This window comes from Actinomadura monticuli (assembly GCF_041463655.1).
GTDB lineage: Bacteria > Actinomycetota > Actinomycetes > Streptosporangiales > Streptosporangiaceae > Spirillospora > Spirillospora monticuli.
In genome coordinates, this window is record NZ_JAXCEI010000010.1 from 1 (window position 1) to 55,131 (window position 55,131).

The following is a 55,131-nucleotide window of genomic DNA, read 5'->3' on the forward strand; positions in this document are numbered from 1 at the left end:
CAGCATCTCGTGCCCCTCCCGGAACACCGTCGCCGACACCTCGACCGTCTCACCCACCACGGCCTTCGCCGGCCACCGCCCGCACCCCACCACCGGCGCCACGTCCAGAATCGGAATGCGACCGAGCTCGCTCTCCAGTTTCACCTGCATCCTGCCCGCTCCCGGCTCGTCGGTGGTGGTCCCAGTCATCCATGCCCCGTCCGCAACTCCCGGCCATCCTCGCCACCACAAGATCATGCAAAGAACTGCCGTGCCAGTGGGCGTGTCCGGGGCGGGCGCGCGGCGAGAGCGGAGCCGGCGCCCGCCCGCCCCCGGAAAGACGAGATCCCGGCGGGTCGCACCCGCCGGGATCTCGTCCGCCCCCCAGAGAAGTACAGCTAGCCGGCCGCCCGGATCACCGAGGCGACGCCCGCGCCGGTCGTGACGAGCCGCCGGTACTCCGGCTGCCGCAGCTCCCCGCCCATGAACGGGTACGGGTTGCGGTGGACCGCCGGGCTCGGCTCCTCGCTCAGCGCGGCGAAGTGGATCTCGCGAGCGCCGGTCGCCGCGACGACCCGGGCCACGTTCCGGTCGGTGACGCCGCCGCCCGGCATGACGATGATGCGGTCGCCGGCGTGCTCGACCAGCGCGGCGATCAGCGGCGCGCCCTCCAGGACGCTGACGTCCTGCCCGGACGTGAGGACGCGGTCGACGCCCAGCTCGACGAGTTCGTCCAGCGTGCCGAACGGGTCGGCGGCCATGTCGAAGGCCCGGTGGAAGGTGACGGGCAGGCCGTCCGCCGCCGCGATGAGCCGCTCGGTGACGGGGCGGTCGATCGTCCCCGCCGGGGTCAGCGCGCCGATGACGACGCCGTCCGCGCCGGCCTCGCGGACGAGCGCGACGTCGTGCTCCATCGCCGCGGCCTCGTGCTCGTCGAAGATGAAGTCGCCGCCGCGCGGGCGGATGATGACGTTCACCCTGATGGACGAGACGGCCGCGAGCGCGGCGCGGACCGTGCCCAGGGTCGGGGTGAGCCCTCCCTCGAACAGCGCCGCGCACAGCTCGACGCGGTGGGCGCCCGCCTTCTCGGCGGCGATGGCGCCCGCGACGCTGTCGATGCAGATCTCGTAGGTGAGGCTCACGTACGTCCTTCCTGGGTGGTGCGGATCTCGCCGACCGGGCGCCCGCCGCCGAGGACGGGCACGGCTGCCAGCGGATCGGCCGGGGTCGTGTCGGCGCCGAGCGCGGCGAGCGCGCGCAGCGCGATGGCGGTGGTGGCGCGGGGGCTGCCGTCGACGACCTTCACGGCGACGGCGTGCCCAGCGGCGGTGGCGGCGATGAACACGCCCTCCGCGCCGCCCTTGGCGACCGTGCCGGGCAGCGCCCGCATGAACTCGGTGTTGGCGTGTCCCGTCCCGCCGACGAACTCGGGGTGGGCGCGCATGGCGTCCGCGACCGGGCGGGACCCCTCGGACAGGACGAGGGAGCGTGCGGCCCGCGCGAGGCCGGTCAGCGTGAGGCCGAACAGCGGCGCGCCGCAGCCGTCCACGGCGACGGGCGACGGGGTCTCGCCCGCGCCGTCCGCCAAGACCTGCCGCACGGTGCGCTGGAGCGGGTGCGACGGGTCGAGGTAGGCGTCGAGCGGCCAGCCGTTCGCGACGCACGCGGCGAGCATGGCGGCGTGCTTGCCGGAGCAGTTCATCCGGATCCGCGACTCGCCCTCGCCCGCCCGGATCAGCGCGGCCTTCGCCGGCTCGTCCTCGGGCCAGGACGGCGGGCAGCGCAGCGCGTCCGCGCCGAGGCCGGCGTCCGCGAGGATCGCCTCGACCGTCTTGACGTGGAAGTCCTCACCGGTGTGGCTGCCCGCCGCGATCGCGAGGCTTTCGCCGCTCAGCGGCGCGCCCGCCCGCAGGCACGCGAGCGCCTGGAACGGCTTGGTGGTGGAGCGGGGCAGGACGGTCTCTCCGGGATTGCCGCGCGCGTAGGCGAGCGTGCCGTCCGGGGCGAGCCCCGCGACACTGCCGTAGTGGCGGCTCTCCACGAAGCCGTTCCGGACGACTTCGGCCAGAACCTCGTACATCACTCTCCTCACCTCACGCTCTCCGCGCCTCCAGCGTCCGCGCGAGCTTGGCCAGCGACGCGTTGATGGCCAGGTAGATCAGCGCGATCACCAGGTAGGTCTGGATGAGCAGGTGGTTGTAGTTCGCGAGCACCTTGCCGCTGTAGAGCAGTTCGGCGTAGCTGACGACGTATCCGAGCGAGGTGTCCTTCAGCAGCCCGGCGGACTGGCTGACCAGAGACGGCAGCACGCGCCGCGCCGCCTGCGGAAGCACGATCAGCCGCATCGCCCGGCCGCGCGTCAGGCCGAGTGCGAGGCCCGCCTCCAGCTGGCCGCGCTCCACCGACCGGATCCCGGCCCGGAAGATCTCCGCGAACGCGGCGGCGTTCGACACCGACAGCGGCACGACGAGCTTCCAGAACAGCGGCAGGTCGACGCCGTACCTCGGCAGCGCGAACAGCACGACGTAGACGAGCAGCAGCGCCGGGATCGTCCGGACGATCTCGACATAGGCGGCGGACGGGACGCGCAGCCACCGCGACGGCGACACCCGTCCGAGCGCGAGGGCGACGCCGGCCGCCATCGCCAGCGCGATCGACACGACCGCGGCGTACAGCGTGGAGCGCAGGCCCTCCAGCAGGTACCGCCACATCGGCCACGTTCCGTACGGGCGCCACCGGTCGGCGGCGAGCTGGCCGTTGTCGGCGAACTGCCGCAGCGCGAGGGCGACGAGGACGGCGCCGGCCAGCACGGTCAGCACGGTCGTGATCCGGATGCGCCGCCGGGCGCGCGGCCCCGGCTCGTCGAACAGCAGCCTGGAGGAGCTCATCGCAGGATCGCCAGCTTCCGTTCGAGACCGCCGGTGACCAGCCCGACCACCCCGGACAGGGCCATGTACGCCAGCCCCGCCGTCACGAAGATCCAGATCGGCTGCGCCTCGGCGAGGTTGACCCGGTTCGCGGCGGCGGTCAGCTCCACCACGCCGACCGCCGCCGCGAGCGCGGTGTTCATCAGCGTCATGATCGCGATGTTGCCGAGCGGCTGGACGACCGTCCGCAGCGCCTGCGGGAGGACGACCAGCCGCAGCGACTGGACGAACGTCAGCCCGAGCGCCCGGGCGGCCTCGCCCTGGCCGGCCGGCACCGCGTTGATCCCGGACCGGATCGCCTCGGCCGTGTACGCGCCCTGGTAGAGGGCGATGACGACGGCCGAGGTGGTGAACAGCCCGGCGATCACCCCGATCTCGGGCAGCCCGAACACGGCGATGACGAGCCAGACCAGCAGCGGGATGTTCTGCAGGATCTCGACGTAGGCCATCCCGGCGGCGCGCAGCACGCGCACCGGGCTGACCCGCATCGCGGCGACGAGGACGCCGGCGGCGAGCGCGCCCGCGAGCGCCAGCAGCGTCAGCTCGACGGTGAGCAGCAGCCCGTCGCCGAACTCCCCGAGGTGGTCGGTGATGACGTTCATGGGACGGGGGCTTACTCCGAGCCCGGCGCGGAGCCGATCGCGGGCGGCTGCGGGGCCTCACCCTGGACGACCGTGCCGATCGAGTTCTTCCAGACCTTCGCCCACAGGCCCGACTGCTGGATCTGCTTGAGCCAGTCGTTGACGAACTGCTTCATCTGGGCGTCGCCGTGCTTGAGGCCGATCCCGTAGGGGTCCTCGGTGAACGGCTCGCCCTGGATCTGGATGGACGTGTCCTGCTTGGCGGTGGCGAGCAGGACCGCCTGGTCCTGGACGTAGGCGTCGCCGCGGCCCTGCTTCAGCGCCTGGACGCACTCGGGGTCGCTGCCGAACGTGACGATCTTCGCGTCCGGGGCGGCCTTCTTGATCGCGGGGATCGCCGGGGTGTTGGCGCCCGCGATGACCGTCTTGCCCTTCAGGTCGGCCGGGACCTTGATGCCCGTCTCGTCCTTCTTGGTGGCGATGACCAGGCCCGAGCTGTAGTACGGCCCGGCGAACGCGACCTGCTCGGCACGTTCCGGAGTGATGCTGTACGTCTGGAACACCACGTCCACCGTGCCGTTGGACAGCAGCGCCTCCCGCGTCTCCGACGCCGAGTTGACGATCTTCACCTTGGGCTCGCCGATGATGTACTTGGCGAGCAGCCGGCCGAAGTCGGCGTCCAGGCCCTCGACCTTCTTCGTCGCCGGGTTCTGCTGCGACAGCAGCGGCGCGTCCAGCGAGCCGCCCACGACCAGTTCACCGCGCTGCTTGATCTTCTCCATGGTGGAGCCGGCGGGAATCTCCGCGGCGACCGGCGCCGAGGAGAGCAGGTCGCCGGTCGTGCCGCCGCCGGTGCCGGGCACGGCCGAGTCGGAGTCGCCGCCGGAGCAGGCGGCGAGGCCCGTCAGCGACAGCGCGGCGACCGCGGCGACCGCCGCGCGCCGCAGCCCCGCAGGGGTACGCACCATGATCATCAACCTTTCTCGGGTGGCGCGCCATGGGCGGCGCACCGGGGTGTCACAGGGCTGTCACGAGTCGGGCCCTAGTGGCTGAGGACCTTGGCCAGGAAGTCCCGGGCCCGGTCGCTGGCGGGGGAGTCGAAGAAGGCGGACGGCGTGCCGGACTCGACGACCTCGCCGTCCGCCATGAACACGACGCGGTCGGCGACCTTGCGCGCGAAGCCCATCTCGTGGGTGACGACCACCATCGTCATGCCGTCGCGGGCGAGGCCCGTCATCACGTCCAGCACCTCGCCGACCATCTCGGGGTCGAGCGCGGACGTCGGCTCGTCGAACAGCATCGCCTTCGGGCGCATCGCGAGGGCGCGGGCGATCGCCGCGCGCTGCTGCTGCCCGCCGGACAGCTGGGCGGGGAGCTTGCCCGCCTGCTCGCCGATGCCGACCCGGTCGAGCAACTCGCGTGCGCGCCGCTCCGCCTCCGCGCGCGACAGCCCGCGCACCCGCGTGGGCGCGAGCGTCATGTTCTGCAGGACGGTCTTGTGCTGAAACAGGTTGAACGACTGGAACACCATGCCGACGTCCGCGCGCAGCCGGGCGAGGGCGCGCCCCTCGGCGGGCAGGTCCTCGCCGTCGACGCGGACCGTGCCCGCGTCCGGCGTCTCCAGCCGGTTGAGGCACCGGCAGAGCGTGGACTTGCCCGACCCGGACGGGCCGATCACCACGACGACCTCGCCGCGCGCCACGTCGAGGTCGACGTCGCGCAGCGCGTAGTGGTCGCCGAAGCGCTTGCTGAGGCCGCGCACCTCGATCATTCGGTCACCTGCGATCCAACTTCCTTCGAAATCGAAGCCAAGTAGGACGATAGAACGTCAAATCGACGTAAGTCAACGCGTTGCCGTACCAAGTTCGCGCATGCTATCTATCTGGGGTGCGTAACAGCAGAGACGACGGACCGGCGGCGCTCGTGCGGCTGGTGGCGACCGGCCGGGCGGAGTCGCGGGCCGAGCTCGCCCGGCTGTCCGGGCTCGCCGCCTCCAGCGTCTCGCTGCGCGTCGAGCAGCTCATCGACGCCGGGCTGTTCGCCGAGGAGGGCGCCGGGGCCTCGCGCGGGGGCCGGCGGCCCCGCCGCCTCCGGCTCGCCCGGGAGGCGGGCGTCTTCCTCGTCGCCGACCTCGGCGCGCACCACGCCCGGCTCGCCGCCGCCGACCTCGCCGGCACGCCCCTCGCGGTGGCCGACCTCGACTGCGACATCGCCGTCGGGCCCGAGCGGACGCTGACCGCCGTCGTCGAGAGCCTCCGCGCGCTCGCCCGCGAGCACGGGCTGCACGACGTCCCCGTCCGCGGCGTCGGCATCGGGCTCCCCGGCCCCGTCGACCCCGCCACCGGCCAGGTCGTCTCGCCGTCCCGGATGCCCGGCTGGAACGACTTCCCCGTCCGCGACTTCGTGACCGGGCACACCGGCGTCCCCGCGCTGGTCGAGAACGACGCCAACCTCATGGCCGTCGGCGAGCACCGCGGGTCATGGCCGTCCCTCGACAACGTCATGGTGATCAAACTCGGCAGCGGGATCGGCTGCGGCGTCATCGTGGCCGGACGGCTGCACCGGGGCCGCGGCGCCGCCGGCGACATCAGCCACGTGCGGATCCTGTCCGAGGCGTCGGTGGACTGCTCGTGCGGTCATCCCGACTGCCTGGAGGCCCACGCGAGCGGCGCGGCGCTCGCCGCGTCCCTCGCCGCGCAGGGCGTCGTGGTGGAGCACCCGTCCCAGATCGTCGACCTCGTCGCCGACGGCGTTCCGCAGGCCACCAGCGCCGTGCGCACCGCAGGCCGCCTCATCGGGGACGTGCTGACCGCGCTCGTGAACTTCTTCAACCCCGACGCGCTCGTCATCGGCGGCAGCCTGTCCAACGCCGAGCCGCTCGTCGCGACCATCCGCGGCGTCATCTACGAGCGCTGCCTGCCGCTCGCCACCCGCAACCTGGAGATCGCCACGTCCCGCGCGGGCCGCGACGCCAGCGTGCTCGGCGCGGGCCACCTGCTGCTCGGCATGGCCGACGACTGGATCGAGCGCGTCCTGGAACGCTGAGGGCGGGGCCGCTACGGGAGCGCGGAGTGCGGGCGGGTCAGTGGCGCGCGGCCAGGGCCTGGCGGGCGGTCGTCACGTCCGGCGCGATCGCGACCCGGCGCTGCAGCCCGGCCACGTCCGACACCCGGCGGACGATGCCGCGCTGCGGCAGCACCACCCACATCGGGACGCCCAGCTCGCTGGCCCGCATCTGGGAGCGCGTGATCACGTTCAGGCCGTTGGAGTCGCAGAACGTGCAGCCGGCCAGGTCGAGGATGAGCGCGGGCGTCCCGGAGTCGAGGAGCCGCATGGCCTGCTCGAGGATCGCCTCGCCGTTGCTGAGATCGACCTCGTCCGGGAACGTGAGCGTCCCGCAGGTGTCCGTGCTCTCCACGCGCGCTACTCCGAGATCCATGGTTCGCCCCAAAGCCGGTTTCCTCACCTGGATGACAACGGGGGGTACTTCACTGCGACTGTAAGCCCCGATCCTGGACGGAACCTGAAAGAAAGGTTCAAGTCTAGGACGTTGCTCCGCCAAATCGCGCACGATCCCGTTCCCTCGCGTTTCATCCCCTTCTGTCGCATTTGACGATTCGCGAGGGTGTTGCCGCGACAAACCCCTATATTTCACCTGGTGGCCTGCGAGAACCGGGGGTGAGGGAATGAGCGCGGACCCAGTGGTCGTCGACGGCGGCGACCGCTCCTGCGTGCGCCTGCTGCTGGAACTGCGCGGCCGCCTCGCCGGGCTCGCGCCGGGCACCGTCGTGCACCTGATCGCCAGCGATCCGGCCGCCCCGATCGACCTGCCCGCCTGGTGCCATCTGACCGGCCACGCCTACCTGGGGCCCGTCGAGCCGGCGCCGTCCCCCACCTACGCGCTGCGGGTCTCCGCCGACGCGCGTCCCACGTCCCGGGAATCGCCCTGGCGCGCCCGCTGACCTCGGCGCCCGCACCGGCGCCGGGACTATTGGCGGAGTGCCAATGGGGGGTTAGTGTGGCGTGGGCGATGAAGGGACGTTGGCATGGGCGGGCCGTCTGTCGCGATCGTTGGGAGCGGATTCAGCGGACTGGGGCTGGCCATCGCGCTGCGGCGCGCCGGCTTCACGGATCTGACGGTGTTCGAGCGCGCGGACGGCGTGGGCGGGGTGTGGCGGGAGAACACCTACCCCGGCGCCGCGTGCGACGCCCCCTCGCACCTGTACTCCTACTCGTTCGAGCCGAAGCACGACTGGTCGCGCAGGTTCGCACCGCAGCCGGAGATCCTCGGCTACTTGCGGGAGTGCGCGCGCAAGTACGGCGTGACCGAGCACATGAGGTTCGGGACGGAGATCACGGCCGCCGAGTTCGACGCCGCGGCGGGCCGCTGGAACCTGCGGACGGCCGGCGGCGAGACCTGCGCCGCGGACGTCCTCGTCTCGGCGTGCGGGCAGCTCAGCCGCCCCTCCGTGCCCGCCATCCCGGGCCTGGAGGCCTTCGGCGGCACCCTCTTCCACTCGGCGCGCTGGGACCACGGCCATGACCTCGCCGGGCGCCGCGTCGCCGTCGTCGGCAACGGGGCCAGCGCCGTCCAGTTCGTCCCGCGGATCGCGCCGGAGGCGGCGAAGCTGACCGTGTTCCAGCGCGAGCCGCAGTGGGTCGGCTGGAAGTGGGACCGCCGCTACCCCCGCCTCCGCTCCCGGCTCAACCGCCGGTTCCCGGTGCTGCAGCGGCTGTCCAGGCTCGGGGTGTTCCTCTGGTTCGAGGCGCTGCTGAACCCGATGCTGATCTCGCCGCGCGGCCGCAAGGTGCTGTCGGCCCACGTCCGCGCGCTATGCCGCACCACGCGCTGGTCCGTCCGCGACAAGCAGACCCGCCGGATCCTCACGCCCGGGTACGAACTGGGCTGCAAGCGCGTCCTGGTCTCCAGCGACTACTACCGGTCCCTCAACCTGCCGCACGTGGACGTCGTCACCAGCCCGATCACCAGGGTCACGTCCGACGCGGTCGTCACCGCCGACGGCACGGCCCACGAGGTCGACACCATCATCATGGGCACCGGGTTCCGGTCGCACGACTTCGTCGCCCCGCTGCGCGTCACCGGGCTGGACGGCCGCACGCTGGACGACGCCTGGCGGGACGGGCCGCGCGCCTACCTCGGCCTGACCGTCGCGGGCTTCCCGAATTTCTTCATGATGTACGGACCCAACACCAACGTCGGCTCCGGGTCGGTGGTACACATGCTGGAGAGCCAGATCGCCTACATCGTGCAGGCCATTCGTGCGCTGCGCGACCCGGAGGTGCTGTACATGGACGTCCGCGAGGGCGTGCTCTCCGCATTCGACGACCGCCTCCAGCAGCGCCTCGGCGGGACGGTCTGGAACGCCGGCGGCTGCACCAGCTGGTATCTGCGCGACGGCCGCCGCAACGCCAGCAACTGGCCCGGATCGATGCTCGCCTACCGGCGCCGGACGCGCAGCCTCGACCCCGCCGACTACCGGTTCGTGAAGCGCTGACATGGCCCGTGCCGCCGCGCACCCGCTGCTGCGCACGCTCGACGGGCTCCTCGTCATCCCGCCCGAGCACCACCGGCCGGACACCCCGAGGGCCGACGCCGCCGTGATGCTCGCCTGCGACCAGGCCGCGCTGTCCGACCTCGTCCGGCACGGGCTGCCGGCCACGGGGGAGCGCGGCCGGGAGCGGTTCGACTCCAGGGACATCTTCAACCTCGCCCTGTACTCCGGTTCCGGGCGTACCGGGATCGAGCGGACCGTCGCGTCCGCCCTGCGCTGGACCCGCTCGTCCTGCGAGGACCTCATCGCGCCCCGCATGTCCCGGTTCGAGCTGCGGGTCTCCTGCGGGGCCCCGGACGGCTGCCGGCCCGGTGCCCGCAACACGCTCGCCCGGCCGCGGACCGGCGCCTACGGCGGGCGGGTCCGCCACGTCCGCGCCCATCCGGCCGGCGCGGCGCGCAACGTCCCGGCGGGGACGGCGGCGACCGCCCGCGCGTCGGGCCCCGCGCTCACCCTGTCCGCCGTCCTGCGGACGGTCGGCGACTGCCCGGTGCTGCGCTCGCCCGCGCTCCGCGCGATCCTGCGCGAGTTCATGGGAGCGGAGCTGCGCTGGCTGCGCCTCCCCGAGGCCATGCGGGACGACGAGTCCCTCGTCCCCCGCGGGTTCGCGAGCTGCGGCTCGGCCAGCCGCTACATCGCCCGGCTGTGCCGCGAGGAGGGCATCCCCGCGCGGACGCGGATCGGCTGGGTCGTCGGCCTGCCCGACCTGGTCCACGCGTGGGTGGAGGTCGAGGACGACGACGGCGTCACCAAGGTCATCGACCCGACGTTCGTGCTGCTCGCGGAGGTGATCCCGGGCGCGAACCCGATGCTCCGCGACCCCGGCCTCGGCTTCCGCACGAACCGTCTCGTCCCCACCGCGCTGGAGGTGGGCGCCGCCATCGCGTCCCACACGTGCGCCGCCGGGCACGTGCCCCGCGTCAGCACGACCCTGGTCCCCCTCCGCTGACGGCGCGGTCAGGAGTCGCGGACGGCCTCGGCCATCGCGGTGTCGCCCTCGGCCAGGTAGCCCTCGACGACGCCCGCGCGGTCGGCCTCCGGACGGTTCTGGCTCATCTTCGCCTTCGCCTCGACCCGGGTGATGACGAGTTCGAGGCCGACGATGGCGCGCAGCTGCCCGGCGATGAACCCGGCCGGTGCGTCGTCCACCGCCCAGGGGGGCGTGCGCCCGCTCTCGTGACGTTCGGTGAGGCGGCGCACCATCGACTCGACCCACGCGGCGTCGTCGTGCACGACGAGACGGCCGTAGACGTGCGCGGTGAGGTAGTTCCAGGTCGGCACGGTGCGCCCGTGCTCGCGCTTGGACGGGTACCAGGACGGCGACACGTAGGCGTCCGGGCCGTGCACGATGAACAGCGACTCCCCGGCGGCGGGCTCGCGCCATTGGTCGTTGTTGCGCGCGACATGCGCGAGCATCGCGCCGTGCTCGCCCACCGACGGGTCGTACAGGACGGGCAGGAACGTCGCGAGGAGACCAGTGGGCGTGCTCGTCACGAGGTCGGCCGCGTCGCACCCGGTCAGCAGCTCCCTGACCTCGGCGTCGCCCGCGGAGAAATGCGCCGGAACGTACATGAGGCCGACGCTACCCGAGCGGGGCTGTCGGACGCGCGTGCGAAGGTGGTGGGGTGAGCGCCGATGAGGAGCGTGACGGGGTCCGGCTGACGAACCTGGACCAGCCCCTGTTCGACGGGGCCGACGCGACGAAACGTGACCTGGTCGACTACCTGGACGCCGTCGCCGGGCGCATCGTGCCGCAGCTCGCGGGCCGCCCGCTGTCGGTCATCCGCGTGCTGCGCGGCCAGAAGCCGTTCATGCAGAAGAACGTCCCGAAGTACACGCCGGAGTGGGTGCGGACGGTGCGGGTGTGGGCGGAGACGTCCCGCCGCGAGGTGTCGTACGCGCTGTGCGACGACCGGCGCACCCTGCTGTGGTTCGCCAACCAGCGCGCCGTCGAGTACCACCCGCCGCTCTTCCGCGCGGACGCGCCGTCCCGGCCCACCCACCTGGTGATCGACATCGACCCGCCGGGCGCGGACGCGTTCGGCGCCGCCGTCCGCGCCGCGCACCTCGTCCGGCGGGCGCTGCGCGATTGCGGGCTGGAGGGCGCGGTCAAGACCAGCGGCGCCAAGGGCGTGCACGTGTTCGTGCCGCTCGACGGCGGCACGACCGCCGAGGACGTGGCCGCCGCGACGCGCGCGCTGGGCGCCCGCGCCGAGCGCCTCGACCCCGGCCTCGCGACGACGGCGTTCATCCGCGAGGACCGGGGCGGCAAGGTGTTCCTCGACTCGACCCGCGCCGGCGGCGCGACCGTGGCCGCCGCCTACAGCCCGCGCATCCGCCCGGGGACGCCGGTCTCGTTCCCCGTCCCGTGGGACGATCTCGACGGCGTCGCCCCGGCCGACTTCACGATCCGCACGGCCGCGGGCCTGCTCGCCGACCGCGACCCGTGGTCGGACCTCATGCCGGAACCGCAGGCCCTCCCCGCCGACCTGGTCGAGGAGGGGCACACGATCCCGATCGCGCGCGTCCAGGCGATGCACGAGGGAAAGCGCAGGGCCAGGGCGCGCCGCGACGGCGGCTGACGAATCACCGGCGAAAGGTCAGGAATTCAGCTCGACCGGCAAAGACCGGTGTCCATTGGAGATGAACGACTCGACCGGGCGCAGTTCGCCCGGATCGATGGCGAGCTCCATATCCGGGAAGCGCTGGAAAAGCGCGGGCAGCGAGATCTCGGCCTCCATTCGCGCGAGATGCGAACCCACGCAGAAGTGCACGCCGTGGCCGAAGGAGATGTGCTCCTTGCCCGCCCGCCTGATGTCGAACAGGTCGGCGTCGTCGCCGTGCAGGGAGAGGTCGCGCCCGGCCGCGGCATAGGCGGCGAGGATCGGCTCCCCCCTGCCGATCGTGACGCCGTCGACCTCGATGTCCTCCACCGCGTAGCGCAGCGGCAGGTTCGCGACGGGCGCCTGCCAGCGCAGCGCCTCCTCGATCACCTCCGTCCACGGCACCTCGCCGGACCGGACGAGCGCGCGCTGCTCCGGGTGCGTCAGCAGCGCGGTGATGGCCTGGTCCAGCAGGTTCACCGTGGTCTCGTGCCCGGCGGAGATCATCAGGATCAGGGTGTCGACGAGCTCCGCCTCGCTCAGCCGCGAGCCGTCCTCGTCACGGGAGGAGATGAGCACGCCGGCCAGGTCGTCGGCGGGCTCGCGGCGCCGGAACGCGACGAACTCCTGCAGGATGCCGTACATCTCGACCTGGTTGGCGATGGTCTCCTCCGGCGTCAGCGCCGTGTTGAAGATGCCGTCCACGCAGCGCCGCAGGCTCGGCCGGGTCTCGCCGGGAATGCCGAACAGCCGGCAGATCACCTCGATCGGCAGCGGGTAGGCGAACGCCTCGCGCAGGTCGGCGCGCCCGCCGGGAGCGGCGGCGAGCTCGTCCACGAGCCCGGCGGTGATCGCCTCGACCTCGGGGCGCAGCGCCTCGGTGCGGCGCGGGGTGAACGCGCGCGAGATGATCGCGCGGAGCCGCCGGTGGTCGTCGCCGTAGGCGGTGAACATGTTCTGCACCGAGACCCACAGGCGCAGCGGCCAGTCCTCCGGTATCTCGCCGTTGACGTACGCGGTCCAGTGCAGATTCGGGTCCTTCGACACCCGGGGATCGGCGAGCAGCCGTTTGAGCTGCTCCTGGCCGGTCACCGCCCACGCGACGACGCCGCCGGGCAGTTCCACCGGCGTCACCGGGCCTCGCGACCGCAGTTTCGCGGCCTCTCCCTGGACGTCGCCGCCGGACGGGTCGATGACGAGCGGATTCTCCATGGGGCCCTTCCCGTGGACGCGTCGGAGCGAACCCGGAAAGGGACGGCTCCCGAACGGACAATGGAGCCAACGTAGGGCCCGCCGCGCCCGCCCGCCAGATCATCTCACCGACATGTTCGGCACTCCGCTTTTCGGCCTTTCCTTAAATGGCGGCGCGGGACGTAGCCGCCGTCGGGGTTGTTGGGGTTGCAGAAGAGGCCCGTATCTATCGGGTCCGATGGCACGACAGGGGATACGGGTTCGCCCCGGAGCCGGTTCAGCGGCGCCCGGCGTCGTCGGCGAGGAGCGTGCGGAGCCGTTCGGCCGCGTCCGGCTCCAGCGCGGCGAACCGCTCCCGGTACAGGGCGGCGGACGCGGACGCGGGCCAGCCGTCCGGGAGGTGCTCGGCGGGCAGGCCGGGGTCGGTGCGCAGGAGCTGCAGCCAGTCGGCGCCGAGCAGGGTCAGCCGGGTCAGCGGGCGCCCGTGCCGCTCGCGGTCCGGCGTCCAGGTGGCGAGGAACGCCTCGTGCTCGGCGCGGATCGCCGGGACGTCCCACGCGCGCCGCAGCAGCCGCGGCACGTCGGTGCCCTCCACGGGGACGGAGTAGAACGCGTCGGCGAGCTCGGCCAGCCCGGCGAACGCGGGCCCGGCGAAGATCGCGCCGATGTCGACCCGGCCGGGCGCGATCCACAGCCCGTCCCGCAGCCCGCCGAAGCCGGCCCAGATCAGCCGGGCGCGGATCTGGTGCCGCAGGTCGCGGCGGCTCTCCGGCATCGAGTAGCTGAGCAGCGTCCACTCGCCGCCCGGGTGGGTGAACGGCCGCGCGGACCGGACCCGCGGGGTCGCCTCGCGGAGCAGCTCCTCCGCCCACGGGGTGAGCGAGAACCGCGCGGTGCGGCCCTCCCGGGTGCGGGCCAGCAGCCCCTTGCGGGTCATCCGCGCGAGGGTGGCGCGGCCCGCCGCCTCGGCGACGCCGAGGTCCTCCAGCAGGTGCAGGAAGACCCGCGAGCTGATCGGCGGGAGGCCGCGGTCGAGGACGAGCGATCCGAGGAAGCTGAACAGCAGCTGCTGCGGAGCCCGCCGGCGGGGCCGTGCGCTCGCGGACGCGTCCTGCTCGGCGGTCATGCCCGTCCTCCCCGTGGTCCCTGCCGTCGTCGGTGCACATCACACCATGCCCTGCCGCCCTTCCGCTGCTGTGACCGAGGTTATTCGATGAAATCTTGACGCACGACAATAGCGAATCTAGCTTCTAGGGACAGGACGGACCAGGAAGGTGGCAATGGAGCTGAACGGGAAGGTGGCGGTGGTCACCGGCGCGGGGCGCGGCCTCGGTCTCGCCTACGCCGGGGAGCTCGCCCGCGCGGGCGCGGCCGTCGTGGTCAACGACGCGGACGCGGCCACCGCCGAGGCCGCGGCAAAGCAGATCACCGACGCGGGCGGGCGGGCCGTGCCGCACCCCGCCGAGGTCGGCCCCGCCGAGACCGCCGAGGCCCTGGTCGGACGGGCGGTGGCGGAGTTCGGCCGGCTGGACGTGATGGTGACCAACGCCGGCGTCCTGCGCGACAGGGTGCTGTGGAAGATGACCGACGACGACTTCGACACCGTCGTCCGGGTGCACCTCAAGGGTACCTTCACCTGCGCCCGCGCCGCGGCGGTGCGGTTCCGCGAGCAGGGCGGGGGCGGCCGGCTCATCCTGGTCGGCTCCCCGGCCGGGCAGCGGGGGAACTTCGGGCAGACGAACTACTCGGCGGCCAAGGCCGGGATCGTCGGGTTCGTCCGCACCTGGGCGATGGAACTGGCCCGCGCGGACGTCACCGTGAACGCGGTCGTCCCGGTCGCGGCGACCGCGATGACCGAGACGGTCCCCGCGCTCGCCCCGTACGCGGAGGCGCTGCGGGAGGGCCGCGCGATGCCGCCGTTCGCGCGCCGCGCCCTCGCCTTCGGCGCCCCCGAGGACGCCGCCGGGCTGGTCGCGTTCCTCGCCTCGGACGCCGCGTCCGGCATCACGGGCCAGGCCATCGGCGTCGGCGGCGACCGGCTCTCGCTGTGGACGCACCCGACCCAGGCCGTCGCCGCCTACCGGGACGGCGGCTGGGCCGCCGCCGACATCGCCGCCGCCTGGCCCACGGTCTTCGCCGAGCACGAGCAGAGCGTGGGGGAGAACCTGCCCGAGGAGCCGCGGCCATGAGCGGGCTCGACCTGGACGCCCTGGAGGCCATCGACGTCCACGTCCACGTGGAGGCCGACAAGCACGGCCACCTCTCGCTCCCGGACGAGTTCATGGAGGCGTCCGCGAAGTACTTCGGCGCGGACGCCAACCGCACGCCCACGATCGACGACATCGCCGCCCACTACCGGGAGCGCCGCCTCGCCGCGGTCGTGTTCACCGTCGACATCGAGAACGCCACGGGGCACCCGGCCATCTCCAACGAGGAGATCGCCGACCGGGCCGCCGAGTACCCCGACGTCCTCATCCCGTTCGCGAGCATCGACCCCGCCAAGGGGCGCGCCGGCGCCCGCGCGTTCCGCAGGCTGATCGAGGAACGCGGCGTGCGCGGCATCAAGTTCCACCCGTCCCTGCAGGGCTTCGCGCCCAACGACCGCACCGCGTACCCGCTGCTCGAGGTCGCCGCCGAGCACGGCGTCCCCGCCCTGTTCCACACCGGGCAGACGGGGATCGGCGCGGGCATGCCGGGCGGCGGCGGCATCCGGCTCGGGCTGTCGAACCCGATGCTGCTGGACGACGTCGCCGTCGACCTCCCCGACCTGACGATCATCATGGCGCACCCGTCCTTCCCCTGGCAGGACGAGGCGCTCGCCGTCGCCACGCACAAGCCGAACGTCTACATCGACCTGTCCGGCTGGTCGCCGAAGTACTTCCCGCCGCAGCTCGTCCGGTACGCCAACGGGCTCCTGCAGGACAAGGTGCTGTTCGGCTCCGACTACCCGGTCATCACCCCGGACCGCTGGCGGAGCGACTTCGACGAGCTGGAGATCAAGCCGCACGTCCGACCGAAGATCCTCAAGGGCAACGCCGTCCGGGCTCTCGGCCTGGACGGGGCGAGCAAGGAGAAGGCATGAGCACGACCGTCGCGTTCGAGGACCTGAAGAGCCTGGCGGGCGGCTCGCTCGGCACCAGCCGCTGGCTGGAGGTGGACCAGGCCCGCATCGACACGTTCGCCGACGCCACGGACGACCACCAGTGGATCCACGTCGACCCCGAGCGGGCGAAGGACGGCCCGTTCGGCGGCCCCATCGCGCACGGCCACCTGACGCTGTCGCTGGTCATCCCGCTGTGGACGGAACTGCTCGACGTCACCGGCGTCACGACCAAGGTCAACTACGGGTTGAACAAGGTGCGGTTCCCGGCGCCCGTCCCGGCCGGCTCCCGCATCCGCCTGTCCGGCGCGATCGCCGACGTCGCCGACGTGGCCGGCGGCCTCCAGGTCACCGCGGACCTCACCGTCGAGATCGAGAACCACGCCAAGCCCGCCTGCGTCCTCCAGGGCATCTTCCGCTTCCTGCCCTGACCCGGGGGCCCGCGCCGTGTCCGCTGTGCGTTCGCTCCTCCCCACCCGCCCCCGTCTCCGGCCACGAGGGTCCGCGGCGTGCCCGGCGGGGGCGGGTCGCGGGATACCGGTCACATGTCCGTATGATGGACAGCCACTGACGCGGGACGGCCGGCGAGGGGATGATCGATGCCACGGGAAGGCACCGGACCGGATTTCATCGAGGCGCTGGCCCGGGGCCTGGACGTCATCACCTCCTTCGAGGCTCGGCGCCCGGTCATGTCGCTCGCGCAGGTCGCCGAGGCGGCCGGGCTGGCCCGGCCGACCGCCCGCCGCATCCTGCTCACCCTGCAGGAGCTCGGCTACGTGCGGGCCGCCGAGGGCGGCTACGCCCTCACGCCGCGCGTGCTCGACCTCGGCGTCTCCTACGTCCGGTCCATGGGGCTGTGGGACGTGGCGCGCCCGCACATGGAGCGGCTCGTCGCCCGGACGAACGAGTCGTGCTCGATCGCGCAGCTCGACGGGTCCGACATCGTCTACGTCGCGCGCGTCGCCGTCCCCAAGATCGTCGCGCTGGCGGTGCAGATCGGCACCCGGTTCCCGGCGCTGCAGACCTCGCTCGGCAAGGTGCAGCTCGCGGCGCTCGACCCGGCCGAGGTCGACCGGATCGTCGCCGAGCCGACCCGCTCCGGCCTGGAGCCGCGCGTCCGCCTGACGAAACAGGAGCGCGACGCCGAGCTGCGCGAGGTCCGGGCGCGCGGCTGGGCGCTGACGGACGAGCAGCTCGCGCGCGGCATCCGCTCGGTCGCGGCCCCGCTGCGGGACGGCTCCGGCAAGGTCATCGCGGGCATCAACGTCAACACCCACGCCGCCGAGACCCCGCTCGAGCAGCTCGTGGAGGAGCACCTGCCGCTGCTGCTGCACGCGGCGGGCGAGATCAGCGCCGACTTCGCGCGGCTGGAGACCGTCCCGCAGGTCACCGCGGGGTGAGCACGATCCGTCCCGCCGCTCGCCCTTCGCCCTGACGCCGCCATGCCGCCGCGGCGTCCGCCAGCGGCACGGTCTCGTGGGCGACGTCCATTTTCCCGGACGCGGCCTGCTCCGCGACGAACCCGATCGACGCCACCCGCTGCTCGGCCGACAGCTCGTTGTTCGTGTAGCCGAGCAGCCGCAGCGACTTGCCGCGGATGACCGACGACTCGATCGGGCACGTCTCGCCCGCCGAACTCCCGAGGTTGACGAGCCGCCCGCCGGGCCGCAGCGTCCGGGCCGCTGCCGCCGCCGGGGCGCCGAACAGCGGATCGAGCACCAGGTCCGCGGGCCCGTCCGCGGCGCCGGCGAACCGCCGTGCCAGCTCGGCGACGTCGGACGTGTCGAGCGCGACGACCGTGTCCGCCCCGGCCCGCGCGGCTCGCGCCCGCGCCTCCGGCGACCGGGCACCGGCGATGACGCGCCGGGCGCCCGCCGCCCGGGCGAGCCGCACGGCGGCCTGACCGACGACCCCGCCCGCGCCGAGGACGATGACCTGCTCACCGGCGGCCAGCTCCCCGCGCCAGGTCAGCGCCATGTGCGCGGCGACGGCCGACAGCCCGAGCGCCGCCAGCGACACCGGGTCGACGCCGTCCGGCAGTTCGACGACCGAGGCCGCCGGGACGGCCGCGACCTCGGCCATGCTCCCGTCGCCCGGCGCCATCCCGGCCGGGGACGGGAACCAGACCGTCCGGCCCTCGAACGTCCCGACGCCCTGGACGCCCGGCACGTACGGCGTCGCGGGGGTCCCGAAGTACGACGTTCCGCTCGCGCACAGCAGGTCGAGCGGGGTGATCGGCGCGGCGAGCACGTCCACCAGGACCTCGCCGTCGCCCGGCGTGGGCGGCTCGCGTTCCGCCACCACGGGCGGACGCCCGCATTCCCTGATCTCCGCGGCGCGCATCGGCTCAGGTCGCGATGTCGGGGTAGGGGAGCGAGAAGTGCCCGAGCCGCCGCGCGTATTCGAGCTGGAACCCGAGCGGCTCGTCGTGGTCGCGTTCGAACATCGCGATGAACAGCGTCAGCGTCAGGAACGGGTGCGCGCCCAGCTCGAACAGCTTCGGGTAGTCGTGCCCGGCGAGCGCCGCCCGCTCCTCGTCCTCGAACGCGAGCCAGGTGGACGACTCGCCGCCGTGGCAGTTGATGATCCGGTTGGCCTGTTCCCCCTCCCACCACGCCACGGTCGCCTCCGGCTCGTCCCGGTAGCGTTCGACGAGTCCGGGGTCGCGGTCGACGGTGTAGAGGAACTTGTTCAGCAGGTACTTGCTCACTGGCCGCCTCCGTTCGGGTACCAGGTGAAGTACGCCTCCATGGTGTGGAACAGGTCGTAGGTGTCGACGTAGTCGGCCTTCGCGCCCTCGCCCGCCACGCCCATCATCAGCATGAAGTCCATGAAGCCGTGGGTGGCGTTGCCGGGCGCGTGCAGGCTGTCGAGGGTGACTTCCGCGAGGCAGCCCTCGATGTCGCCGGACGAGATCCACTCGACGGCCTTCGCGTCGAACTCGGGGTCGGGGCCGTGCGGGCCGAACTGGCGCGGGCCGCCCAGCTCCAGGGACAGGTGCCCGGTGCCGATGACCGCGACGCGCTGGTTCCCCGGCCACGACTCGACCAGTTCCCGGATCGTCCTCCCGAGCTGGACGAACCGCTTCGGCCGCGGCAGCGGCGGCGCGAAGATGTTGGTGTAGACGGGGACGATCGGCAGGTCGTTCTGCGGGCGGAGCGTGATGATCGGGCACGTGATCGAGTGGTCGATGCGCAGCTCGTTGGAGAACGCCAGGTCGAAGCCCGCGTCCAGGCCCTCGCGCAGGAGGTGGGACGACAGGTCCTCCTGCCCCTTCATCAGCATGCGCGGCAGCCCGAACTCGCGTTCCTCGTTGTACCAGTTCGCGTCGTAGAACGGCGCCTTGCCGATGAGGAACTGCGGCATGTTGTCCAGCCACAGCTGGTGGAAGTGGTCGGAGCCGACCATGACCAGGACGTCCGGCCGGGCCTTCGTCAGCGTCTCGCGGAACGCCTCGACCTTGCGGACCCACTCGTCCGCGAAGTCGGGGCGGTCCTCTCCCGTCGCCGTGCTCGCTCGGTGGTAGAAGGGGTGGTGGGTCGAAGCGATCACAGCGACCAGTTCAGCCATGACGGTCTCCGGGGGTGTAGGGGTCGGGGGCGACGGACCGGTTGTTGAGGTCCACCGACAGGAAGATCTCGTTGCCGACGGGGGTGCGCAGCTCCTCGGCGAGCTGGCCGATCAGCCCGGCGGTACGGGCGAGCAGCGCGAACCCGCGCAGCAGCTCCAGCGGGAGGCCGAGGTCGGCGAGCGCCGCGCCGCACACGCCGGCGCCGTTCAGCGGCAGCGTCCTGCCGAGCACCTCCGGGTGGACGCGGCCGATCGCGGCGAACAGCGACAGGTGCGGGCCGAACAGGCCCTCCTCGGTGGCTATCCGCATGAGGCGGGGCGTGCGCGGGTCGCCGTCCTTGTGCACGTGGTGGCCGAGGCCGGGCACGAACCGCTTCGCCTCCCGCTCCCGCTGGACGGTCCGCAGCGCCAGCGCGTCCCAGCCCGCGCCGGTGGACGGCAGGTCTCCGTCCACCGAGGTCAGGACGTCGTGGAGGAACCGGCCCGTGTCCTCGGTGACGCCCAGGAACCGGGACCCGCCGCCCAGCAGCCCGGCGGCGAGCGCGCCCTGCACCGAGTCGGGCGCCGACAGGTACGTCAGCCGGGTGACGATCGCGGTCGGGGTGAAGCCGTGGTCGGCGAGCGCCGCGAGGACGGCCTCGAAGACCCGCGTCTCCCCGGCCGCGGGCCGCCGCTGCGTCGCGAGCCAGAACGCCAGCTCGCCGAAGCCGACCTCGCCCATCACGTCCCTGGCGAGGTCGTGGCCCAGCAGCGTGATCGTCTCCCGGCTGGACGCGCCCAGCGCGGTCGGGTACTCCGGAGTCTCAGCCACGGTCGTCCTCCTGCGGCTCGGACAGCCATTGACGCAGTTCGGCGCCGTGCTCGTCCAGGCCGGGCGGCGGCAGCCGGTACGTCGCGGGCGTCTCGGAGAAGCGGATGGGGTGCCGGGTCGTCGGGACCGCGTGGTCCCCCTCGCCGACGACCACGACCGGGTCCAGCTCGAAGCGCTCCGCCATCGCGAAGCCTCCGTCGATCGTGTTGATCGGGCCGCTCGGCACGCCCGCCTCGACCAGCAGCTCGAACCATTCGACGGCGCCGCGCAGCCGCAGCCGCTCGACCAGGATCGGACGCAGCTCCGCCCGGTTGGCGGTGCGGTCGGCGTTGGTCGCGAAGCGCGGGTCGTCCGGGACGTCCGGGACGCCGAGCACCTCGCACAGCCTGCGGAACTGGCCGTCGTTCGCCGCCGTGACGATCAGGTCGTTGTCGGCGGTCGGCAGCGGTTCGTAGGGGAACACGCTCGGGTGCGCGTTGCCCATCCGGTAGGGGACGGTCCCGCCGGCGACGTAGGCGGAGCTGTGGTTGACGAGGCCGGTCAGCGCCGACGACAGCAGGTTCACCTCGACGAGCTGGCCCCGGCCGGTCGCGTCCCGGTGCCGCAGCGCCGCCAGGATGCCGATCGCGGCGTGGTTGCCCGCCATCACGTCGAAGACGGAGATGCCGGCCCGGTACGGCGGGCCGTCCGGGTCGCCGGTCAGGCTCATCAGCCCGGAGATCGCCTGCACCATCAGGTCGTAGCCGGGGACGTGCCGTCCCGCGCCGGACCCGAACCCGGTGATCGAGCCGTACACGACGCCCGGGTTCGCGGCGCGCACCGAGTCGTAGTCGAGCCCGAAGCGGGCGAGGCCGCCGGGCTTGAAGTTCTCGATCAGCACGTCGGCGCGGCGGGCCAGCTCGCGGGCGGCGGCGGCGTCCCTCTCGTCCCGCAGGTCGAGAGCGATGGAGCGCTTGCCCCGGTTGACGCCGAGGTAGTAGGTCGCGGCGTCGCCGCGGGCGGGCGGCGTCCACGTGCGGGTGTCGTCGCCGTCCGGCCCCTCGACCTTGACCACGTCGGCGCCGAGGTCGGCCAGCAGCATCGTCGCGTAGGGGCCGGCCAGGATCCGGGAGAAGTCCGCCACCAGCACCCCCGAGAGCGGCCCGCCGCCCGCGGTGTCGTCAGTCATCCGGCTCCCTTGTTCGTCCGTTGGACGGACATTCGTCCGTCACTTCGATTCTGGCATGCCAGTATCCGCGCCGGTCAAGTGGTTGACACTGTGACTACCGGTCACGAGAGTGGCTCCATGCAGGTTTGACCGTAGAGCGGACATCGGTCCGTGATTGCTCCCGGCGGTCGGGTCCCGAGGACGAGGAGTGCGAAGATGAGCGAGTTCGAGCCGGGCCGCCCCCTGGTGCTGCGCGGCGGCACGGTGCTGCCGATGACCGCCGGGCGCGAGGTCCTGGACGGCGCCGACGTCCTCATCGAGGGCGACCGGATCGCCGCGGTCGGGCCCGGCCTGCCGGTGCCGGACGGCACCGCCGAGATCGACGCGTCCGGCGGCATCGTCATGCCCGGGATGATCGACACCCACCGGCACATGTGGCAGACCGCGATGCGCGGCTACGGCGCCGACTGGACGCTGACGCAGTACTTCGTCTGGTACTACCTGGAGCACGGCAAGCGGTTCCGGCCCGAGGACGTCCACGCCGGGAACCTGCTCGCCGCGATCGAGGCCGTCGACGCCGGCGTGACCACGGTCGTCGACTGGTCGCACGGGCTGCAGACCCCCGCCCACGCGGACGCCGCCGTGGACGCGCTGCGCTCGGTGCCCGGACGGTTCGTCCTCGCCTACGGCAACATCCAGGCGCCGCCCGCCGAATGGACCGGGACGCCCGAGTTCCGCGACCTCGCGGGCCGGCTCGCCGGCGGCGACATGCTCGGCTTCCAGATCGCGTTCGACGTGCTCGGCGACCCGTCCTTCCCGGAGAAGGCCGCCTTCGAGACCGCCCGCGACCTCGGCGTGCCCGTCACCACCCACGCCGGGGTCTGGGGCGCGACCAGCGACGAGGGCATCAAGCAGATGCACGACAACGGGTTCATGACGCCCGAGACGGTCTACGTGCACGCCGCGTCGCTGTCCGCGGACTCCTACCACCGCATCGCCGCCACCGGCGGGTCCATCTCGGTGTCGACCGAGAGCGAGCAGAGCGCCGGGCAGGGCTACCCGCCCACGTGGGTGCTGCGCGACCACGGCATCCCGGTGTCGCTGTCCATGGACACGAGCGTCTGGTGGAGCGGCGACCTGTTCTCGGCGATGCGCACCACGCTGGGCGCCGACCGCTGCCGCATGCACCTGGAGGCGCACGGAAGGGGCGACACCGTCACGCACTGCAGCCTGCGCGCCGACCAGGTCGTCGACTGGGCCACCCGCGGCGGCGCCCGGACGCTCGGCCGCGACGACCTCGGCAGCCTCGAGGCCGGGAAGAAGGCCGACGTCGTCCTGATCAAGAACGACCACTCGCCGGTGTCGTTCCCCGTCCTCAACCCGTACGGGCACGTCGCCTTCCAGGCGCAGCGCGGGGACGTCCACACCGTCGTCGTGAACGGGCGCGTGGTCAAGCACGACCACCGCCTCGTCGGCGTCGACCTGTCCGCCGCGCGCCGCGAGGTCGAGGCCACGGTCGAGTACCTGCGCTCGTCGATGGGGGAGGAGGCGTGGGCGGCGGGCATGAACCCCGACATCCCCGGGACGAAGATCCTCGACAACCCCTACACCTACACCGACTACCGCAGCGACGCCACGCGCGCCCGCTAAAAGTCGACGTCCTATCGGAGCTACTCCACAAAACTGTAGAGCTTCACGGCGGGACGGCTCCGGGCCGTCCGCGCACGCCACGCCGACGCGGGCCGAGGCGGGTGATGGACCTGGTGGCGGGCATGCGGTTTCGCCGCACCGAGGACGCTCGCCGGCCGGTGCGCGGACGGCTCGACGTCCCGGACGACCCGGCGTCAGGCCGCGCCGCGGCCGGACGCGAGGCCGGGCGGGGCGGCGGCGAGCGCCTTCTGGATGGCCTCGACCAGCGCCAGCGCCGACTCCTCGGTCAGCTCTACCGCGACCCGCGCCGACGGGCCGTCGCCCTGGTTGGTGAAGTCGATGTTCACGGTGTGCTCATGGCATGCGTGGTACGGGTGGTCGACGTAGACGGCACCCCCGGTCAGCGTGAACCAGCCGGCCGCGCCCTTCGCCGCGCCGTCCAGCTCGACCTTCACGGTCTGGTAGGTGCACATGCGAATCCCCTCTCAGGCGGTCAGGTGGCGGCCGAAGAACGCGAAGATCCTCTCCCAGCCGTCCTTGGCGGCGGCGGGCCGGAACGCGGGCCGCTCGACGGCGAAGAACGCGTGCCCGGCGTCCGGGTAGCTGTGGAACTCGTGCTCCTTGCCCAGCCTGGTCAGCTCCGCGTCGAGCGCGGCGACCTCGCCGGGGGCCGGGAACCCGTCCTCCTCGCCGAACAGGCCGAGCAGCGGGCACGACAGGTTCGCCGCCTTGGCGAGGATCGACCGGGCGCTGGTCGGATACTCCTCGGGCGGGTCGTCGACCACGAACGCGCCGTAGCAGTCGACGGCGGCGTCGAGGTCCAGGTCGCAGGCGGCGAGGAACGCGTGCCGGCCGCCCGAGCAGTGCCCGATCACGCCGATCCTCCCGTTGGCGTGCTCCAGCGAGTTCAGGTGGGCGGCCGCTCCGGCGACGTCGCCGACGAGCTGCTCGTCCGGGACGCCGCCCTTCGCGCGGGCGGCGGCGGCCTGGTCGTCCGGGCTGACCCCGGCGCCCTCCCGCGAGTACAGGTTCGGGGCGATCGCGGCGTACCCGTGCGCGGCGAACGTCCGGACGAACTCCTTCGTGCCGGGGTCGTATCCGGGCATGTGGTGGATCACCACCACGCCGCCGCGCGGGGCGTCGCCGAGCGGTCTGGCGAGGTAGGCCTCCAGCTCGGCGCCGCCGTGCCCGCCGATGGTGACGGTCCCGGCCCACATCGCATCGTTCATCGCTGTCAGCGCTCCACTCTCCGTCGGACTTGCGGACCGTGACAGTCTTGCCCATCCCGGACGTGCTCAGGCGTTGAGCGTCCCCGCGCCGAGCAGCCCGAACAGGAGCAGGCCGACGGCGATCCGGTAGACCACGAAGGACGTGAAGCTGTGCCGCGCGACGAACCGGAGCAGCCAGGCGATGGACGCGTAGGCGACGCCGAACGACACGGCGGTGCCGACGGCGAGCGGCAGCGCGTCCACCCCGGCGCCGAGCGCGGTGGGCAGCTCGTAGAGGCCGGCGCCGGTCAGCGCGGGGATGCCGAGGAAGAACGACAGCCGGGTCGCGGCGACCCGGTCGAGGCCCAGCATCAGCCCGACCGACATCGTCGCCCCGGACCGGGAGAAGCCCGGGAACAGCATCGCGAGGATCTGCGACGACCCGATCAGCATCGCGTCGGTGAGGGACGTGTCGTCCTCGCCGCGCTTGTGCCGCCCGAGCCGGTCCGCGAGCCACATCACGACGCTGCCGCCGATCAGCGACCCGGCGACCACCCACAGCGAGGCGAGCGGGCCCTCGATGAGGTCCTTGGCGGCGACCCCGACGACCACCACCGGGACGGTCGCGAAGATGACCCACCAGCCGAACTTGTAGTCGTGGTGGTACCGCTCGGACGGGTCGACGATCCCGCGCCCCCACGCCGAGACGATCCGGACGATGTCGGCGAAGAAGTACACCAGCACGGCCGCGATGGCGCCGACCTGGATCACGGCGGTGAACCCGACGACGGCCTCGTCGTCCACCGGGATGCCCATCAGCCCCTCGGTGATCTTGAGGTGCCCGGTCGAGGACACCGGGAGGAACTCGGTCAGCCCCTCCACGATGCCGAGGACGACGGCCTGCCCGACATTGATCACGCTCAACGGTCCGGTTCCTCTCCAGCCCCGTCCCCGCGCCCGCACCGCCGCGAGGTCCGCCGCGAGCCTATGCCGGGTCCCGGCCGCGACCCCCGATGAGGGCGATTACTTCACCCATCATTAACCGAAACGTCAGCCTCCGGCCCCATGGCCGTCCCGGCCCGTTCAGGCCACCTTCGGAGTGGCGCGGACGCCGAAGTGCAGGTAGCGCTCGCCGGTCGGGAGGGAGTAGAAGGTGACGGCCATCCAGTGGCCGGTGCCCGGGTCCCGGGCGACGAACAGGTCCTCCTCGACGGGCGCCAGCGGGTACTCCGTGACCGTGTCGGGCACCATAGAGGCCAGCGGGCCGGTCACGGTCGTGCGCAGCACGGGCCCGTCCGCGCCGCGGACCACCTCCAGCAGCGAGCTGGCCCGCTCGTAGACGCCCAGGTGCCGCTCGGCGTCCACCGCGACGGGCTCGTCCGGCGGCCGGAGCGGCGGCGGCGTCGCGACGCCGGCCAGCTCGGCGAAGACCTCCCGGTACAGGTCCTCGTAGAGCCCGTCGGTGTCGCCGCCGTTGGTGAGCAGCACGACGGCGAGGCCCTCGTCCGGCAGCAGCCGCAGGTAGGCGTTCTGCCCGATCGTCGAGCCGTCGTGCCCGATGAGCCGCCGCCCGTCCCAGGTGAGCCGGAACCAGCCGAGGCCCCACGAGTCGCCGAGCGTCCGCGTGTCCGGCAGCTGCGCCTGCTCGGCGGCCATGGCGGCGGCGGACGTCCCGCTCAGCAGCCGCTCCCCGCCGGGCGTCCGGCCGCCGGTCAGGTGCAGCCGCGCGAAGGCGAGCACGTCCGCGGCGGACGAGCCGATCAGCCCGGCCGGGCCGACCGAGCGGGGCAGCTGCCACACCGCGGCCCGCGCCGGCTCGGCCCCCGCGGCGCTCACGTGCCCGACGGCGGCGCGGTGCAGCAGCGCCTCCTCGGGCAGCGTGATCGTGCGCCGCAGGCCGAGCGGCGCGAAGAGCCGCTCGCGCATCGCCGCGTCCCACGTCCGCCCGGTCAGCCTCTCGATCACCCGCCCGGCCAGCGAGAACCCGGAGTTGCAGTACGACCAGGTGGCGCCCAGCGGATGGTTCTGCGCCACGTCCGCCAGGACCGCCGTGTACTTCTCCAGGCAGTCGTCGCCGCGGCCGGTGTCGGTGAACACGTCCCCGTCGATGCCGCTGGTGTGCGTCAGCAGATGCCGCATCGTCACGCGCTTGGCCGTGTCGGGGTCGGTCAGCCGCAGCTCGGGGAGCACCTCGGCGACCGGGGCGTCGAGGGAGAGCAGGCCCTCGTCCACGAGCTGCATCACGACGGTCGTCGTCCACACCTTGGTGATCGACCCGATCTGGAACACCGAGTCGGTCGTCGTCTCCACGCCGGTGTCCCTGTTCAGGACGCCGCAGGCGGCCTCGGCCAGCTCGTCCTCGCCGCCGGGCCGCAGCCGCAGGATGCCGAGCGAGGCGCCGGGCACCCGGCGGCCCGCGGCCAGCGCGGCGAGCCGCCGCCCCCAGTGCGCCGCGTCGATGGGAGGCCGCGTCACCCCCAGATCTCCTCGGCGGTCTCGGCGATGAGGCGCAGCTTCGCCGCCTGCTGCTCGGCGGTCAGCACGTTGCCCTCGACCGTGGAGGAGAACCCGCACTGCGGCGACAGGCAGATCTGCTCCAGCGGCACGAACCGGGACGCCTCGTCGATGCGGCGCTTGAGGTCGTCCTTCGACTCCAGCTCGCCCCGCTTGGTCGTGACCAGCCCGAGCACGACCATCTTGCCCGGCGGGACGAACCGGAGCGGCTCGAACCCACCGGACCTCGCGTCGTCGTACTCCAGGAAGAACCCGTCGACGTCCAGCTCGCCGAACAGCGCCTCGGCGACGAAGTCGTAGCCGCCCTCCGCCGTCCAGGACGAGCGGAAGTTGCCCCGGCACATGTGCGTGGTGACGTTCATGCCCTCGGGACGCTCCGCGATCGCGGCGTTGATCTGCTTGATGTAGCGCAGGTGCAGGTGCTCGGCGTCGTCGCCCCGCTCGCTGATCATGGCGCGCTGCGCGGGGTCGTTGAGGTAGGCGAGGCTGGTGTCGTCCAGCTGCAGGTACCGGCACCCCAGCTCGCCGAGCCGGCGCACCTGCTCGGCGTACGCGGCGGCGAGGTCGGACCAGAACTCCTCGACGTCGGGGTAGACCTCCGGGTCGATGGAGGCGGGCCCGCCCCGGTAGTGCACCATGTTCGGCGACGGGATCGTCAGCTTCGGCGTCACCCCGTTCCCGGCCGTGTCGCGCAGGAACGCGAAGTGGTCGGCGAAGATCGTCTCGTCCAGCCGGACCTTCCCGTGCACCCGCAGCGCCGCCGTGCTGAACTCGATGTCCCCGGCCTCGTTGTGGAACCGCACCTTGATCTTGTCGTCCGCCGGGCTGATCCCGCCGAGCCGGTAGATGAAGTCCATGTGCCAGGACGTGCGGCGGAACTCCCCGTCGGTCGCGGACCGCAGCCCCGCCTCGCGCTGCATGGCGACCACGTCGCGGATGGCGGCGTCCTCCGCCGCGGCGAGCGCCGCGCCGTCGATGCGGCCCTGGGCGTGGTCGTCCCGCGCCGCCAGCAACCCCGGTGGACGCAGGAGGCTGCCGACGTGGTCGGCCCGGAACGGCGGCTCGGTGCGCAGAGACAAGACGTGCTCCTTCCGCGGGAAGAGACCCGGTCCTGCCAATCTATGCACGTCCATAACGACGATCAACGATCTGCCCATAAAGTCATCGGCGCCGCAATCGCCCGGACGGCACGAATCCGTCATTCTCCGTCACGCCCTCCCGACGGTCGTCAGACGCGGGGCGTCGCCGGAGCCGCCGCCCTGATAGAACACGTTCTACTATCGGACGCATGCGCCATGGCATCGTGCTCTTCACCAGTGACCGGGGCATCACGCCCGCAGCCGCGGCGAGGGCCGCCGAGGAGAACGGGTTCCACTCCTTCTACGTGCCCGAGCACACGCACATCCCCATCAAGCGGGAGGCCGCCCACCCCGGCACGGGCGGCGAGGCCCTCCCCGACGACCGCTACATGCGCACGCTCGACCCGTGGGTCTCGCTCGCGTCCGCGGTCACCGTCACGTCCACGATCCGGCTCGCGACGGCCGTGGCGCTGCCGGTGGAGTCCGACCCGATCACGCTGGCCAAGACCATCGCGTCGCTCGACCACCTGTCCGGCGGCCGCGTCACGATCGGCGCCGGCTTCGGCTGGAACACCGACGAGCTCGCCGACCACCACGTCCCCGCCGGCAAGCGCCGGACCGTGCTGCGCGAGTACGTGGAGGCGATGCGCGCGCTGTGGACCGAGGAGCAGGCGTCCTACTCCGGGGAGTTCGTCTCGTTCGGGCCGTCCTGGGCGTGGCCGAAGCCCGTCCAGGCCCGCATCCCGCTGCTGATCGGCGCCGGCGGCGGGCCGAAGACGCTCGCCTGGATCGCCGCGCACGCCGACGGCTGGATGACCACCCCCACCGAGCGGGACATCCTCGACAAGGTCGCCGCCCTCCACACGGCCTGGTCGGACGCGGGTCGCGCCGGCAGTCCGGAGATCTCCGTGCTGGCCTCCATGCGCCCCTCGCCCGAGGACATCGCCGCCTGGGACGAGGCCGGCGTCACCGAGATCATGTGGGGGCTCCCGGACAAGCCCGAGGACGAGGTGCTCGCCTTCCTTTCCCGCCACGCCCGGCGCCTCGGGCTGTAACGCCGTCCGAACGCCGGATCCGTGCGGGAGCGGCCCGCGAGCCGCTCCCGCACGGGACGGTCGGTCAGCCGACCGCGCAGGGGCCCCACCAGCACGGACACGGTGGTGACCAACGCCGCCACCAGCACACCCAAGGCCCTCACACGACCACCGCCTCCCGTTCGCGAGCCGCCCGGCGAAGGTCACCGTGTGTCCGGCCGTGCGCGGCGGACGAAAAACCTTCCATTCGTTTCACCGGCCGCCGGCGGGCGCGGCCGGCCGTCCGCAGTCCGGGAACGAGGTGACAACAGGGCGGGCGGGCTGCAAGGCTTTGCTCGCACCTGGCGGAATCCGCAGCGGGCGGGGTGCGTTCGGGCCGACACGCCCTCGGGGTCGGCGCGGCACTGGGACGGCGAGGAGGCGACGGCTGTGACGGTCTCGATGGTGAAGGGTCAGCGGATCTCGCTGGAGAAGCCCGGCGACGCGCTGAGCATGGTCCGGATGGGCCTCGGCTGGGACGCGGTGAAGAAGAAGGGCTTCTTCGGCTCCCGCGAGCGCGACATCGACCTCGACGCGTCCTGCGTCCTGTTCGCCGACGCGAACCTCGCCGACGTCGTGTACTTCGGCAAGCTCGTCAGCGACGACGGGTCCGTCCGGCACACCGGCGACAACCTGACCGGCGCGGGCGACGGCGACGACGAGTCGGTCATCGTCGACCTGAACCGCCTCCCGGTGCACGTCACCTCACTGGTGTTCACCGTCAGCTCGTTCAACGGCCAGACCTTCAACGAGGTGGAGAACGCGTTCTGCCGGCTGGTCAACGAGAGGGACGGCGGCGAGCTCGCCCGGTACACGCTGACCGGCGGCGGCGCCCACACCGCCATGGTGATGGCCCGGATCTACCGGCACAGCGGCGGCTGGAAGATGAACGCGATCGGCGAGCCCTGCCATGGCCGCACGTTCCAGGACATGCTGCCGACGATCGCCGCCCACGCCTGACCGCCGATGACCGAACTCACCCGCGGCGCCAACGCGGCGCTGCCCGCCCTGCGGGTGACCGCGACCGCGGCCTGCGCCGCGCCCGTGGACGTCAGCGCCCTGCTCGTCGGGCCCGACATGCGCGTCCGCTCCGACGCCGACCTGGTGTTCTTCAACGCCCCCGAGGCGCCGGGCGTCCGCTGGGCGGACGGTGGCGGCCAGCGCGTCGAGCTCGACCTCGCCGCGGTCCCCGCCGGCGTCACCGCGGTCCTGATCGCGGTGAGCCTCACCGGCGCGGTTCCGTTCGGGACGATGCCGCCGCCGCAGGTCCGGCTGGCCGCCGGCGACGGCGGCCCGATCGTCGAATTCACCGTCGCGGGCCTGGGCGAGGAGAAGGCGATCATCGGGCTGGAGGTCTACCGCCGCGCCGGCCGCTGGAAGGTGCGCGCCGTGGGCCAGGGCTACGCGGGCGGCCTGGCCGAACTCGTCGCCGCGCACGGCATAGCGGTCGACGACCCGGGGGATCCGGAGCCGGCGGCGGCCACTCCGCCGCCACCGGCGACTCCGCAGCCCGCCCCGGCGCAGCCCGCCCCGGCGCCGCCGGTTCCGCGCACGGTCCCGCCGCCGCAGCCCCCGCCCGCCAACGAGGTCGACTACCTCGAACGCTGCTGGCTCGTCTGGGAGGACGCGAGCCGCTCCCTGGCCGCCTTCCGCGCCGCCACCGAGCACGCGCTGACCGTCCGCAACGAGGAGATCGCCGGACGCCGCCCCCGCGGGCGCTTCGACGAGCTCATGGCCGCCGCCGACGAGCGCCTCCGCGCCGACGCCAGCCAGCTCCGCGACGAGCTGGCCCGGGTCGAGCCGCACGTCGCCGCGGAGGTCGCGCCGTTCGACGCGCCGTCCTGGCTGACCTGGCGGCCCCGCACCGACCTGGCCGACGGCGTGCTGCTCGGCCGGCTGTCCACCGCCGAGCTGCCCGACCTGCGGATACCGCTCGTCCTGCGGCTGCCGTGGCGGCGCGCCGTGTGGATTTCGCGGGGCACGATGCCGGGCGACTCCACCGCCTACGCCTGGTCCCTCGCCACCCGGTTCCTGGCCGCCGCCCCGCCCGGGCTCGTCGGCCTCGAGGTGATCGACGCGGCGGGCCTGTCCGGCGCGGGCTGGCTGCAGGGCTTCGACCCGGCGACGTCCGCCCGCCTCCTCGGCGGCGGCGTGGCCGTCGGCTCCGGCGCGGCCGAGCGGCTCCGGCGCCTCCTCGACCTGGTCGACCTGCGCCGCATCGGCGGCGGCCAGGACATGCCCGGCGACGGCCCGCCCGTCCGCCTGGCGATCGTCCTCGACGCCGGCGCGGCGCTCGACGGCGAGCACGCGCACCAGCTCCTGCGCCTGGCGGAGGACGGCCCGGCGGCCGGCGTCCCGGTGCTGCTGGTGGAGACCGACACCCCGGCCGCCGAGTCCGTGCGCGCCGTCCGGCTCCGGCAGACGTGCAACAACCTTCCGTCCAGCGAGGACGCCATCGCCGACTCCTGGGTCGGCACCGACTGGACCCTCACCCCGGACGTCCTCGCGGACGCCGCCGCCTCGACCGCCCCGGCCCTGTTCAGCCACGTCCTGGGCCTCCACGCCCGCACCCTCGCCTCGTACGACTAAACGCGATTTGCCGGGATTTGACCCCTTCGTTGCGGAAGGCGGGCTTCGGCTTGCGTACGGTGACGGGATGGCGAGTGCCCTTTCCCGCCGGCAGGTCGTCGAGGTGGCGACCCGGCTGTTCAGCGAACTCGGCTATGACGGAACGTCCCTGCGGCTCATCGCGGACGCCACCGGAACCGCTCCCGCGGCGATCATCGAGGTCGCCGGGGACAAACGCGCGCTCTACCTGGAGGTGGTGCACCTCGCGTTCGACGCCGAGCGCACCATGCTCGAAGACGTCGTGTCCGGCCTCGAACCCGGCCGCGCCGCCCTCCACCGGATCGTCGACGCCTACCTCGACTTCCACGTGGAGAACCCGAACAACCGCTCCCTGTGGGCGCACCGCTGGGTCGACGACGCCGCCGACATCTCCGAACTGGAGGACCGCTACGCCCGCCCGATGCTGACCCTGGCCGCGCGCACGATCCGCGACGCGGTACCCCCGGACGTCGACCCCTACTACCTGCTCGGAACCATGGTCTGGTGCGTGCACGGCTTCCTGGGCTCGGGCATCCTGGAACGCTCCCACGGCATGCGCCGCGCCGACGACCCCAAGGCCGTGGCCTCCTTCCGCCACCACCTCCACGTCCTGATGGACAGACTCCTGGCCCCGCTGCCCGATGCGGGCTACTGACGGGTGCGCATCCGGCGGAGGGCCACGACCGTCCCGCCGATCGCGAGGATCAGCGCCAGCCCGCCGGCGCCGCCCGCTGCCATGAGCAGATCGTCATGCTGGGCGGGCTTCGTAGGGGACGTCCCGGCGACCGGGGTGATCGAGGCGTCCGGTGTCTTCGCGGGCGCGCCCTCGTCCCCGGTCTGCGCGGGCGCGGGCGCGCGGGCCGCCGGCTCCTTGCGGGCGGCGGTGAGGATGACGTCGGAGCAGGAGTAATAGGTGTCGGGCGTGTCCGAGGTCTGCCAGATCGCGTAGATCACATGCCGTCCCACCTTGCCGGGCGGCAGGCGCCCGGCGAAGACGTACGCCCCGTCCCGTCGCGGCGGGTCCTTCACGTCGAGGAACGGCTTCGCTTCCAGCGCCGACCAGGTCAGCGGCCGGGTGGGGCGGTAGCCGTCGCGGGTGACGTACAGCCGGAAGCCGCCGCGATGGGGGATCGACACCCGGTAGCGGAAGGTGTGGCGGGCGGCGGACCTCAGCCTGGTCGCGGGCCAGTCCGCGCGCGGCAGGTCCAGCCCGTGGAACCGCTCGATGCCCGCGCTGCACAGTCGGCCGTCCGGGATCATGCCGCGGTCGCGGCCGCGCACGTCCGGCACCCGCAGCTCGTCCCATTCGGCGAGCGCCGCGCCGCTCACCCGCGCCGCGGCCCGGCAGGCGGCGCTCGCCCGTGCCGCCCCGCGCCCCGGTTCGCAGCCGGTGGCACGGCTCCCCGGATCCTCCAGCGCCCCATGCGCCCTGGCCGGGACGGCCGGAACGACCGTCCCGAGAAGAATTCCGAGCACGGTCACGGCGGCCGGTACGCGTGCGCCCACTCCACTGCCCCTCTGCTAGGAAACGCCCAGCAGTACGCACCCACGAACGCAGGGGTTCACCCCCCGCTCCCGGCCCATCTGATCACCAGTCACATGAACCGGGAGCGGGCGAAGCCGTGGCACTTCGTGCGAGCACCTGTAGATGGGCTGGCTGAACTGGGAGGGGTGAGGCTCAGCGACCCCGTCACGGCGCGGGCCTGCGGGCGGTCGCCTTGGGCGGGAGGGGTGTGGGGGCGAAGCCCTCACAGCGAGGGCCGAGGATTGTCGCCCGGGAAAACACTGCGGGCCCTGGTGAGGCCGCGGGAAGCGGCGAGCACCAGAGCCCGGCTCGTGGGCGATACTGGGATTGAACCAGTGGCCTCTACCGTGTCAAGGTAGCGCTCTCCCACTGAGCTAATCGCCCTTGTGCGTGTGCGAGGTGGAGACGGGATTTGAACCCGTGTACACGGCTTTGCAGGCCGTTGCCTCGCCTCTCGGCCACTCCACCAGAGCGAGGCCTGATGGGGCCTCTCAGAGCGGACGACGGGATTCGAACCCGCGACCCTCACCTTGGCAAGGTGATGCTCTACCAACTGAGCCACGTCCGCGTGCCGGTCCGGGGGTCGCCCCCCGGGCTCGTATGGACAACTCTAGCGGAATCCGGGAGTGCTTGCGTACCGGGCGGCCTCGGAGTCCTCGCTGAGCTCGGCGTGGAGGGTGTTCCAGAAGTCGAGTTCCTTGTCCTCTTCGAGGTGGGCGATGCGGCCCCAGAATTCGCGGTCCTCGGCCTCGTGGGCGGCGGCGAGGGAGAGTGCGGGCATGAGGGTGGTGCCGGCGTCGGCGGCGTCGAGGTCGGCGGGGGTGACGTCGGCGGGGAGGGCGACGGGGGTGGAGGGGCGGTGGTGCTTGCCGCGCTTGCGGACGCGGATGGGCGGCGCGGTGGGGGCCTTGGCGGCGGCGGCGCGGCCGGCGGCGAGGGCGACGGTGCCGCAGAGGATGAAGGCGAGGATGCCGCCGAGGACGACGTCCTGGGCGGGGAGCTGCTCGGCGGCGCCGTTGTGCTCGGCCTCGTGGGTGCTGGTGGAGGTGACCGGGGCGCCGACCTTGTCGACGGTGGGGGCGGGGGCGGCGTGCCGGGGGGTGTACGTGGCCTCGGCCTTGATCTTGGACGGGTAGCCGAAGCCGACGACGGCGTCCATGTCGCGGGTCTTGCGCATGAGCTTGTAGCCGTCGGCGTTGCCTTCGATGGTGTGGAGGGTGCGGCCGTCGACCTTCTCGACGATGCCGACGTGGTCGACCTGGTCGATGTCGCCGGAGCCGCTCCAGTCGTAGAAGACGATGGCGCCGGGCTGGGGGTCGTGGCCCCAGGCGTCGTGTTTCTTGAACCACTTGGCGTGCTCGACGGTGGAGGCGAACTGCCCGGCCTGGTCGATGACGTCGGCCTTGTCGGCGGCCCAGGCGAGGAACATGTCGCACCAGGGGGCGGTGGAGAAGTACTCGTCGTGGTCGCCGTCGACGTTCTTGCGGTACCACTCGCCGAACTTGGTGTAGCCGTCGCCCTTCTCGGTGTAGCCGAGTTCCTTCTTGGCGATGTCGAGCAGCTTCTTGCCGACCGGGTCCATCTCGCTCCCTGCACATGGCTCGTTCGGGCAGGGTGCGCCCGACCGGGGGGACGGAACGCGCCTCGTTCCAATGGTCACGTTCCGATCTCGACGGAATGTAGCCGAGGTAAACGGCGAGCGGCAAGCGGTTCGAGATAAACGGTCAAAACGGACTACTCAGTAGTAGCCACGCGGGAGGACCGTGACCGGACACGGGGCGGCCCGCAGCACTTTGAGGGCGACCTCGCCCAGGAAGACGCGGTGGGCGGCGGCGTCCTCGCTGGACGCGCAGACGAGCAGCTCGCCCTCGGGCCAGTCGACGTCGTCCAGGGCGTCGGCGACGTCGTCGCCCTCGGCGAGCTCGGCGGACACCTCCTCGGGGAGCAGATCGGCGGAGTCCAGGGCGAGGCGGATGGCGAGCGCCAGGTCGTCGCGGAGCGGGTCGGCGGGCACGTCGCCGATGGCGAGGGTGACCAGCCGGAGCGGCACCTCCAGCCGCTCGGCGGCCTGCGAGGCGCGGATGACGGCCTCGTCGCACTGCGGCCGCCGGACGTACATGACGGTGATCCGCCCCAGCTCGTCCGGCGGCGTGTAGCCGGACGGGGTGAGCATCACGGCCTCGGTCGCCGAGTGCAGCAGGTGGTCGGCGGCGGCGCCGACGCCGATGCGGCCACGCGCGCCGCCCTCGGGGGAGCCGACGACGATCAGGTCGGCGCCGATGCGGCTGGCGAGCACGGTGAGCCCGCGCCCGACGCTGCGCCCTTCCTGGACGATCAGGTCGGCGGGCCGGTCGTTCAGGAGGTCGGACAGCTGGTCGAGCACCGCGCGGGCCTCGCCGGCGGCGGCCGGGAGGTCCGGCGGGTGGACGGTCGCCACGCTCAGCCGGCCGCCGGTCAGCGCGACGATGCCGCGGGCGAGGTCGAGCGCCTCCCTGCCGCCCGCGTCGTGGACGTATCCGGCGAGGACGTGTTCACCGATCATGTCCCCGAGCATTCCCCCGCGGCGGCCCGTCAGACCAGGCGGGATTTGAGGTAGTTTCTCCTGATTATCGCTCTTTGGGGGTTCTTATGGGTGCCGAGGTGTCCGACCTCGCAGCCGGCCGCTGGACCATCGATCCGGTCCACTCCGAGATCGCCTTCACGATCCGGCACCTGATGACCACGGTGCGCGGGTCCTTCCCGGACTTCGGCGGCGAGGTCGTGATCGGGGACGACCCGCTCGACTCCACCGCCCGCGCGGAGATCCGGATGGGCTCGATCGACACCCGCAGCCCCGAGCGGGACGAGCACGTCCGCTCCGCCGGCTTCCTGGACGTCCGGCGGCACCCGGTCATGACGTTCACCGGCAGAGGCGTCGGGCGCGCCGCCGCCGGCCGGCGCGCCCGCACGCCCCGCTACCACCTCGACGGCGAGCTGACGATCAGGGGCGTGACCCGCCCGGTCCGGCTGCTCACCGAGTTCCACGGCGTCGGGTCCGACCCCGGGGGCGGGGTTCGGGCGGGCTTCACCGCGACGACCGCCCTCTCCCGCCGCGACTTCGGCATCGCGTTCAACGTCCCGCTGCGGGGAGACCGCGTCATGCTGGGCGACGAGATCACGGTCCGGCTGGAGATCCAGGCCGTCCTCGCCGCGGTGGACGCCCGCGCCTGATCCGCGCGGCGGCCCCGGTCAGACCGCCGTATGGGCCAGCCAGTGGTCCAGAAGCGCCGCGTCACCGGCCACCTTCACGTCCGGGGCGTCGTCCGGGGCGAGCCGCCGGGCGAACACCAGCAGCAGGTCCCGGACGGGCCCGGTGACGGTCATGTCCGCCTCCGCCGCGCGGTCCTCCCAGACCGGCCCGTCCGGCGTGCGGGTGATCAGCCATCCCGGCAGGGACGGCTCGGCCGGACGCAGGCACAGCGTCTCGCCCGTCCCGCGCAGTTCGGCCAGCTCCGGTTTGTGCTCCGCCGCCGTCACCGTCGTCAGCAGCCCGAGGAACTCGGTGATCGCGTCGGCGGCGAGATCGGGCGCCACCGCGAACGGCGTCCCCGCCGCGAGCGCGGCGTCGGCGTGGTGGACGGCGGTCTCGTGCGCCATCCGGCGCAGCCACAGGATCGTCGGCCACGTCCCGAGAAGGGGATGGTCGACCGTCCCGTCCGGGTTCGCGTCGAACGCCCCGATCAGCTCCTCCGCGCCGTCGCGCAGCCAGCCCGGCCAGTCCGCGGGGTCGTCCGGCGCGGTCGCGGGCAGCGTGTTCAGGACGTCCGTCGCACCGGTCCGGACCAGGTGGGTCGCCCACCGGTGGGCCTGGCCGACGTGCCCGACCAGATCGCGCAGCGTCCATTCCGGGCAGGTCGGCACGCGCGCGGACGGGTCGGGGCCCGCGGCGGCCTCGCCGAGCCCGCGGGCCTGCGTGCGCAGCCCCTCCTTCAAGCGTCCCGCGTCCAGCACGGTCGTCTCCTCTCCGCGGTTCCTGTGTGGCACTCGTAAGGTAGGACCTCCAGCCTGCTGGAGGTTCAACTGGATGTGACCGACGACACTTCGCTGGGGATCGGCGACCTGGCGGCGCTGACCGGCGTGTCCGTGCGCACGATCCGCTTCTACTGCGACGAGGGCGTCCTCGAGCCGGGGCGGAGCGCGGGCGGGCACCGCCGGTTCGACCGCTCGGCGGTGGACCGGCTCGGGCTCGTCCGGCGGCTGCGCGCCCTCGGGCTCGGGCTGCCCGCCATCGCCGGCGTCCTCGCCGGGGACCGCTCGCTGGAGGAGGCCGTCGCCGCGGCGCGGCGCGCGGCCGACGCCGAACTGGCCGCGCTCGCCTGGCGCCGCGCCTCGCTCCGCGCCGTCGAGGACGCGGACCCGGCGCAGCGGGCGGCGCGCCTCGACCTGCTCGCCGCCGTCCAGGACGGCCCGGCCGCGCGGGACGTCCTGCTGGAGTTCTGGCGCCGCCGCATCCTCGTCCCGCTGCCGGACGCGGCGGTCCGGGCGTTTCTGGAGGCGAGCGTCCCGGAGCCGCCCGCCGACCCGGCGCCCGAGCAGGTCGTCGCCTATGCCGGGATGGTCGCGGTGGCGAGCGACCGGCCGCTGCTGCGCGGCCTGCGCGCGCTGGGCCGGGTGAACGCCGAGCGGGTGCGGGACGAGCCGACGCTGATCGCCGGCCTCGGCGAGGCGGTCGCGCTGGCCGCTCCGCTGGTGGCCGCGGGCCGCGCGCCGGGCCCCGGCCCCGCCCTCGACCTCTTCGTCGCGGCCCACGCCGCCGGCCGGCGCGCACGCGACACACCGGGCTTCCGGCGTGCTCTGCTGCCCGCCGTCGCGATGGAGCAGGACCCGCGGCTCCGCCGGTACTGGGCGCTGTTCGGCGAGGTCGCCGGCGTGCCCGCCACCGCCGGGACGGTCAATGCCTGGCTGGTCGACGCGCTCGAACGCGACGTCGCCCGAGGGGTCAGGAATACGGTCCCGGCCCGCGCGGTTCCGGTAGAATGATTGAAAGTTCTACTATCTCGGAGGCCGGCATGCAGTTCGGGATCTTCACGGTCGGCGACGTCACGCCCGACCCGACCAGCGGCGCCGTCCCGACCGAGGCCGAGCGGATCAAGGCGATGGTGGCGATCGCGCTCAAGGCCGAGGAGGCCGGGCTGGACGTCTTCGCGACCGGCGAGCACCACAACCCGCCCTTCGTCCCGTCGTCCCCCACGACGATGCTCGGCTACATCGCGGCACGCACCGAGCGGCTCATCCTGTCCACCGCGACCACGCTGATCACCACGAACGACCCGGTGAAGATCGCCGAGGACTTCGCGATGCTCCAGCACCTGGCCGACGGCCGGGTCGACCTCATGATGGGACGCGGCAACACCGGCCCCGTCTACCCGTGGTTCGGCAAGGACATCCGCGACGGCATCCCGCTCGCGATCGAGAACTACCACCTCCTGCACCGGCTCTGGCGCGAGGACGTGGTCGACTGGGAGGGCAGGTTCCGCACCCCGCTGCAGTCGTTCACCTCGACGCCGCGCCCGCTGGACGGGGTCCCGCCGTTCGTCTGGCACGGCTCGATCCGCAGCCCCGAGATCGCCGAGCAGGCCGCCCACTACGGCGACGGCTTCTTCGCCAACCACATCTTCTGGCCCAAGGAGCACTTCCAGCGCCTCATCGGCCTGTACCGGCAGCGTTTCGAGCACTACGGGCACGGCTCCGCCGACCAGGCGATCGTCGGCCTGGGCGGGCAGGTGTTCATGCGGAAGAACTCCCAGGACGCCGTCCGCGAGTTCCGCCCGTACTTCGACAACGCGCCCGTCTACGGGCACGGGCCGTCCCTGGAGGAGTTCACCGCCGAGACGCCGCTCACGGTCGGCAGCCCGCAGCAGGTCATCGAGAAGACCCTCTCGTTCCGCGACCACTTCGGCGACTACCAGCGCCAGCTGTTCCTGATGGACCACGCGGGGCTGCCGCTGAAGACCGTCCTGGAGCAGATCGACATGCTGGGCGAGGAGGTCGTCCCGGTGCTGCGCGAGGAGTTCGAGGCGCTGCGCCCGGCGCACGTCCCGGCCGGCCCGCCGACCCACGCGTCCCGCCTCACCGAGGAGGTCCGATGAGCACCCTCGCGGTGATCTCCGCCGGTCTCGGGCAGCCGTCGTCCACGCGGCTGCTCGCCGACCGGCTCGCCGCCGCGACGGCCGGCGCCCTCGCCGAGGGCGCCGCCGTCGAGACCGTCGAGCTGCGCGACCACGCGCACGCCATCGTGGACGCGACCTTGACCGGCTTCCCCTCCGGGGCGTTCCGCGCCGCCGTCGAGACGGTGACGGGCGCCGACGGCCTCATCGCCGTGACGCCCGTCTTCAACGCCTCCTACAGCGGCCTGTTCAAGACGTTCTTCGACGTCCTGGACCGGGACTCCATGGAGGGCAAGCCGGTGCTGCTGGGCGCCACCGGCGGCACCGAGCGGCATTCGCTGGCCATCGACTACGCCATGCGCCCGCTGCTGGCCTACCTGCGCACGAACGTCGTCCCGACCGGCGTCTACGCGGCGTCCGAGGACTGGGGAAGCGCGGAGACGGGGCTGCCCGACCGCATCGCGCGGGCCGGCGCCGAGCTGGCCGCGCTCATGGAGGCGCGCCCGGCCCCGGCCAAGGACGACCCGTACGAGAACCCCGTCCCCTTCGAGCGGCTCCTCGCCGGACGCTGACGCTTCTTAAGGGTTGGCTTATATAAGCCGAGCCTGTACCTTGGGACGCGTGCACGCGTTCGATGTTCTGGGCGACCCTGTGCGGCGCCGGATTCTGGAGCTGCTCGCCGAGGGCGAGCGGTCGTCCGGCGAGGTGACGGCCGTCGTCCGGGAGGAGTTCGGGATCTCGCAGCCCGCCGTGTCGCAGCATCTGAAGGTGCTGCGCGACAACGGGTTCGCGGTCGTGCGGGCGGTGGGGACGCGCCGGCTCTACGCCGTCGACTCCGCGCCGCTGCGGGAGGTCGACGCCTGGCTCGACCGTTTCCGCCGGTTCTGGACGCCGCATCTGGACGCCCTGGCGACCGAGATCGCCCGCGGCAAGCGCGCACGCCGGAACCATCCAGGGAGCGAGACATGATCGAAGTGAGCGGGCAGATCAACGCGGTACGGCGCAAGGTCGGCGAGCGGGTGCTGGAGGCCGGCACCGCGCGGACGTCGACGATCAGCCAGGTCTACGACACCGGCGTCGACGACCTGTGGGACGCCGTCACCAACCCCGAGCGGATCCCGCGCTGGTTCCTGCCGGTCTCCGGCGACCTCCGGCTCGGCGGCCGCTACCAGTTCGAAGGCAACGCGGGCGGGACGATCGAGACCTGCGACCCGCCCAAGAGCTTCTCCGCCACCTGGGAGTACGGCGGGCAGACGTCCTGGGTCGAGGTCCGGCTGACCCCGGAGCCCGACGGCCGGGCGCGCTTCGAACTGGAGCACATCGCCCACGTCGACGACGGCATGTGGGGCCAGTTCGGCCCGGGCGCCGTCGGCATCGGCTGGGACATGGCGCTCCTCGGCCTGTCCATCCACCTGGCGACCGGCGAGAGCGCCCCCGAGCAGGTCGGCCCCGACTGGGCCGCCACCGACGAGGGCAAGGAGTTCTCCCGGCAGAGCGGCGAGGCCTGGTGCGCGGCGCACGTCGCGTCCGGCGCCGACGAGGCCACCGCCCGCGCCTGCGCCGACCGCACCATCGCCGCCTACACCGGAGCCGAGCAATGACCTCCGGATGGCGGCTGCGCTCCCTCGCATCCCATCTCGCGAGCGCGTAACGCATTCGACTGATCACGCATCGTGACAGAATGGGCGGGTGGACGTCAGGGTCGGCGTCCGCGTCGAGGGTATCGTGCAGGGCGTCGGTTTCCGCCCCTTCGTGCACGGGCTCGCGACCGGCCTCGGGCTGTCAGGGCTGGTCGGCAACGACGCGGGCGGCGTGTTCATCGAGGTCGAGGGCGCACCCGACGCGGTCGGGCGGTTCCTGGACGGGCTGCGCGCGCGCCCGCCGCGGCTCGCCGTCGTCGAGCGCGTCACCACCCGCGAACTCGCGGCGGCGGGCCGCGACGGGTTCGCGATCGTGCGGAGCGAGGCGTCGGGGGAGCGCCGCGCGCTCGTCTCCTGGGACTCCGCGACCTGCGACGACTGCCTGCGGGAAATCGCCGACCCCGCCGACCGCCGCTACCGGTACCCGTTCATCAACTGCACGAACTGCGGGCCGCGCTTCACGATCGTGAAGGACGTCCCGTATGACCGTCCGTCCACGACCATGGCGGGCTTCCCGATGTGCGGGCCGTGCGCGGCGGAGTACGCGGACCCGGCCGACCGGCGGTTCCACGCGCAGCCGGTGTGCTGCCCGTCCTGCGGCCCGTCCCTCACCCTGCTGCCGGACGCCCCGCCCCCCGGCGACCCGCTCACCGCGGCGCGCGACCTGCTCGCCGCCGGGGCCGTGCTCGCGGTGAAGGGCCTCGGCGGCTACCACCTGGCGGCGCGGGCCGCGGCGGAGGACGCGGTCGCCGCGCTCCGCTCGCGCAAGCACCGCGAGGACAAGCCGTTCGCCGTCATGGTCCCCGGCCTGGCCGCCGCACGCGCGCTGTGCGAACTCTCCGAAGCCGAGGAGGCGCTGCTCACCGGTCCGCGCCGCCCGATCGTGCTGGCCCGCCGCCGCCCGGACGCGGCGCTCGCCGCCGCCATCGCACCCGGCAACCGAAACCTCGGCCTCCTGCTGCCCTACACCCCGCTGCATCACCTGCTCGTCACCGAACCGATCGTGCTGACCAGCGGGAACGTCTCGGACGAGCCGATCGCGTACCGGGACGGCGACGCCATGGAACGCCTCCGCGGCATCGCCGACGCCTTCCTGCTCCACGACCGTCCCATCCACGTCAGGACCGACGACTCGGTGGTGCGGGTCTTCCGGGGGCGGACGCTGCCGGTGCGGCGGTCCCGCGGCTACGCGCCGGAGCCCGTGCCGATCCCGAAGGGACCCTCGGTCCTGGCATGCGGAGCCGAGTTGAAGAACACGTTCTGCCTGGCCCGCGACGGCCGCGCCTTCGTCTCCCACCACATAGGCGACCTGGAGAACTACGAGACCTTCCGCGCCTTCGAGGAGGGCATCGAGCACTTCAAGCGGCTCTTCGACACGATCCCGGAACTCGTCGCCCACGACCTGCATCCCGAGTACCTGTCGACCAAATACGCGCTCGTCCAGGATCTGCCGTCGATCGGCGTTCAGCACCACCACGCGCACATCGCGTCCTGCCTGGCCGACAACGGCGCGGACGCGCCGGTGATCGGCGTCGCGTTCGACGGCACCGGATACGGAACGGACGGCACGCTCTGGGGCGGCGAATTCCTCGTCGCCGATCTGCGCGGCTTCGAAAGGGCCGGGCATCTGGAACCCGTCCCGATGCCCGGGGGAGCCGCCGCGATCCGCGAGCCATGGCGGATGGCCGCCGCATACGGCGTACCGGAGGACCTCGCGGTGGCCCGCCGCCCCGATTGGGCCGCCGTTGCGGAATTGGCCGGACGAGGCGTCAACGCGCCACTCACCTCCAGCATGGGCCGCCTATTCGACGCGGTCGCCGCCGTCCTCGGCGTCCGCGACCGCGTCAACTACGAAGGCCAGGCCGCCGTGGAGCTGGAACAACTCGCCGACCCGTCCGACCTCGCCGCATACCCGGTGACCATCACCGGCGAATTCACCGTCATGGGCCGTGACCTCCTGGACGCGGCGGTGGACGACCTCAGGACGGGCGTCCCCGGCCCGACGATCGCGGCCCGATTCCACAACGGCGTCGCGGCCCTCATCGTGGCGGCGGCATCGCGCCTGCGGGAGGAAAGGAACCTCGGCACGGTCGCCCTCTCCGGCGGCGTGTTCCAGAACATGCTCCTCCTGGAACGCGCGGTACAGCGGCTCACCGAGGCGGGTTTCGACGTGCTGACCCACCACCGCGTCCCGCCCAACGACGGCGGCATCAGCCTCGGCCAGGCAGCCATCGCCACGGCCTGGGAGCGGGCCGGATAACTGCCGTGCTCGAGTTGACGCGAGCGAGTTGACGCCGTCTTTCCCGAATGGCCGCCCACCTGCCCGCACGGACGGCATGATCATCAGATGGCGGACGAGGGGGACTGCTCACAAGGACGCGAGCCGCTGTCATGGCGGATACGGCGCTGGGCGGCGCCGCTCGCGATGGCCGTATCGGTCGCGGCGTCCATTGCCGCGGTGCACGTCCTGGCAGATGAAAGGGCTCCGGAAACAGATGCTCACGCGTATGGCCGGCACCCGCGCTTCATTCTCACGGTCGGGCGGCTGGGGAATCACCCGACGGACGGCGGGCCCGAACCGTGGTTGCAGGTGAGCGCTTTGGAGCCGGCCGGACGGCCACGGCCGGTGGACGCGGTCGAACCGCCGTCGCCGTCCGCCGGTGAAGCACGGGAAATCCTCGCGGGCCCCAAGGGAACGTTCGTCGTGGTCGCCTTCCGGAAAGGGCCGTGCGAATCACGGTTCTACCGCTTCCGGCTCACCGGGGACGGCCGTGTGGAAGGCATGGAGCCGCTCCGCCGGGAACCCGTTCCCGCCCCCGTCGCCGGTCTGGCCATCAGCCCGGACGGCGACCGGCTCGCCTACACGACGGCCCCCTGCGCGAGCGGCGCCCGGCGGGCCGCCGAGCCGCGCGCCACCGTGACCGTCTCCGACCTCGGTTCCGGCCGCCGCCGGACCTGGAGCACCGCCGCCCCGTCCGTCATCGGCGAGATCGCCTGGGCGGGCGACGGCCGCACGCTCGGCTACGCCGTCAGCGACGTCCGTCCGGACGACTCTTCCGGTTCCGGCGTCCCGCCAGGGCAGATGTACGCGCCCATCGGACGCGGGCTCGGCAGCGTCACCGTTCACGCGCTCGACACGCGTGCGCGGGGGACCGACCTGCGCGCGGGCCGTGTGCTGTTCCGCGGGCCGGCCGATTCCGGGTCGGTCACCACCGCCGTGATGAATCCGGACGGCCGGACCGGCTACGGCGTGATGAGGACGACGCGGCCGCCGAGCACCGTCCTCTTCTCCTTTTCGGAGGGCGAGCCGATGCGCGTCACCACGACCATTCCGCAAAAGCCGAACACCCTGATGGCCATCGCGTTCATGAATGACGACGGGCCGCGCCACGCATGCTTGAACGGTCTCGACGCCTTCGGCCGGGTGATCGATGGCGGCTTCCTGGGGAACAGCGACGGCGCCGCCTCCTGCGGCCCCGCCTACGCCTACTGAACCGGAGAAGGGCGAGATCCGGTCGCGGGCGGCGGCGCTCAGAGGTTCCCGAGGGCGCGGGTCGCGGTGATCTCGATGACGACCCGGTTCGGGTTGGGGCGCGGGGGCTTGTAGCGCGCGGTGTAGCGGTGTTCGGCGTCGGCCACGGAGGCCGGGTCCGTCCGCACGACCGCGCGGCCTTCGACGGTGGCCCAGCGGCGGCCGTCGACCTGCGTGACGGCGACGGGGAGGCCCGCCTCGCCGGCGGCGCGGACGTGCCGCGCCTTCGCCGAGCCCGACGAGGTGATCACGCGGACGGTGCCGCCGTCCAGGGTGGCGCCGACCGGGACGGAGTGCGGGGTGCCGTCGGCGCGGACGGTCACAAGGGTGCAGATGTGGCGCTCGCGAAAGAACGCGACGAGGCGCTCGTCGTCCAGGTCCAGCCTGTGTTTGCCGTTCACCGGCCGGATCCTAGAGGGCGGCGGGCTCGGCGCCGAGCGCGGGGGACGGCACGGGCGCGGGGTGACCCGTACGACCCCTTTTCCGGGCTGGCGAAGGAAGCCGGGCCTATGATTAGTTAGCGGAAGAAACTATCTGCCGGGGGTGGGGTGGCATGCCGTCCAAGCACTATCCGTGGGTCGCGCTGAGCAATACGACGCTCGGCATGCTGCTGGCCACGGTCAACTCCTCGATCGTGATCATTTCGCTGCCGGCGATCTTCCGCGGCATCCGGCTGAATCCGCTCGAACCGGGCAATGTGAGCTACCTGCTGTGGATCCTGATGGGCTACATGCTCGTCTCGGCGGTGCTGGTGGTGACGCTCGGCCGGCTCGGGGACATGTTCGGGCGCGTCCGCATGTACAACGCCGGGTTCGCGGTGTTCACGGTCGGGACGCTCGTCCTGGCGCTCGATCCGCTGCAGGGGAGCGCCGGGGCGATCTGGCTCATCGGCTGGCGGGTCTTCCAAGGGATCGGCGGCGCCATGCTGATGGCGAACTCGGCCGCGATCCTCACCGACGCGTTCCCGGCGCACCGGCGCGGCATGGCGATGGGCGTCAACCAGGTCGCCGGGATCGCCGGGACGTTCATCGGCCTGGTCGCGGGCGGGCTGCTCAGCGAGATCAACTGGCGGCTGGTGTTCTTCGCGTCCGCGCCCATCGGGATCGCCGGGACGATCTGGGCCTACCGCAGCCTGGTCGAGACCGCGACGAGGGCGGTCGGCGCGAGGATCGACTGGCTGGGCAACGTCACGTTCGCGGTCGGGCTGACCGCGCTGCTCGCCGCGACCACCTACGGCATCCAGCCGTACGGCGGCCACGACATGGGCTGGACGAACCCCTGGGTGCTCGGCGGGATGATCGGCGGCATCGCCGTGCTGGGGCTGTTCTGCTGGATCGAGACCAGGGTGGAGCAGCCGATGTTCCATCTCGGGCTGTTCCGCATCCGGGCGTTCACGGCCGGCAACGCGGCCGGGCTGCTCGCCGCGATCTCGCGCGGCGGGATGCAGTTCATGCTGATCATCTGGCTGCAGGGCATCTGGCTGCCGCTGCACGGCTACGACTACGAGGACACGCCGCTGTGGGCGGGCATCTACCTGCTCCCGCTCACCGCCGGCTTCCTGGTCGCGGGGCCGGTCTCCGGGCACTTGTCCGACCGGCACGGCGCCCGCGCGTTCGCCTCCGGCGGGCTGGTGCTGTCGGCGCTGGCGTTCGCCGGGCTGCTGCTCATCCCGACCGACTTCGGCTACACCACGTTCGCGCTGCTGATCTTCCTCAACGGCGTCGGCTCCGGGCTGTTCGCGGCGCCCAACACCACCGCGATCATGAACTCCGTCCCGGCGGACCGGCGCGGCGTCGCGTCCGGCATGCGCTCCACCTTCATGAACGCCGGCATGGTGCTGTCGATCGGGGTGTTCTTCTCGCTGATGATCGCGGGCCTGTCCGACACGCTGCCGAAGACCCTGACGCAGGGGCTGACGCAGCACGGCGTCCCGGCGGGGCCGGCGACGCGGGTCGGCGAACTGCCGCCGGTCGGCACGCTGTTCGCCGCGTTCCTCGGCTACAACCCGATCCAGAACCTGCTCGCGCCGTTCCACGTGCTCGGCGGGCTCGCGCCGGACGACGTGGCGACCCTCACCGGCCGGTCGTACTTCCCGCACCTGATCTCCGAGCCGTTCCACCACGGCCTGGTCATCGTGTTCAGCATGGCGATCGCGATGTCGCTGGTCGCGGCACTGGTGTCGCTGATGCGCGGCCGCCGGTACGTGCACGACGACGAGGTCCCCCACGAGCCCGCGCCGCGGCGGGCCGCACGGGACGCCGCCTAGACCCGCCCGGAGCCCCCGCCCGCGCCGCCGTCCCGCCGATCACCTACGGGATCCCCCTCGCGACCGTCCTGTACAAGGTGCACCTGGCGGGAACGATGACGGGCGTCGTGGCGGCGAACCTCGTCCCGGCGCTGCCGTTCGTCGTCCTCGTGATGACGCCGTTCGTGGAGCAGATCGACGCGAACGTGGAGTCGGCGGCGCGGATGTGCGGCGCCCGGACCCGGCAGGTGTTCACCCGGGTGCTGGTCCCGCTGCTGCTGCCCGGCATCCTCGCCGCCGGCATCCTGGTGCTGGTCCGCACCGTCGCCATGTTCGAACTGACGTTCCTGGTGGCGGACGCCGACAGCCAGACCCTGATCGTCGCGCTGTACAGCGCCGCGTTCACGCCGGGCATCCGCGCGGCGCAGGCCATCGGCGCGATGGCCGTGATCTACATGGCGCTGTCGGCGGTCCTGCTGGTCGTCGCGCTGATGTTCGTCAACCCGAGGCAGATCGTCGCCCAGGTGAGGGAGGCTCCGGCCGAATGAGCGCTGTCACGTTCGACTACACGGGGGAGCGGGTGCTGGTGACCGGCGCCGCGGGGCTGATCGGCCGCGCGCTGGTGCACCGGTTCGCCGGCGCGGGCGCCGACGTGCTCGCCGTGGACGTGGACGCCGACGGCCTCAAGGTCTTCGACGCCGTCCCGCGGGTGGCGCCGATGCGCGGCGACCTCGCCCGGGAGGAGGTGGCCGACGCCGTCTTCGCCAGGATCCGCGGGGACGGCGGCCTGGACGTGCTCGTCAACAACGCCGCGATGACCGACGTGCGCACCCCGCTCATCGACATCGGCGCCCGCCTGTGGGACGCGGTCATCCCCGCCAACCTGCGTTCGGCGTACCTGCTGTCGGTGCGCGCCGCCCGGCTCTGGCGGGACGCCGGGCGGGGCGGCGCGATCGTCAGCCTGTCGTCGCCGGGCGGCTCCCGCGCCCACGAGGACCAGAGCGCCTACGACGTGACGAAGGCGGGCATCGAGGCGCTCAGCCGGGCGATCGCCGTGGAGCTCGGCGGCCTCGGCATCCGCGCGAACTGCATCGCCCCCGCCAGCGTCGTCGGTGAGGTGCGGCCCGCCACCGACATCCCGGCGGGCCGCACCACCGCGCCGGAGGAGGTCGCGGACGCGGCGCTCTACCTGGCGTCCCCGACGGCGCGGCTCAACGGGCACGTCCTGCATGTGGACGGCGGCCTGCACGCCCGCCTGCGGACCGACCCGTCCCAGGAGCGGCAGCCCGACCCGTAGGGCCGGTCTAGGACGGGCACGGCTCCGCCGACGCGGGCGGTTCCCCGGGCGCCGCCGGCGTCGGCGTGCGCCGGCTCGGGGCGCGCGTGGGCAGGCCCGGTCCCGCGCGGCGGGTGTTGTGCGCCTTCATCACCGACTGGAGATCCGGGAGGCCGCCCCCGCCGTCGGCGTCGGACAGCGCCGGGCACGCCCAGGCGTCCTGCCGTCCCCACGAGTAGCTGATGTCGAACGCGGGCCGCGGGACGAGCCGGTCCCACCGGCCGAGGATGGACCGGAGCTGCCGCTCGCCCGGCAGCCGCCAGTTCCGCTCGCCGTCGTTGCAGGACTGCCCGAACGTCTGGAACACCGGGACGATCATCCGTCGGGGGAACCCGGCGCGGGCGGCCTGCCCGACCATCGAGTCGATCGCCTTCAGGTCGCAGGTCTCGCGGTCCGTCCGGCACGGGTACGGGTCGAGGCCGATGAGGTCGAGATGGGTCTCGGACGGCTTGAGCGGGCGCATCGGCCAGTCGGTCAGCGACGCGAACGCCTTCTGCCCGGGCGCGTACCGGTGGACGATGTCGGCCCGTTTCCGGATCTTGGCGGCGATGTCGGGGCATTCGTCCGGGTTCGGTTCGTCGGACAGGTACCAGCCGTACACGCGGTCGTTCCCCGCGAACCGCCGCACCGTGTCGGCGAACGCGGAGGTGCTCTCCTGCTGGAAGCCGCCGCAGGTGGTGTTCCCGACCCACAGCAGGGCCCGGCCGCCCGCGGGCAGGGAGGCGATCTCGTCCGCGTCCGGGTCGACGTCGAACAGGTCGTAGCCGAGTGCGGCGGCCTGGGCGCGGTCGCCGGCCGGCATGTTCAGGGCGAGGTGGAGCGTTCCGCTCGCGAGGGCCGCCGCCGGCCCGGCGGAGGCGTCGCCCGCCGACGGGGCGACCAGGTATCCGGTGAGGGCTCCGCCGAGGGCGGCCACGGCGGCCACGGCGGCGAGATGGGTTCGCATCGAGGGCATCGGCTCTCCCGGCGTCGCTGGTGCGCCCAGCGTCGCACGAACGGAGCGTGATCGCGTCGATACGGCGAAGACCGGCCGCCCGCAATGGCGCGGGCGGCCGGTCCGGAAAATCGGGTGCCTGGCGGGTCAGACCCGCCAGGACTGGACGAGCGCGTCCAGCGTGACCTGGTCGTAGACGATGCCCTGCGAGGTCAGCTCCCGGGCCACCAGCTCGCCGTCACCGTGGTGCTTGGCCAGCAGCCGGTACACCGCGTACGGGAACCAGTGGTTGTCGCTGATCCGCTGGATCTCGGCCTCGTCGCAGGTGTAGCCCTGGGCCCGGACCTCGGCGTACGTCGCGGCGACGTCGCCGTGCCGCCGTTCGAGGATGTCGATGACGAGGCTGCGCAGGTTCTCCGGGGACGGCGCGTTCGGCGCGGGCGCCTCGGCGGCGCGGCCGTAGGAGCTGCGGCCGTTGAGGCTTCCGGCGGAGGCGGCGGCGCTGACGACGGCCAGTTCCGGCTCGGGCTCGGGCGCCGGGGCCGGGGCCGGGGCGGGCGCGGCGGCCTGGGCGGACGCGCCCGCGGCCGCCTTCGGGGCCGCTCCGGCGTCGGCCTTGCCCTCGGCCGCGGCCTGCCCCGCCGGCTGCTCCGCCGACGTGCCGGACTCGATCGCCTTGCCTGAGTGGCCGGGGACCTGGATCTGCGGGAACGGCCCGGTGTTCCGCAGCGGCATCAGCGTGATCTGGTTCAGCGTGACGGGCCCGGCGATGGCGCGCGTCTGCGGCTCCGGCGCCTTCGCCTCCTCTTCCTCGGCCTTCTGCGACACGTACCGGTGCAGGGTGCGCAGCAGGACGAACAGGCCGAGCATCGACACGATCGGCGGGACGGCTGCGGTCGCCTGGTAGGAGAACGTCTTGTGGCCGACGTGGCCGACGTTGAAGATGAGGCTGGCCGTCCACCCGGCGAGCGCGATGGTCAGCGGCAGGCAGAAGTCGAGCCAGCTCATCAGGGCCCGGCGCTTGATGACGAAGGCGTCGATGGCCAGCAGGAAGAGGCCGAGTTCCCCGACGATGATGAACAGGTCGACCAGCAGGGGGAACGATTCGGCCTTCCAGCCCCGCAGGCCGTGCTCCAGCGCCCAGTGGTAGAGACCGGCATAGGATTGGGCGAAGCCGCCGGCGGTGGCGGTCAGGACCGCGGCCGCCATGAAGGCGATGGCCCCCCACCGTGTGATGACCTGTGCCCGGTTGGCAGCGCTCATGCGGCGTGTGCTCCCAGATTTCTTTACTCGACCAAGAGTGATCGGTGGGAGACTATCCATTCCCTTGGCGTTTCGTGGCCGATTCGCATTACGTCTCGGTCGCATTTCAGGAGGATGTCGGGCGACCCAGGCATATGGGAGCGACGTGCGCGTGTCCCCGCCGGCGCCCCTGCCGCGGGCTTCGGCCTTGGCGTCGATCTGTCCGGGTGTATGCCGGACAGCGACCGTGCGCGATTGTCCGACTGAATCGTCCCATTGCAGCCTTGTCGTGAGGTCCACGTAACGTATATCCGTAATTGTCTTAATTGTCGCGAGAGTCGAAGTTCGGGCCCCGCCGGCACCGTGGTCGGGTCTTCGTCACCGCCGTCGCGCTTCGGTGCCGGAGCGAGCCGCCGGTGGACGGTGGTCCTGTGGTGGCCGCCGCGCCGCCGCTCTCGTGCGGCATGGGCGGTTCCGTCTTCGGCGGCGAGTGCCAAAGCGCGCCGGATGCCTCGTGCCGACTCGCTCATTGACCTTCCCGACGGCCCGTAGAAGCCTGGCGAGTGGCGTCCGAGAGCCCCGCCCCGCCGACCGGAGGAGCGTCATGCCCACGCTCGTTGAGACCTCGGACCACCCTGCCCCCGACCAGGCCGGCCGTCGGCGGTCCCTGATCACCCCGGCGTCCGGGCCGTGCCACGTCCGGCCGCGGCGGCCCGCAGGCTCCGGCACCCGGCCGTCCGGCCGGGCCCTCCGCCCGGTCGACGACCCGTCCGACGCCCGTGTCGGCGGCGCGGAGACGCTGCGCGCGATCCAGGAGTGGATCGAGGCGCGGCTGCACGATCCGGCGCTGTGCCCGGCCGCGATCGCCGCGGCGCACCACATCTCCGTCCGGCAGTTGTACCGGGTGTTCCGGCCGGCCGGGACGACGGTCGCCCGCTACGTCCGCGCGCGGCGCCTGGAGAACTGCCGCCGCGAGCTGGCCGACCCGTTCCTCGGCGCGCAGCGGATCGGCGCGATCGCCGGCCGCTGGGGCCTCCCGGACGCCGCCGCGTTCAGCCGGGCGTTCCGGGCCGCGTACGGCCAGACTCCGACGGCCTACCGCGCCCGCGCCGCCGGCCTCGGCCGCCCCGCCTGACCGGGCCGCGAATAGTGCCGGGAAATGCCTGGTTCGTCTGCATCGATCCCCGGATCGGGGGAACGCGGGGAGGACGACGGAAAAGGGGGGACGTCGTCATGCCACGACCGGGAGACCACGGGTACGGCGCCGGCCAGGAGGGCGGCGAGCACGCCGGCGCGGAGCGGAGGGGGACGCGGTGAGCCCCGTGGCGCGCCACGGCGGGCCCGACGCCGAGGACGTGCTCGGCGCGGCGCTGCCGCTGGAGTACGAGGACGACCTGAACCCGCTCATGGACCGGATCGGGGACGCCCGCTGCGTGCTGATCGGCGAGGCCAGCCACGGCACGCACGAGTACTACGCGTGGCGGGCCGCGCTGACCCGCCGGCTGATCGCCGAGCGCGGGTTCTCGTTCGTCGCGGTCGAGGGCGACTGGCCGGACTGCCGGCGGGTCGGCCGCTCCGTGACGCTCGCGCCCGGCGCGCCGGCGGACCCGCGGGACGCCCTGGAGGGCTACGACCGCTGGCCGACGTGGATGTGGGCCAACGAGGAGACCGCCGGGTTCTGCCGCTGGCTGCGCGCCCGCAACGCGGAAGTGCCGTCCCGCGAGCGCGTCGGCTTCTACGGCCTGGACGTCTACAGCCTGTGGGAGTCGCTCCGCGCGGTCGTCGACCATCTGGCCGAGCACCGCCCGGAGTACCTGGACACGGCGCTGGAGGCCTACCGCTGCTTCGAGCCGTACGGCGAGGACCCGCAGTCGTACGGCCGGAACGCCTCGCTGGTCCCGGACGGGTGCGCCGAGGAGGTCCTCGCGCTGCTGGCCGGGCTGCGCCGGCAGGAGCCGCGCACCGTCCACGACCCGGTGGAGGAGTTCGAGGCGCGGCAGAACGCCGAGGTGGCGGTGGGCGCCGAACGGTACTACCGCGCCATGATCGGCGGCGGGCCGGACTCGTGGAACATCCGCGACGTCCACATGGCCGACACGCTCGACCGGCTCATGGACTTCCACGAGTCGGAGCGGGGACGGGCCAAGGCGGTCGTGTGGGCGCACAACACGCATGTCGGCGACGCGCGGGCGACCGACATGGCCGACGCCGGCATGGTCAACCTCGGCCAGCTCGCCCGCGAGCGGCGGGGCCGGGACGGCGTCGTCCTGGTCGGGTTCGCGGGCGGTCCGGGCGAGGTGGTCGCGGCGCCGCGCTGGGGCGACCCGATGGAGGTCATGCAGGTCCCGCCGCCGGTCCGGGGGTCGCTGGAGGAGGTGCTGGCCGAGTCCGACCTGCACCGGGGGATGTTCATCGTGCCGCCGGAGCCGGACATGCCGTCCTTCCTGACCCGGATGCTCGGGCACCGCGCGATCGGCGTCGTGTACGACCCCGACCGCGACCGGCGCCAGTACGTGCCGACCCGGCTCGCCGACCGCTATGACGCGCTGTGCTGGTTCCGGATCACGTCCGCGCTCGCTCCGCTTCACCTGGAGGCGGCGCGCCGTGGTGAACTGGAGACGATGCCGACCGGCGTGTGACGACCGGAGTGTAAGGAGACGCCCATGTCCTTGACCATGCGGCCGGGGCCGCTCGCGGGCTCGCCAGGTGACGAGGTCAACTTCACCATCGACGGGCCGAAGCACCGGCTGTTCATGCACCGGTTCCCGCGCCGCGTCCACGCGTGGTTCGCGGGCGAGGTCGTCCTGGACACCGAGCGCGGGCAGTTCCTGCATGAGACCGGCCTGCTGCCCGTCCTGTACGTCCCGGAGGAGGACGTGCGGACCGACCTGCTGGTGAGGACCGACCACACGACGCACTGCCCGTTCAAGGGAGACGCCGCGTACTGGACGATCCAGGCCGGCGGGCGCGAGGCGGAGAACGCGGTGTGGGCGTACCCGGAGCCGAAGCCCGAGGCGGCGTGGCTGCGCGGGCTGATGGCCTTCTACTGGAAGCCGATGGACGCCTGGTACGACGAGGACGAGGAGGTCCACGGCCATCTGCGCGACCCGTTCCACCGCGTCGACGTGCGGCGCGCGCGCCGGCACGTCCGGGTGCTGCGGGACGGGGAGGTCGTCGCGGAGACCGAGCATCCGCTCGTGCTCTCGGAGACCGGGCTGCCCAACCGGTACTACATCCCGGCCGAGGACGTCCGGCACGACCTGCTGACGAGGAGCCGGACGCACACCGTCTGCCCCTACAAGGGCGAGGCGACCTACTGGTCGCTGGAGGGGGCCGACGACGTCGGCTGGTCCTACGAGGAGCCGTTGGAGGACGCGACCAAGATCGCCCGCTATCTGAGCTTCGACCATGAGGCCCTGACCGTCGAGTCGCAGCCGCCGCCCGGCGCCTGACCGACGCCTTTTCCGGGGCCGGGCCGAGCGCGGCCCGACCCCGTGTTCTCGCGGTGCCCAAGAGGCGGTGTTCCGGTTTACAGTTCGGATGACCGTGGGCAGTGAAAAGGGCAAGAGCGACGGCGGGCGAAGGAGACGGGCTGTTGGCAGCGTACGCGGCGTCCTTCCCGCAGCCGAGGTTCTGGACCGCGCTCGACCCCGCGCAGCAGTCCGCGCTGCGCGACGCGGCGCGCCCCCGGCAGTTCCCGGTGAAGGCGCCCCTCGTGTACCAGGGCGACGAGTCCGACCACGTCATCATCATCGAGCGCGGCTGGGCGAAGGTCACCTCGTCCACGGCGGACGGCCACGACGTGGTGCTGGCCGTCCGCGGCCCCGGCGACCTGATCGCCGAGAGCGCGGTGCTCGGCGGCCGGCCGCGGGCCGCGACCGTGACCGCGCTGTCGCCGATCCGCGCGCTGGTCGTGCCCGCCGCCCGCTTCACCGGGTTCCTGGACGAGCACCCGGACGTGTGGATGCTCGTCACCGGGACCTTCGTCCAGCGCATGGACGACTCCGACCGGCGGCTCACCGCGCACGTCACGAGCCGCGGCCCGCAGCGCCTCGCCGCGCTGCTGACCGACCTCGCCGAGATGTCGGCCCACCACGTCCCGCCCGCGCCGGACGGGTCGATCGAGATCGGCCCGCCGCTGTCGCAGGAGGAGCTGGGCAGCTGGATGGACGCGTCCCGGGAGACCGTCGCGCGCGCCCTCAACGGCCTGCGCCGCGAGGGGCTGATCCGCACCGGCTGGCGCCGGATCACCGTGGTCGACCTGCCCCGCCTCCGCGAGTTCGGCAAGGAGAACGACTGACGCGCGGACGACCGGCGCCCGGACGACCGGCGCGCGGACGGCGGGCCGGGCGGCCCCCGCACTAGGATTCGCGGGATGAGCGGCGACGGCTACCACCACGGTGACCTCCGGCGGACGATCATGGAGGCGGCCGTCGCGGCGACCGCCGAGTCGGGCCCGGCCGGGTGGAGCCTGCGCGAACTGGCCCGGCGCGCCGGGGTGTCGCACGCCGCGCCCGCCCACCACTTCGGCGACAAGACGGGCCTGCTGACCGCCGTCGCCGCCGAAGGGTACGCCCTGTTCGCGGACGCCCTGGAGGCGGCCGGCGGCGGCCTGCACGCGGTGGGCCTCGCCTATGTCCGGTTCGCCGTCACCCACCGGGCGCACTTCGAGGTGATGTTCAGCCCCGGCCTCTACCGCGCGGACGACCCCGACCTCGCCGCGGCCCGCGCCCGCGCGGGCCGGGTGCTCGCCGAGGGCGTCCGGGACGCCGCGCCGGGCGGCCCCGAGCACGACCGGACGCGCGGCATCGCCGCCTGGTCGATCGTGCACGGGTTCGCGCACCTGTGGCTCAGCGGCGCGCTGCCGCCCGACCTGGGCGACGACCCCGTGGCGGTCGCCGCCCCGGTGATCGGGCAC

At 73.0% G+C, this 55,131-nt stretch carries 58 protein-coding genes and 3 tRNA genes (1 of these 61 only partly in view); 30 read left to right on the forward strand and 31 right to left on the reverse strand.

Annotated elements, in window-relative coordinates; all coding sequences use genetic code 11:
• From SM611_RS22425 to SM611_RS22455, 7 genes are all read right to left on the reverse strand, one after another.
• The coding region (locus SM611_RS22425; RefSeq protein ID WP_371951844.1) for a maltotransferase domain-containing protein at positions 1-189 on the reverse strand (189 nt) is incomplete at its 3' end.
• A gap of 188 nt (positions 190-377) precedes the next feature.
• Complete coding sequence (locus tag SM611_RS22430; protein ID WP_371951845.1) at positions 378-1,121, reverse strand: copper homeostasis protein CutC; 744 nt, start codon at positions 1,119-1,121, stop codon at positions 378-380.
• A complete protein-coding gene (locus SM611_RS22435) occupies positions 1,118-2,059 on the reverse strand; it encodes an asparaginase (protein ID WP_371951846.1) in 942 nt (313 codons plus the stop codon). The genes SM611_RS22430 and SM611_RS22435 overlap by 4 nt, the downstream gene beginning before the upstream one ends.
• Positions 2,060-2,072: 13 nt before the next feature.
• Positions 2,073-2,867 (reverse strand): amino acid ABC transporter permease, encoded by a 795-nt coding sequence (locus SM611_RS22440; protein ID WP_371951847.1) that lies wholly within the window; start codon positions 2,865-2,867, stop codon positions 2,073-2,075.
• Positions 2,864-3,508 (reverse strand): amino acid ABC transporter permease, encoded by a 645-nt coding sequence (locus SM611_RS22445; RefSeq protein ID WP_371951848.1) that lies wholly within the window; start codon positions 3,506-3,508, stop codon positions 2,864-2,866. The genes SM611_RS22440 and SM611_RS22445 overlap by 4 nt, the downstream gene beginning before the upstream one ends.
• An 11-nt stretch (positions 3,509-3,519) precedes the next feature.
• Positions 3,520-4,455, reverse strand: coding sequence for a glutamate ABC transporter substrate-binding protein (locus SM611_RS22450; RefSeq protein ID WP_371951849.1), 936 nt, complete (start codon positions 4,453-4,455; stop codon positions 3,520-3,522).
• Between the two features lie 74 nt (positions 4,456-4,529).
• On the reverse strand, positions 4,530-5,258 hold the full coding sequence (locus tag SM611_RS22455; RefSeq protein ID WP_371951850.1) for an amino acid ABC transporter ATP-binding protein: 729 nt from the start codon (positions 5,256-5,258) through the stop codon (positions 4,530-4,532).
• A 116-nt stretch (positions 5,259-5,374) separates the two neighbouring features.
• Between SM611_RS22455 and SM611_RS22460 the strand changes: the two genes are divergently transcribed.
• Positions 5,375-6,532 carry an ROK family protein gene (locus SM611_RS22460; RefSeq protein WP_371951851.1) on the forward strand — a complete coding sequence of 386 codons (1,158 nt, stop codon included), beginning with the start codon at positions 5,375-5,377 and terminating at the stop codon, positions 6,530-6,532.
• 37 nt (positions 6,533-6,569) lie between these two features.
• On the opposite strand, the gene SM611_RS22465 is transcribed toward SM611_RS22460, so the two are convergent.
• Positions 6,570-6,905, reverse strand: coding sequence for an STAS domain-containing protein (locus tag SM611_RS22465; protein ID WP_371951852.1), 336 nt, complete (start codon positions 6,903-6,905; stop codon positions 6,570-6,572).
• A gap of 268 nt (positions 6,906-7,173) precedes the next feature.
• Between SM611_RS22465 and SM611_RS22470 the strand changes: the two genes are divergently transcribed.
• The 3 genes from SM611_RS22470 (at position 7,174) to SM611_RS22480 (ending at position 10,009) form a co-directional block, all read left to right on the forward strand.
• Positions 7,174-7,449: a sulfurtransferase TusA family protein gene (locus SM611_RS22470; RefSeq protein ID WP_371951853.1), complete on the forward strand. Its 276-nt coding sequence runs from the start codon at positions 7,174-7,176 to the stop codon at positions 7,447-7,449.
• 84 nt (positions 7,450-7,533) lie between these two features.
• Positions 7,534-9,003, forward strand: a complete 1,470-nt coding sequence (locus SM611_RS22475) for a flavin-containing monooxygenase (protein WP_371951854.1) — start codon at positions 7,534-7,536, stop codon at positions 9,001-9,003.
• A 1-nt stretch (position 9,004) separates the two neighbouring features.
• Positions 9,005-10,009 carry a transglutaminase-like domain-containing protein gene (locus tag SM611_RS22480; RefSeq protein ID WP_371951855.1) on the forward strand — a complete coding sequence of 335 codons (1,005 nt, stop codon included), beginning with the start codon at positions 9,005-9,007 and terminating at the stop codon, positions 10,007-10,009.
• An 8-nt stretch (positions 10,010-10,017) separates the two neighbouring features.
• Here SM611_RS22480 and SM611_RS22485 read toward each other — a convergent pair whose 3' ends face one another.
• The gene (locus SM611_RS22485) at positions 10,018-10,632 is read right to left on the reverse strand and encodes an FMN-binding negative transcriptional regulator (RefSeq protein ID WP_371951856.1); all 615 of its coding nucleotides are present in this window, start codon (positions 10,630-10,632) and stop codon (positions 10,018-10,020) included.
• 53 nt (positions 10,633-10,685) lie between these two features.
• Between SM611_RS22485 and SM611_RS22490 the strand changes: the two genes are divergently transcribed.
• Entirely contained in the window at positions 10,686-11,642 is a 957-nt protein-coding gene (locus tag SM611_RS22490) for a DNA polymerase domain-containing protein (RefSeq protein ID WP_371951857.1), read from the forward strand.
• Positions 11,643-11,660: 18 nt separating this feature from the next.
• Here the strand turns inward: SM611_RS22490 and SM611_RS22495 are convergent, their stop codons facing one another.
• Positions 11,661-12,875, reverse strand: a complete 1,215-nt coding sequence (locus tag SM611_RS22495; RefSeq protein WP_371951858.1) for a cytochrome P450 family protein — start codon at positions 12,873-12,875, stop codon at positions 11,661-11,663.
• 256 nt (positions 12,876-13,131) lie between these two features.
• Positions 13,132-13,980 (reverse strand): PaaX family transcriptional regulator, encoded by an 849-nt coding sequence (locus SM611_RS22500; RefSeq protein WP_371951859.1) that lies wholly within the window; start codon positions 13,978-13,980, stop codon positions 13,132-13,134.
• 154 nt (positions 13,981-14,134) lie between these two features.
• Between SM611_RS22500 and SM611_RS22505 the strand changes: the two genes are divergently transcribed.
• From SM611_RS22505 to SM611_RS22520, 4 genes are all read left to right on the forward strand, one after another.
• Positions 14,135-15,043, forward strand: coding sequence for an SDR family NAD(P)-dependent oxidoreductase (locus SM611_RS22505; protein ID WP_371951860.1), 909 nt, complete (start codon positions 14,135-14,137; stop codon positions 15,041-15,043).
• Positions 15,040-15,936, forward strand: a complete 897-nt coding sequence (locus SM611_RS22510; protein WP_371951861.1) for an amidohydrolase family protein — start codon at positions 15,040-15,042, stop codon at positions 15,934-15,936. The genes SM611_RS22505 and SM611_RS22510 overlap by 4 nt, the downstream gene beginning before the upstream one ends.
• Positions 15,933-16,385: a MaoC family dehydratase gene (locus SM611_RS22515; RefSeq protein ID WP_371951862.1), complete on the forward strand. Its 453-nt coding sequence runs from the start codon at positions 15,933-15,935 to the stop codon at positions 16,383-16,385. The genes SM611_RS22510 and SM611_RS22515 overlap by 4 nt, the downstream gene beginning before the upstream one ends.
• Positions 16,386-16,553: 168 nt before the next feature.
• A complete protein-coding gene (locus SM611_RS22520; protein ID WP_371951863.1) occupies positions 16,554-17,354 on the forward strand; it encodes an IclR family transcriptional regulator domain-containing protein in 801 nt (266 codons plus the stop codon).
• Here SM611_RS22520 and SM611_RS22525 read toward each other — a convergent pair.
• Genes SM611_RS22525 through SM611_RS22545 form a run of 5 tightly spaced genes read right to left on the reverse strand, consistent with a single transcriptional unit; the run spans position 17,341 to position 21,503 of the window.
• Positions 17,341-18,297, reverse strand: a complete 957-nt coding sequence (locus SM611_RS22525; RefSeq protein ID WP_371951864.1) for a zinc-binding dehydrogenase — start codon at positions 18,295-18,297, stop codon at positions 17,341-17,343. The two genes, SM611_RS22520 and SM611_RS22525, sit on opposite strands and share 14 nt — an antisense overlap.
• 4 nt (positions 18,298-18,301) lie before the next feature.
• Positions 18,302-18,664: a hypothetical protein gene (locus tag SM611_RS22530; RefSeq protein WP_371951865.1), complete on the reverse strand. Its 363-nt coding sequence runs from the start codon at positions 18,662-18,664 to the stop codon at positions 18,302-18,304.
• A complete protein-coding gene (locus tag SM611_RS22535; RefSeq protein WP_371951866.1) occupies positions 18,661-19,524 on the reverse strand; it encodes a DODA-type extradiol aromatic ring-opening family dioxygenase in 864 nt (287 codons plus the stop codon). Before SM611_RS22535 ends, SM611_RS22530 begins: the two co-directional genes overlap by 4 nt.
• Positions 19,517-20,335, reverse strand: a complete 819-nt coding sequence (locus SM611_RS22540; protein ID WP_371951867.1) for a citryl-CoA lyase — start codon at positions 20,333-20,335, stop codon at positions 19,517-19,519. Before SM611_RS22540 ends, SM611_RS22535 begins: the two co-directional genes overlap by 8 nt.
• A complete protein-coding gene (locus SM611_RS22545; RefSeq protein ID WP_371951868.1) occupies positions 20,328-21,503 on the reverse strand; it encodes a CaiB/BaiF CoA transferase family protein in 1,176 nt (391 codons plus the stop codon). The genes SM611_RS22540 and SM611_RS22545 overlap by 8 nt, the downstream gene beginning before the upstream one ends.
• A 195-nt stretch (positions 21,504-21,698) precedes the next feature.
• On the opposite strand from SM611_RS22545, the gene SM611_RS22550 reads away from it, so the two are divergent.
• Complete coding sequence (locus SM611_RS22550) at positions 21,699-23,132, forward strand: amidohydrolase family protein (protein WP_371951869.1); 1,434 nt, start codon at positions 21,699-21,701, stop codon at positions 23,130-23,132.
• A 194-nt stretch (positions 23,133-23,326) separates the two neighbouring features.
• Here SM611_RS22550 and SM611_RS22555 read toward each other — a convergent pair whose 3' ends face one another.
• The 5 genes from SM611_RS22555 to SM611_RS22575 all read right to left on the reverse strand — a co-directional run bounded on the left by SM611_RS22555 (position 23,327) and on the right by SM611_RS22575 (position 27,933).
• Entirely contained in the window at positions 23,327-23,605 is a 279-nt protein-coding gene (locus tag SM611_RS22555; RefSeq protein WP_371951870.1) for a DUF6295 family protein, read from the reverse strand.
• A 12-nt stretch (positions 23,606-23,617) separates the two neighbouring features.
• Positions 23,618-24,361, reverse strand: a complete 744-nt coding sequence (locus SM611_RS22560; protein WP_371951871.1) for a dienelactone hydrolase family protein — start codon at positions 24,359-24,361, stop codon at positions 23,618-23,620.
• A gap of 66 nt (positions 24,362-24,427) precedes the next feature.
• On the reverse strand, positions 24,428-25,258 hold the full coding sequence (locus tag SM611_RS22565) for an undecaprenyl-diphosphate phosphatase (RefSeq protein WP_371952158.1): 831 nt from the start codon (positions 25,256-25,258) through the stop codon (positions 24,428-24,430).
• A gap of 165 nt (positions 25,259-25,423) precedes the next feature.
• The gene (locus SM611_RS22570; protein ID WP_371951872.1) at positions 25,424-26,815 is read right to left on the reverse strand and encodes a serine hydrolase domain-containing protein; all 1,392 of its coding nucleotides are present in this window, start codon (positions 26,813-26,815) and stop codon (positions 25,424-25,426) included.
• Positions 26,812-27,933 (reverse strand): 5-methyltetrahydropteroyltriglutamate--homocysteine S-methyltransferase, encoded by a 1,122-nt coding sequence (locus tag SM611_RS22575; RefSeq protein WP_371951873.1) that lies wholly within the window; start codon positions 27,931-27,933, stop codon positions 26,812-26,814. The genes SM611_RS22570 and SM611_RS22575 overlap by 4 nt, the downstream gene beginning before the upstream one ends.
• Before the next feature lie 209 nt (positions 27,934-28,142).
• On the opposite strand from SM611_RS22575, the gene SM611_RS22580 reads away from it, so the two are divergent.
• From SM611_RS22580 to SM611_RS22595, 4 genes are all read left to right on the forward strand, one after another.
• Complete coding sequence (locus SM611_RS22580) at positions 28,143-28,988, forward strand: LLM class F420-dependent oxidoreductase (RefSeq protein ID WP_371951874.1); 846 nt, start codon at positions 28,143-28,145, stop codon at positions 28,986-28,988.
• Between the two features lie 408 nt (positions 28,989-29,396).
• On the forward strand, positions 29,397-29,966 hold the full coding sequence (locus tag SM611_RS22585) for a TerD family protein (protein WP_371951875.1): 570 nt from the start codon (positions 29,397-29,399) through the stop codon (positions 29,964-29,966).
• Positions 29,967-29,972: 6 nt separating this feature from the next.
• Complete coding sequence (locus SM611_RS22590; RefSeq protein ID WP_371951876.1) at positions 29,973-31,595, forward strand: TerD family protein; 1,623 nt, start codon at positions 29,973-29,975, stop codon at positions 31,593-31,595.
• 67 nt (positions 31,596-31,662) lie between these two features.
• Entirely contained in the window at positions 31,663-32,268 is a 606-nt protein-coding gene (locus SM611_RS22595; RefSeq protein WP_371951877.1) for a TetR/AcrR family transcriptional regulator, read from the forward strand.
• Here SM611_RS22595 and SM611_RS22600 read toward each other — a convergent pair.
• From SM611_RS22600 to SM611_RS22625, 6 genes are all read right to left on the reverse strand, one after another.
• The gene (locus SM611_RS22600) at positions 32,262-33,119 is read right to left on the reverse strand and encodes a lytic polysaccharide monooxygenase auxiliary activity family 9 protein (RefSeq protein ID WP_371951878.1); all 858 of its coding nucleotides are present in this window, start codon (positions 33,117-33,119) and stop codon (positions 32,262-32,264) included. The two genes, SM611_RS22595 and SM611_RS22600, sit on opposite strands and share 7 nt — an antisense overlap.
• Positions 33,120-33,450: 331 nt before the next feature.
• Positions 33,451-33,522, reverse strand: a tRNA-Val gene (locus SM611_RS22605).
• Positions 33,523-33,535: 13 nt separating this feature from the next.
• Positions 33,536-33,606 (reverse strand) — tRNA-Cys (locus tag SM611_RS22610).
• 27 nt (positions 33,607-33,633) lie between these two features.
• Positions 33,634-33,706: transfer RNA gene (locus SM611_RS22615), tRNA-Gly, on the reverse strand.
• Positions 33,707-33,748: 42 nt separating this feature from the next.
• Complete coding sequence (locus SM611_RS22620; protein ID WP_371951879.1) at positions 33,749-34,720, reverse strand: CHAP domain-containing protein; 972 nt, start codon at positions 34,718-34,720, stop codon at positions 33,749-33,751.
• Between the two features lie 156 nt (positions 34,721-34,876).
• Positions 34,877-35,680: a universal stress protein gene (locus SM611_RS22625; protein WP_371951880.1), complete on the reverse strand. Its 804-nt coding sequence runs from the start codon at positions 35,678-35,680 to the stop codon at positions 34,877-34,879.
• 98 nt (positions 35,681-35,778) lie between these two features.
• Between SM611_RS22625 and SM611_RS22630 the strand changes: the two genes are divergently transcribed.
• Positions 35,779-36,348 (forward strand): YceI family protein, encoded by a 570-nt coding sequence (locus SM611_RS22630; RefSeq protein ID WP_371951881.1) that lies wholly within the window; start codon positions 35,779-35,781, stop codon positions 36,346-36,348.
• Between the two features lie 18 nt (positions 36,349-36,366).
• Here the strand turns inward: SM611_RS22630 and SM611_RS22635 are convergent, their stop codons facing one another.
• Positions 36,367-37,128, reverse strand: a complete 762-nt coding sequence (locus SM611_RS22635; RefSeq protein ID WP_371951882.1) for a maleylpyruvate isomerase family mycothiol-dependent enzyme — start codon at positions 37,126-37,128, stop codon at positions 36,367-36,369.
• A gap of 75 nt (positions 37,129-37,203) precedes the next feature.
• On the opposite strand from SM611_RS22635, the gene SM611_RS22640 reads away from it, so the two are divergent.
• The 7 genes from SM611_RS22640 to SM611_RS22670 all read left to right on the forward strand — a co-directional run bounded on the left by SM611_RS22640 (position 37,204) and on the right by SM611_RS22670 (position 44,417).
• A complete protein-coding gene (locus SM611_RS22640) occupies positions 37,204-38,157 on the forward strand; it encodes a MerR family transcriptional regulator (RefSeq protein ID WP_371951883.1) in 954 nt (317 codons plus the stop codon).
• 29 nt (positions 38,158-38,186) lie between these two features.
• Complete coding sequence (locus SM611_RS22645) at positions 38,187-39,266, forward strand: LLM class flavin-dependent oxidoreductase (RefSeq protein WP_371951884.1); 1,080 nt, start codon at positions 38,187-38,189, stop codon at positions 39,264-39,266.
• Positions 39,263-39,856, forward strand: a complete 594-nt coding sequence (locus SM611_RS22650) for an FMN reductase (RefSeq protein WP_371951885.1) — start codon at positions 39,263-39,265, stop codon at positions 39,854-39,856. The genes SM611_RS22645 and SM611_RS22650 overlap by 4 nt, the downstream gene beginning before the upstream one ends.
• A gap of 49 nt (positions 39,857-39,905) precedes the next feature.
• Entirely contained in the window at positions 39,906-40,253 is a 348-nt protein-coding gene (locus SM611_RS22655; RefSeq protein ID WP_371951886.1) for an ArsR/SmtB family transcription factor, read from the forward strand.
• Complete coding sequence (locus tag SM611_RS22660) at positions 40,250-40,885, forward strand: SRPBCC family protein (RefSeq protein ID WP_371951887.1); 636 nt, start codon at positions 40,250-40,252, stop codon at positions 40,883-40,885. Before SM611_RS22655 ends, SM611_RS22660 begins: the two co-directional genes overlap by 4 nt.
• Positions 40,886-40,973: 88 nt before the next feature.
• Positions 40,974-43,184, forward strand: coding sequence for a carbamoyltransferase HypF (gene hypF / locus SM611_RS22665; RefSeq protein WP_371951888.1), 2,211 nt, complete (start codon positions 40,974-40,976; stop codon positions 43,182-43,184).
• Positions 43,185-43,514: 330 nt separating this feature from the next.
• Positions 43,515-44,417, forward strand: a complete 903-nt coding sequence (locus SM611_RS22670) for a WD40 repeat domain-containing protein (RefSeq protein ID WP_371951889.1) — start codon at positions 43,515-43,517, stop codon at positions 44,415-44,417.
• 38 nt (positions 44,418-44,455) lie between these two features.
• Here SM611_RS22670 and SM611_RS22675 read toward each other — a convergent pair whose 3' ends face one another.
• Positions 44,456-44,857, reverse strand: coding sequence for a PPOX class F420-dependent oxidoreductase (locus SM611_RS22675; RefSeq protein WP_371951890.1), 402 nt, complete (start codon positions 44,855-44,857; stop codon positions 44,456-44,458).
• 152 nt (positions 44,858-45,009) lie between these two features.
• On the opposite strand from SM611_RS22675, the gene SM611_RS22680 reads away from it, so the two are divergent.
• Genes SM611_RS22680 through SM611_RS22690 form a run of 3 tightly spaced genes read left to right on the forward strand, consistent with a single transcriptional unit; the run spans position 45,010 to position 47,998 of the window.
• Positions 45,010-46,722 carry an MFS transporter gene (locus SM611_RS22680; RefSeq protein ID WP_371951891.1) on the forward strand — a complete coding sequence of 571 codons (1,713 nt, stop codon included), beginning with the start codon at positions 45,010-45,012 and terminating at the stop codon, positions 46,720-46,722.
• Between the two features lie 38 nt (positions 46,723-46,760).
• Positions 46,761-47,249: an ABC transporter permease gene (locus SM611_RS22685; RefSeq protein ID WP_371952159.1), complete on the forward strand. Its 489-nt coding sequence runs from the start codon at positions 46,761-46,763 to the stop codon at positions 47,247-47,249.
• On the forward strand, positions 47,246-47,998 hold the full coding sequence (locus tag SM611_RS22690; RefSeq protein WP_371951892.1) for an SDR family NAD(P)-dependent oxidoreductase: 753 nt from the start codon (positions 47,246-47,248) through the stop codon (positions 47,996-47,998). Before SM611_RS22685 ends, SM611_RS22690 begins: the two co-directional genes overlap by 4 nt.
• Positions 47,999-48,005: 7 nt before the next feature.
• Here the strand turns inward: SM611_RS22690 and SM611_RS22695 are convergent, their stop codons facing one another.
• Both SM611_RS22695 and SM611_RS22700 read right to left on the reverse strand, forming a co-directional pair.
• A complete protein-coding gene (locus tag SM611_RS22695) occupies positions 48,006-48,992 on the reverse strand; it encodes a hypothetical protein (RefSeq protein WP_371951893.1) in 987 nt (328 codons plus the stop codon).
• A gap of 126 nt (positions 48,993-49,118) precedes the next feature.
• A complete protein-coding gene (locus tag SM611_RS22700) occupies positions 49,119-50,234 on the reverse strand; it encodes a DUF2637 domain-containing protein (RefSeq protein ID WP_371951894.1) in 1,116 nt (371 codons plus the stop codon).
• A gap of 583 nt (positions 50,235-50,817) precedes the next feature.
• Between SM611_RS22700 and SM611_RS22705 the strand changes: the two genes are divergently transcribed.
• The 5 genes from SM611_RS22705 to SM611_RS22725 form a co-directional block, all read left to right on the forward strand.
• Complete coding sequence (locus SM611_RS22705; protein WP_371951895.1) at positions 50,818-51,348, forward strand: helix-turn-helix domain-containing protein; 531 nt, start codon at positions 50,818-50,820, stop codon at positions 51,346-51,348.
• A gap of 178 nt (positions 51,349-51,526) precedes the next feature.
• Positions 51,527-52,852 carry an erythromycin esterase family protein gene (locus SM611_RS22710; RefSeq protein WP_371951896.1) on the forward strand — a complete coding sequence of 442 codons (1,326 nt, stop codon included), beginning with the start codon at positions 51,527-51,529 and terminating at the stop codon, positions 52,850-52,852.
• A gap of 24 nt (positions 52,853-52,876) precedes the next feature.
• Positions 52,877-53,665: a DUF427 domain-containing protein gene (locus tag SM611_RS22715; RefSeq protein ID WP_371951897.1), complete on the forward strand. Its 789-nt coding sequence runs from the start codon at positions 52,877-52,879 to the stop codon at positions 53,663-53,665.
• Positions 53,666-53,808: 143 nt separating this feature from the next.
• On the forward strand, positions 53,809-54,513 hold the full coding sequence (locus SM611_RS22720) for a Crp/Fnr family transcriptional regulator (RefSeq protein ID WP_371951898.1): 705 nt from the start codon (positions 53,809-53,811) through the stop codon (positions 54,511-54,513).
• A 75-nt stretch (positions 54,514-54,588) separates the two neighbouring features.
• On the forward strand, positions 54,589-55,131 hold the 5' portion of the coding sequence (locus tag SM611_RS22725) for a TetR/AcrR family transcriptional regulator (RefSeq protein WP_371951899.1). Its footprint extends 15 nt past the window's final position; the window shows 543 of its 558 coding nt (coding positions 1-543); its start codon is at positions 54,589-54,591; its stop codon lies off the right edge, out of view.

What these genes read in the sequence shown, in the direction of transcription:
- SM611_RS22500 (WP_371951859.1), bottom strand. Translation starts at nt 13,980, where the DNA reads ATGACCGCCGAGCAGGACGCGTCCGCGAGCGCACGGCCCCGCCGGCGG.
- SM611_RS22560 (WP_371951871.1), bottom strand. Translation starts at nt 24,361, where the DNA reads ATGAACGATGCGATGTGGGCCGGGACCGTCACCATCGGCGGGCACGGC.
- SM611_RS22590 (WP_371951876.1), top strand. Translation starts at nt 29,973, where the DNA reads ATGACCGAACTCACCCGCGGCGCCAACGCGGCGCTGCCCGCCCTGCGG.
- SM611_RS22715 (WP_371951897.1), top strand. Translation starts at nt 52,877, where the DNA reads ATGTCCTTGACCATGCGGCCGGGGCCGCTCGCGGGCTCGCCAGGTGAC.
- SM611_RS22505 (WP_371951860.1), top strand. Translation starts at nt 14,135, where the DNA reads ATGGAGCTGAACGGGAAGGTGGCGGTGGTCACCGGCGCGGGGCGCGGC.
- SM611_RS22595 (WP_371951877.1), top strand. Translation starts at nt 31,663, where the DNA reads ATGGCGAGTGCCCTTTCCCGCCGGCAGGTCGTCGAGGTGGCGACCCGG.
- SM611_RS22705 (WP_371951895.1), top strand. Translation starts at nt 50,818, where the DNA reads ATGCCCACGCTCGTTGAGACCTCGGACCACCCTGCCCCCGACCAGGCC.
- SM611_RS22680 (WP_371951891.1), top strand. Translation starts at nt 45,010, where the DNA reads ATGCCGTCCAAGCACTATCCGTGGGTCGCGCTGAGCAATACGACGCTC.
- SM611_RS22650 (WP_371951885.1), top strand. Translation starts at nt 39,263, where the DNA reads ATGAGCACCCTCGCGGTGATCTCCGCCGGTCTCGGGCAGCCGTCGTCC.
- SM611_RS22660 (WP_371951887.1), top strand. Translation starts at nt 40,250, where the DNA reads ATGATCGAAGTGAGCGGGCAGATCAACGCGGTACGGCGCAAGGTCGGC.
- SM611_RS22695 (WP_371951893.1), bottom strand. Translation starts at nt 48,992, where the DNA reads ATGCCCTCGATGCGAACCCATCTCGCCGCCGTGGCCGCCGTGGCCGCC.
- SM611_RS22440 (WP_371951847.1), bottom strand. Translation starts at nt 2,867, where the DNA reads ATGAGCTCCTCCAGGCTGCTGTTCGACGAGCCGGGGCCGCGCGCCCGG.
- SM611_RS22520 (WP_371951863.1), top strand. Translation starts at nt 16,554, where the DNA reads ATGCCACGGGAAGGCACCGGACCGGATTTCATCGAGGCGCTGGCCCGG.
- SM611_RS22700 (WP_371951894.1), bottom strand. Translation starts at nt 50,234, where the DNA reads ATGAGCGCTGCCAACCGGGCACAGGTCATCACACGGTGGGGGGCCATC.
- SM611_RS22645 (WP_371951884.1), top strand. Translation starts at nt 38,187, where the DNA reads ATGCAGTTCGGGATCTTCACGGTCGGCGACGTCACGCCCGACCCGACC.
- SM611_RS22550 (WP_371951869.1), top strand. Translation starts at nt 21,699, where the DNA reads ATGAGCGAGTTCGAGCCGGGCCGCCCCCTGGTGCTGCGCGGCGGCACG.
- SM611_RS22515 (WP_371951862.1), top strand. Translation starts at nt 15,933, where the DNA reads ATGAGCACGACCGTCGCGTTCGAGGACCTGAAGAGCCTGGCGGGCGGC.
- SM611_RS22470 (WP_371951853.1), top strand. Translation starts at nt 7,174, where the DNA reads ATGAGCGCGGACCCAGTGGTCGTCGACGGCGGCGACCGCTCCTGCGTG.
- SM611_RS22435 (WP_371951846.1), bottom strand. Translation starts at nt 2,059, where the DNA reads ATGTACGAGGTTCTGGCCGAAGTCGTCCGGAACGGCTTCGTGGAGAGC.
- SM611_RS22495 (WP_371951858.1), bottom strand. Translation starts at nt 12,875, where the DNA reads ATGGAGAATCCGCTCGTCATCGACCCGTCCGGCGGCGACGTCCAGGGA.
- SM611_RS22555 (WP_371951870.1), bottom strand. Translation starts at nt 23,605, where the DNA reads ATGTGCACCTACCAGACCGTGAAGGTCGAGCTGGACGGCGCGGCGAAG.
- SM611_RS22620 (WP_371951879.1), bottom strand. Translation starts at nt 34,720, where the DNA reads ATGGACCCGGTCGGCAAGAAGCTGCTCGACATCGCCAAGAAGGAACTC.
- SM611_RS22455 (WP_371951850.1), bottom strand. Translation starts at nt 5,258, where the DNA reads ATGATCGAGGTGCGCGGCCTCAGCAAGCGCTTCGGCGACCACTACGCG.
- SM611_RS22690 (WP_371951892.1), top strand. Translation starts at nt 47,246, where the DNA reads ATGAGCGCTGTCACGTTCGACTACACGGGGGAGCGGGTGCTGGTGACC.
- SM611_RS22445 (WP_371951848.1), bottom strand. Translation starts at nt 3,508, where the DNA reads ATGAACGTCATCACCGACCACCTCGGGGAGTTCGGCGACGGGCTGCTG.
- SM611_RS22485 (WP_371951856.1), bottom strand. Translation starts at nt 10,632, where the DNA reads ATGTACGTTCCGGCGCATTTCTCCGCGGGCGACGCCGAGGTCAGGGAG.
- SM611_RS22450 (WP_371951849.1), bottom strand. Translation starts at nt 4,455, where the DNA reads ATGGTGCGTACCCCTGCGGGGCTGCGGCGCGCGGCGGTCGCCGCGGTC.
- SM611_RS22510 (WP_371951861.1), top strand. Translation starts at nt 15,040, where the DNA reads ATGAGCGGGCTCGACCTGGACGCCCTGGAGGCCATCGACGTCCACGTC.
- SM611_RS22535 (WP_371951866.1), bottom strand. Translation starts at nt 19,524, where the DNA reads ATGGCTGAACTGGTCGCTGTGATCGCTTCGACCCACCACCCCTTCTAC.
- SM611_RS22625 (WP_371951880.1), bottom strand. Translation starts at nt 35,680, where the DNA reads ATGATCGGTGAACACGTCCTCGCCGGATACGTCCACGACGCGGGCGGC.
- SM611_RS22525 (WP_371951864.1), bottom strand. Translation starts at nt 18,297, where the DNA reads ATGCGCGCCGCGGAGATCAGGGAATGCGGGCGTCCGCCCGTGGTGGCG.
- SM611_RS22480 (WP_371951855.1), top strand. Translation starts at nt 9,005, where the DNA reads ATGGCCCGTGCCGCCGCGCACCCGCTGCTGCGCACGCTCGACGGGCTC.
- SM611_RS22545 (WP_371951868.1), bottom strand. Translation starts at nt 21,503, where the DNA reads ATGACTGACGACACCGCGGGCGGCGGGCCGCTCTCGGGGGTGCTGGTG.
- SM611_RS22475 (WP_371951854.1), top strand. Translation starts at nt 7,534, where the DNA reads ATGGGCGGGCCGTCTGTCGCGATCGTTGGGAGCGGATTCAGCGGACTG.
- SM611_RS22580 (WP_371951874.1), top strand. Translation starts at nt 28,143, where the DNA reads ATGCGCCATGGCATCGTGCTCTTCACCAGTGACCGGGGCATCACGCCC.